This is a genomic window from Geodermatophilus sp. SYSU D00758 (genome assembly GCF_054049955.1).
This window is the reverse complement of record NZ_JBJGYK010000020.1, coordinates 1-56,684: the sequence shown is the minus strand read 5'-3', so window position 1 is coordinate 56,684 and position 56,684 is coordinate 1. Positions and strand designations below refer to the sequence as shown.

The following is a 56,684-nucleotide window of genomic DNA, read 5'->3' as shown; positions in this document are numbered from 1 at the left end:
GGTCCCCGGTCACCGCGGGCCCGGCCGGTCCGCCCCCTCCCGGGTCGGCTCCCGCGGCACGGACGACGGCCTGGTGCTCGACCTCACCCGAGCCGAGGCCGCCACGTCCCGGGCCGGTGCCGCGGGGACGACCCCGTCCACCCCCGCCTCGCGGAGGGGCGCCGCCGGCGGGGCGGGTGCGCCGGCCTCACCCGATCAGGATCCCGGCGATCGCGGCACTCATCAGGTTCCCCAGCGTTCCGCACAGCACCGCGCGCAACCCCAGCGAGGCGATGACCGGGCGCTGGGCGGGGGCCAGGCTGCCGAGCCCGCCGAGCAGGATCGCCAGCGAGCCGAGGTTCGCGAAACCCGTGAGCGCGAAGGTGATCACGGCCTGGGCCTTGGTCGAGAACGTCCCGGCGTCGGGCCCGAAGTCGCTGAACGCGACGAACTCGTTGAGGATCACCTTCTGCCCCAGGTAGCTGCCCGCCGCGACGGCCTCGTCCCACGGCACCCCGACGACGAACATCACCGGGGCGAACACGTACCCGAGCACCTGCTGGAAGGTCAGGTCCTCGGCGCCGAAGAGCCCGCCCACCGCGCCCAGGACCAGGTTGAGCAGTGCGATCAGCGAGATGAAGGCGATGAGCATCGCCCCGACGTTGAGGGCGAGCCGCAGCCCGTCCGAGGCCCCCTGCGCGGCGGCGTCGATCACGTTCCGGTGGACGACCTCGTCCTCGGTCGTGCCGTCCCCCGCAGCTCTGCCCGAGGCGGTCGCGCCTCCCGCCGCCCGCGCGCGCCGGGCGTCCCCCGCGGTGCCGCCGCCGACCGGCCCGTCGTCGTCCCGCCGGCTCGCCCCGTCGAGCGCGTCCACGCCGGGCGCGCGGTCGGCGCCGTCGACCGCACCCCCGGACCGGGGCAGCGGCGCCGACTCCTCCTCGGTGCTCGGCCCGCGGTCCCGGTCCGCCGGGACGACGATCTTGGCCATCATCAGCGCGGCCGGGGCCGCCATGAAGCTCGCCGCGATCAGGTACCGCAGCTCGGCCCCGAGGAGGGAGTAGCCGACCAGCACGGAGCCGGCGACGGTGGTCAGCCCGCCCACCATCACCGCGAACAGCTCCGAGCGGTTCATCCGCGCCAGGTACGGGCGGATCACCAGCGGCGCCTCGGTCTGCCCGACGAAGATGTTCGCCGCGGCGTTCATCGACTCCGGGCGGGTCGTCCCGAGCACCCACGCCAGGCCGCCGCCGACGACCCGCACGACCCGCTGCAGGATCCCGAGGTGGTAGAGCACCGCGGTCAGGGCGGCGAAGAAGATGATCACCGGCAGGACCTGGAAGGCGAAGACGAGCCCCTCCTCCGGCAGCGCCGGGCCGAAGACGAAGGCGATGCCCTCGCTGGAGGAGTCGATGACCGCCTGGACCGCCCGGCTCGCGCCCTCCAGCACGGCCTGGCCGGCGTCCCAGAACAGGACCACCACGGCGAACACCACCTGGATGGCCAGCGCACCGAGGACGGTCCGCCAGCGGATCGCCGTCCGGTCCGTCGAGAAGGCGACCGCCACGGCGAGCAGGGCGACCATCCCGCCGAGACCCCAGAGAACACCGACCATGGGGCACTATGGCAGTGCGTCACCGGCGCGGGACGTCGCCACGAGCACCGTGGAGCACGGAGGGTGACGCCGACGGGCTGACGGCTCCCCGGAGCTGTCCCTAGGCTGCCCCCGTGCGCGAGGAGCTGGACGAGCGCTTCCCCGGGCGGGCCCTGGACCCCGCCGTGTGGTTCCCGTACTACCTGCCGCACTGGAGCTCGCGGGCCGCCTCGGCGGCCACGTACGAGGTCCGCGACGGCGAGCTGCGGCTGTGGATCCCACCGGAGCAGCCGCTGTGGTGCCCGGACCGGCACGAGGAGCCGATGCGGGTGTCCTGCCTGCAGACCGGCAACTGGTCCGGCCCGGTCGGCAGCACGCGGGGACCGCAGCCCTTCGCCGACGGCCTCGTCGTCCGGGAGGAGCAGCCCGCCTTCTGGGGGCACGCCCCCCGGTACGGCCGGATCGAGGCCACGATGCGCGCCACGGTCACCGAGCGGTCGATGGTCGCCTTCTGGCTGTCGGGCACCGAGGAGGTCCGGGAGCACTCGGCGGAGATCTGCGTCGCCGAGGTCTTCGGGGACACCGTCCGGGGCGGCGCGGCGGACGTCGGGGTCGGGGTGCACCGGTTCGGCAACCCCGACGTGGCCGAGGACTTCACCACCGTGCGGCTGCCCCTCGACCTCGCCCGCGACCACACCTACGCGGTCGACTGGGCGCCGGCGTCCCTGGTGTTCACCGTCGACGGGCAGGTGGTCCGGCGTCTCGACCAGGCCCCGGACCACCCGGTGCAGCTGATGCTCGGCGTCTTCGACTTCCCGGCCCGGGCCGCGGCCGGCCGGGCCGACGTCCCGGTCCCGGAGCTGGTCGTGTCCGGGGTCCGCAGCCGCCGGCCCGCCTGACACCACGGACGGGTGCCGGGGGCGGTCCTCACCGCCGGGGCGCCGGTCGCAGGAGCTCGCCGCGGGCGGCCCGCAGCGCGCTGACGGTGCCCAGCCCGACGGGGGCGCCGACGACCATCTCGACCGTCGCGGCGTGCGGGCCGAGGAGCAGGACCAGCCGGGTGAGGAGACCCGGACCGGTGCGGCGGGCGGCCGGCCCGGCCGGGGGAGCCGCGGTTCCGGGCGGTGCGGTCAGCAGCGTCATGGGGACAGCGTCGGGACCGGGGCAGCGCCGTCGCGTCGGGGAGATCCCCCATCCACCCCGGGGGGCGCGTACGGTCCGGGGCCGTGCTCGTGGGCCGCGCACCCGAGCTGGCCGAGATCGCCGCGACGCTGGACGAGGCCCGTCGCGGCCGCTCCGCTGCCCTGTGCGTCCAGGGCGAGGCCGGCGTCGGCAAGACCAGCCTGCTGGAGGTCGCCGCGGCCTCGGCGGCGGGGTTCCGGGTGACCCGGACCCGCGGCGTGCAGGCCGAGCTCGGCCTGGGCCACGGCGCCCTGCTCGACCTGCTCACCCCGCTGCGCGCCGGCCTGCCCGACCTCCCCGCCGGCCAGCGCGACGCGCTCGGCGCCGCCCTGGGGTGGACGGCGGGCCCCGTCCCCGGCGAGCGCTTCCTGGTCGCCGCGGCCACCGTGTCCCTGCTCGGGGCGGCGGCCGAGCGGGAGCCGCTGCTCGTCGCGGTGGACGACGTCCAGTGGCTCGACGCGGGGTCCCTGCGGGCGGTGGCGTTCGCCGCCCGCAGGCTGCGGGGGGACCGCGTGGCCTTCCTGCTCGCGCGCCGCCCGCCGGCGCCCGGGGAGGCCGACGAGCTGGCCGACCTGCCGTGGCGGGAGCTGTCCGGCCTGGACCTCCCGGCCGCGCGCCGGCTGCTGGCCGAGCAGGTCGCCGACCCCCTCGTCGGGGCGCTGGTGGCCGCGACCGGCGGCAACCCGCTCGGGCTGCTGGAGGCCGCGCGCGCCCTCACCCCCGAGCAACGCCGCGGTTCGGCCCCGCTCCCGGACGCCGTCCCGGTCGGGCAGCGGCTCGCGGCGGGGTTCGACCGGGTGCTGCGGCAGGCCCCGGCCGGTGCCCGCCGCGCCCTCCTGCTCGTCGCCTGCTCCTCCCGCCCGGACGCCGGGCCGGTGGTGCGTGCCCTCCGGGCCGAGGGGCTCGTCCCGGAGCAGGCGGTGGCCGACGCCGAGCGGTGCGGGCTGCTGGTCACCGGGCCCGGCACGCTCGAGGCGGTGCACCCGCTCCTGCGCGCGGCGGCGCTGCGGGCCGCGCCCCCCGGTGAGCGGCGCTCGGCGCACGCCGGCCTGGCCGCGGCGCTGGACGAGGACCCGGAGCTCGCGACCCGGCACCGGTCGCTGGCCGTGCTCGGCGCCGACGACCGGCTCGCCGACGACCTCGCGCGCCTCGCCGGGCGGGAACGGGGACGGCGCGGGCTGGCCGCGGCCTCGGCGCTGCAGGAGCACGCCGCCCGGCTGCGCAGCTCGGCCGGCGCGGCCGCCTCCGACCGGTCGGTGGCCGCCGAGGACGCCTGGCTGGCCGGGGACCCGGTCCGCGCCCGGCGGCTGGCCGGGGAGACCCTCGACGGGGCCGCCGCCCCGGCCGACTGCGGGCGTGCGCTGCTCACCCTCGGCACGATCGAGCACTACGCCGGGTCCGTCCCCGCGGCCGGCGAACTCCTGCGCTCGGCGGCTGGCTGCGCGGTGGGCGGCGAGCGGCTGCGGGCCCTCGTCGAGCTCGGCTTCGTCGGCTACCGCCTCGGATCACCCGCCGCGGTCGCCGCCGTCGCCGCCGAGGTGCGCGCCGCCGCGGACCCCGGGGACCCCGAGCAGGCGGCCCTCGCCGACCACACCGAGGCCATGGCGCTGGCCTTCGGCGGCCGCTGGGCCGAGGCGCGCGCCCCGGCCCTGCGGGCGTTGGAGCGGCTGGAGTCCGACCCCCGGCTGCGCACGGACGCCCGCTACCTGGCGGTCGCCGCGCTCGCCCCCGCCTGGGCCGGGGAGCCCGAGCGGGCCGTCCCGGTCGTGGAACGCCGGCTGTCCGCGGCGCGGGCGGCCGGTGCCCTCGGCGTCCTGCCCCTCGTGCACGTCCTCGTCGCCGGGTGGGCCCTCGTGCGCGGCGACCACCGGCGCGCCTACGCGGTCGCGGGCGAGGCCATGGAGCTCGGGCGCGAGCTCGGCTACGTCGCCGATCTCGCGACCGCGGCGGAGGTGCTGGCCTTCGAGGAGGCGGCGCGGGGCCGGCACGAGAAGGCGGCGGCCGCGCTGGCCACCGCCCGCGAGCTCGGGACCCGGGCCGGCGTCGCGGCGGCGTCGGTGCAGGTGCACCTCGTCGACGCGTTCACCGCGCTGTGCCGCGGCGACCTCGGGCGGGTCGTGGCGGTCCTGGAGGCGCGGATCGCCGCCGACGGGGGTCGCCTGCCGCGGGGCGACCACGAGCTGGCGGTGGCGCCGGACCTCGTCGAGGCCTACCTGGGCCTGGGCCGGCACGCCGAGGCCGCGGCCCTGGCCGTCCGGTACGCCGAGGCGCACGCCGGAACGGCGCTGCCCGAGGTGCGCGCGCAGGCCGAGCGCCTGGCCGGGCTGGTGGCCGGCGACGACGCGGCGGCCACCGCGGCGTTCGAGCGGTCGCACGAGGCCGCCGCCGCGGGCACCGACCCGTTCGGCGCGGCGCGCACCCGGCTGCTCCACGGCGCACGCCTGCGCCGGTCCGGCGAGCGGGTGGCCGCGCGCCGGCAGCTGCGCATCGCGGCGGAGGCCTTCGCGGACATGGGGCTCGACGGCTGGGAGCGCCGGGCTGTCGAGGAGCTCGCCGCGACGGGCCAGCGGGTGCGGCGCGGGTCGCCGGGCGGCGTGCTCACCTCGCAGGAGACCCGGGTGGCCCTCCTGGTGGCCCGCGGGATGACCAACCGGGAGGTCGCCGCCGAGCTCTTCCTCAGCCCCCGGACGGTCGAGCACCACGTCACCGCGGTCCTGCGCAAGACCGGCCTGCGGTCCCGGGTGGCGGTCGCGGCGGCCTTCGCGCCCGGCGGCGAGCGGGCCGGGCCCGGCGGCTGAGCCGGCCCGACCGATGTCCGCCGCCCGGTGCTCTCGGTGCAGCCGGCCGCGCCGGAGCGCGTCGGGGCGGCCGTCCTGGACAACGCAGTTCCTCCGGGTCCGGGGCAGCACCGAGGACGTCCTGGCGGCCTTCGCGGCCGACCACGGCCACCGGGCCGGGTGCACCTGACCAGGGCTCCGGCCCGGGACGCGCGAGAGGCCCCACCGGGAACCCGGTGGGGCCTCTCGTCCGCCTCGCGGTGACCCGTGCCCCCGGCAGGATTCGAACCTGCGCACCCGCCTCCGGAGGGCGGTGCTCTATCCCCTGAGCTACGGGGGCTCGTCGGTGGGGCGACGACGAAACTACCAGCCCGCCCCGGCGGCCCGGACGGCGGCTCTCAGGGCGCCGGGAGCGGGGTTCCGCCGCGCGCGGTGAGCATGCGGGTCATCGTCGTCGTCTCGGCCGCCTGGGTCTCGGCCATCGATCCGGCGAGGTTCCGGACGACGGCCTCCCGGGCGTGCTCGGCGCCGTACTCGGCCATCTCCGCGCCGCCCTGGTGGTGGCGGATCATCAGCCGCAGGAACTCGACGTCGAACTCCGTCCCCGACAGCTCCCGCAGGGCGGCCAGCTCCTCGTCGGTGGCCATGCCGGGCATCAGCGCGCCGTCCATCGCCGACATGTCGTGCCCGGCCATGTCGCCGGCCGTGTCGCCGCTGCCCGTCTCCTCGCCCATCCAGGCCATCGCGTCCCCGCCGGTGGGGGAGACCCCCCACAGCGACAACCAGCCCTGCATGCGGCCGACCTGGTTCTGCTGGGTCTCGGCGATGTCGAAGGCCAGCTGCCGGATCTCCGGGTCGTTGCTGCGCTCGGGGACGAGGTTGGCCATCTCGACCGCCTGCAGGTGGTGGCGGGACATGTCGCGGGCGAAGCCGACGTCCACCGAGTCGGCGCCCGGCGCCTCGTCCCGGCCGATGCCGAGGGCGACCGCGGCGCCACCGCCGAGCAGCACCAGCGCCACCGCGATGACCCCGAGCAGGACCGCGCGCAGCGGCCGGCCCGCCGCGGTCACGGCGTGCCCGAGCTCTCGGCCGTCGGGGTGGTCGGCGCGTCGGTGGTCATGGCCTCGCTGCCGCGGCTGGCGTCGTCCACGGTCAGGGGGTCGCTGATGAAGGTCGGGTTCTCGCAGCTGGCCCCGACCTCGGGGTAGAACTCGGCGTTGAAGGTCATGAAGTCGGCGAACTGCTCGATCCGCGGGTCGTCGACCGAGTCGACCTCCAGCTGGTGGTTCCAGGACTGCAGGCTCACCGGGGTGTCCAGGCCGGCGTACGGCGAGAGCATCCGGCCCGACTCGTCGGCCACGTCGGCCAGCGTGGCGACCTGGTCCTCGGTGAGGGCGTCGGGGTCGTAGGTGATCCACACCGCGCCGTGCTCGAGGCTGTGCACCGCGTTCTCGTGCCGGATGTCGACGTCGTAGACGGTGCCGGTGCAGTCGGCCCACTCGCCGTCGTGCGGCCCGCCCACCGGGGGCGACTGCTCGTACTGGACCGGGGTGGCGACGTGCTCCTGCCCGGCGGCGTAGTCGAAGGTCTGCACGCCGTCGATCTCGTCGAGGGAGTCGATGCGGTTGGCGTCGGCCTCGTTGACCTGCACCACCGCGTAGGTGATGACGGCGGCGGCGAAGACGACCACCGCGATCGCCGCGGCGATCAGCCCCCAGGGGCGCTGCGGGCTGACCACGTTCGCGGCCGGCGGGCGGGTGCGGCCGCCGGCCGGCCGGCCCCCGGCCGCGGGGCGGGCTCCCGAGCCGGACCGTCCGGACCCGCCGCGCGCGCGGCCGTCCTGGGGCTTACGGTCCTTGGCCACGGGTGCTCCTCGCGCTCGTCCTCGACGGGCCGCGCGGTGCGCCGGCCCCGGGAGCCCGGGGCGGCTCCCGGGAGGCCAGTCTAGGGCGGGCGCCTGGGAGGTCCCTGGCAGCGCGCGCCGGTGCCGGGGCGGGCGGCAGGGGTGCCGTGTCCCGCTGCGTACGATCGCGCGGTGACACCGGAGCAGTTGCGCGACGTCGTCCGGACCGCCGTGGCCGCCGCCGTCCAGCGCGGCGTGCTGCCCGTCGAGGTCCCCGCCGACGTCCTCGTCGAACGGCCGAAGAACCCCGAGCACGGCGACTACGCCACCAACGTCGCCCTCCGCCTGGCCAAGCCGGCCGGGCGGCCGCCCCGGGAGGTGGCCGAGGTCCTCGCCGCGGAGCTGCGCGGGCACGAGGGCGTCGCCGCCGTCGACGTGGCCGGCCCCGGGTTCCTCAACATCACCCTCGCCCGCGGTGCCCTCGGCCGCATCGCCGTCGACGCGGTCACCGCGGGGGAGGCCTACGGCCGCACCTCCACCCTGGCCGGGCAGCGGGTCAACCTGGAGTTCGTCTCGGCCAACCCGACCGGGCCGGTGCACATCGGCGGCAGCCGGTGGGCCGCCGTCGGCGACGCCATCGGCCGGCTGCTCGAGGCCAGCGGCGCCGACGTGACCCGCGAGTACTACATCAACGACGCCGGCGCGCAGATCGACCGCTTCGCCCGCAGCCTGCAGGCGGCGGCCACGGGCCGGCCGGTCCCCGAGGACGGCTACGGCGGGACCTACGTCGCCGACATCGCCGCGTCCGTCGTCGCGGGGACGCCCGACCTGCTGGAGCGGGCCGAGCCCGAGCAGCTGCAGGTCTTCCGCGACCGCGGCGTGGAGCTGATGCTCGACGAGATCCGCCGGTCGATGGCGGACTTCGGCGTCGACTTCGACGTGTGGTTCAGCGAGCTGTCGCTGCACGAGTCGGGCGCGCTCGACAAGGCGCTGGCCCGGCTGCGCGAGCAGGGGCACGTCTACGAGACCGACGGCGCGGTGTGGCTGCGGACCACCGACTTCGGCGACGACAAGGACCGCGTCCTGGTCAAGGCCGACGGCGAGACCACCTACTTCGCCTCCGACTGCGCCTACTACCTGGACAAGAGGGCGCGCGGGTTCGACCGGGCCGTGATCATGCTCGGCGCCGACCACTCCGGCTACGTCGGCCGGTACAAGGCGCTCGTCGCGGCGACCGGGGACGACCCCGACCAGCACCTCGAGATCCTCATCGGCCAGCTGGTCAACCTGCTCCGGGGCGGTGAGCCGGTCCGGATGAGCAAGCGGGCCGGGACGATCGTCCTGCTGTCGGACCTCGTCGACGCGATCGGCGTCGACGCGGCGCGCTACGCCCTGGCCCGGGCCTCGGTCGACCAGCAGATCGACATCGACATCGACGTGTGGAGCCGGCAGACCAACGACAACCCGGTCTTCTACGTGCAGTACGCCCACGCCCGGATCTCCTCGGTGCTGCGCAACGCCGCCGACCTGGGGCTGGCCACGAGCTTCGACCCGCCCGCCGCCGACGGCGTCGACGCCGGGTGGCTCACCCACGAGCGGGAGAACGACCTGCTGCGGGCGATCGGTGAGTTCCCGCGGGTGGTCACCTCGGCCGCCGAGCTGCGCGCCCCGCACCGGGTGGCCCGCTACCTGGAGGAGCTCGCCGGCACCTACCACCGCTTCTACGACTCGTGCCGCGTGCTGCCGCGCGGCGACGAGGAGGCGACGGCCCTGAACGTCGCCCGGCTGTGGCTGTGCGCGGCCACCGCGGTGGTGCTGCGCAACGGCCTGGGCCTGCTGGGCGTGAGCGCGCCGGAGCGGATGTGAGGGCGCACCCGGCCGGCCCGCTGCACGGCAGCCTCGCGCAGCCGACCCCCGCCGGCGCGCCCCCGGCCGACCTCGGCGCCCTCGACCCGCACGTCTGGCCGCGCACCGCCCGGCGGGTGGACGGCGAGATCCACCTCGGCGGCCGCCCGGTCACCGAGCTCGCCCGCACCCACGGGACGCCGCTGTTCGTGCTCGACGAGGCCGACCTGCGCGGTCGCGCCGCCGACTTCGCGAGTGCGTTCGACGGCGCCGACGTGCACTACGCCTCCAAGGCATTCCTCTGCGGTCAGCTGGCCCGCTGGATCGCCGAGGACGGCCTGCACCTCGACGCCTGCTCGGGCAACGAGCTCGCCCTGGCGCTGGCCGCGGGGTTCCCGCCCGAGCGGATCGCGCTGCACGGCAACAACAAGTCCCTGGTCGAGCTGCGGCTGGCCGTGGACGCCGGCATCGGCCGCGTAGTCCTCGACTCCTTCGACGAGATCGACCGGCTGGTGCCGCTGGCCGCCGAGCGGGTGGCCGCCGGGGGTGCGCCGGTGTCGGTGCTGGTGCGCGCCACGGTCGGCATCGAGGCGCACACGCACGAGTTCATCGCCACGGCCCACGAGGACCAGAAGTTCGGCTTCAGCCTGGCCACCGGCGACGCGCTGACCGCCGCGGTCCGGGTCATCCGCGAGCCGGCGCTGCGGCTGGCCGGGATGCACAGCCACATCGGGTCGCAGATCTTCGACACCGCCGGCTTCGAGGCGGCCGCGCACCGCGTGGTCGGGCTCCTGGGCCAGGTGCACCAGGCCACCGGCGAGGTCCTCGAGGAGCTCAACCTCGGCGGCGGGTTCGGCATCGCCTACCTGGCCGAGGACGACCCGGTCAGCCCGGCCGACGTCGCCCGCCGGCTGCGGGCGGTGGTCGAGGCCGAGTGCGCGATGGCCGGACTGCCCGTGCCGCGGCTGGCCGTCGAGCCCGGCCGGGCCATCGCCGGCCCCGGCACGGTCACGCTCTACGAGATCGGCACCATCAAGCCGGTGCGGCTGGGCGCCAGCGGCAGCCCGGGCGCACCCCTGGTGCGCAACTACGTCTCCGTCGACGGCGGGATGAGCGACAACATCCGCACCGCCCTGTACGACGCCGCCTACACCTGCGTGCTCGCCAACCGCGTCTCCGACGCCCCGCCGGCGCTGTGCCGGGTCGTCGGCAAGCACTGCGAGAGCGGCGACGTCCTCGTCCGGGACCTCTGGCTGCCGTCGGACGTCCAGCCCGGCGACCTGCTGGCCGTCGCGGCCACCGGCGCCTACTGCTGGTCGATGGCGAGCAACTACAACTACCTGCTCAAGCCGCCCGTGGTCGCCGTCCGGGAGGGGGTCGCCACCGAGATCGTGCGCCGTCAGACACTGTCGGACGTGTTCACCCTCGACGCCGTCCTCGCCGACGTGACCGCGCCGCACCCCGCCATCGACCAGCCCGCCCCCGAGCACCCCGCGGGCACCCGGTCGACGAGCGCGCGGGTCGGCGCGGAGGCGCGGCCGTGACCGCCCCGCTCAAGGTCGCGCTGCTGGGCTGCGGCACCGTCGGGGGCGCGGTCCTGCGGCTGCTGGGCGAGCAGGCCGACGAACTCGCCGCCCGCATCGGTCGGCCGGTGGAGGTCGCCGGCGTCGCCGTCCGCCGGCCCGACCGGCACCCGGAGGTGCCGCCGCACCTGCTGACCACCGACGCGCACGGGCTGGTCACCCGGGACGACGTCGACCTGGTCGTCGAGGTCATCGGCGGCATCGAGCCGGTGCGCTCGCTGCTGCTGGCCGCCTTCGAGGCCGGCAAGTCCGTGGTCAGCGCCAACAAGGCGCTGCTCGCCGAGGACGGCAGCGCCCTGCACGCCGCCGCCGCGAAGGCCGGCGTGGACCTCTACTACGAGGCCGCCGTGGCCGGCGCGATCCCGATGCTGCGCCCGCTGCGCGAGTCCCTGGCCGGTGACCAGCTGCGCCGGGTGGTCGGCATCGTCAACGGGACGACGAACTACATCCTCTCCCGGATGGCCGAGACCGGGCACGGGTTCACCGAGGCGCTGGCCGAGGCCACCGAGCTGGGGTACGCCGAGGCCGACCCGACCGCCGACGTCGACGGGTTCGACGCCGCCGCCAAGGCCGCGATCCTCGCCAGCCTGGCCTTCCACACCGAGGTCACCGCCGCCGACGTGCACCGCGAGGGCATCAGCGCGATCACCGCCACCGACGTGGCCCGCGCCGCCGAGATCGGCTGCACGGTCAAGCTGCTGGCCATCTGCGAACGCGTGGTGAACGGCGGAGGCGACTCCGTCGCCGTCCGCGTGCACCCCGCGATGATCCCGACCACGCACCCGCTGGCCGCCGTCGGCGGCGCGTTCAACGCCGTCTTCGTCGAGGCCGAGGCGGCCGGGCAGCTGATGTTCTACGGCCAGGGCGCGGGCGGGGACGCCACGGCCAGCGCCGTCCTCGGCGACCTGGTCGCCGTGGCGCGCAACCGGGTGGCCGGCGTGGCCGGCCCCGGGGTCACCACCTACGCCGGGCTGCCGGCCCGGCCCATCGCCGAGACGCCGACCCGGTACCACGTGGGCCTCGACGTGGCCGACCGGCCCGGCGTGCTGGCGACCGTGGCGCAGGAGTTCGCCCGGCACGGGGTGAGCATCGCGACGGTGCGGCAGGACGGGCACGGGGACGCCGCCACGCTGGTCATCGTCACCCACAGCGCACCCGACGCCGCGCTGTCGGCCACGGTCGACGCGCTGCGGGACATGCCCGCCGTCCGCGGGGTCACCAGCATCCTGCGTGTGGAGGGACTGTCATGACCAGCGGTCTGCCGGTGCGCGGCGCCGTCTCCCCGGCCTGGCCCGGGCTCATCGAGGCCTACCGCGCGCGGCTGCCGGTCAGCGACACGACCCCCGTGGTGACCCTGCAGGAGGGCGCCACCCCGCTGGTGCCGGCCCGGGAGCTCTCCCGGCGCACCGGCTGCGAGGTGTACCTCAAGGTCGAGGGGGCCAACCCGACCGGGTCGTTCAAGGACCGCGGCATGACCATGGCCATCACCAAGGCCGTGGAGGAGGGCTCGCAGGCGGTCATCTGCGCCTCCACCGGCAACACCAGCGCCAGCGCCGCCGCCTACGCCGCCCGCGCCGGGCTGGTCTGCGCCGTGCTGGTGCCGCAGGGCAAGATCGCGCTCGGCAAGCTCGCCCAGGCCCTGGTGCACGGCGCCAAGCTGCTGCAGGTCGACGGCAACTTCGACGACTGCCTCGCGCTGGCCAGCAAGCTGGCCATCGACTACCCGGTGAGCCTGGTCAACAGCGTCAACCAGTTCCGCATCGAGGGGCAGAAGACGGCGTCGTTCGAGGTCGTCGACGTCCTCGGCGACGCGCCCGACATCCACTGCCTGCCGGTCGGCAACGCCGGCAACATCACCGCGTACTGGCAGGGTTACCGCGAGTACGCCGAGGACGGTCCGGCCACGAAGCGGCCGCGGATGTGGGGCTTCCAGGCCGCCGGGGCCGCGCCGATCGTGTCCGGGCGGGTCGTGGAGCAGCCGCAGACCATCGCGACGGCGATCCGCATCGGCAACCCGGCGTCGTGGACGAAGGCGCTGGCCGCCCGCGACGAGTCCGGCGGCCGCATCGACGCGGTGACCGACCGCGCGATCCTCGCCGCCTACCGGCTGCTGGCCCGCACCGAGGCCGTCTTCGTCGAGCCGGCCTCGGCGGCCTCGGTCGCCGGGCTGCTGCAGGTCGCCGAGGCCGGCGGGCTCGAGCCCGGCCGGCGGGTGGTCTGCACGGTCACCGGCAACGGGCTCAAGGACCCGGAGTGGGCCATCTCCGGTGCTCCCGCGCCGGTCACCGTGCCGGTGGACGCCGCCGCCGCGGCCGCGAAGCTCGGCCTGTGAGCCCCGTCCGCGTCCGCGTCCCGGCGACCTCGGCCAACCTGGGCCCGGCCTTCGACTGCGCCGGGCTGGCGCTGGCCTGCCACGACGTCGTCGGGTTCGCCGCCACGTCCGGCGGGCTCGAGGTCGCGATGACCGGTGAGGGGGCGGGCACGCTGCCCGCCGACGAGTCCCACCTCGTCGTCCGCGCGTTCCGCGCGGCCTGCGACGTGCTCGGCTGGCACCCCCCGGGCCTGCGGGTCGCCGCCGACAACGGCATCCCGCAGGGGCGGGGCATGGGCTCCTCGGCGGCCGCCGTCGTCGCCGGGGTGGTCGGCGCGTTCGCGCTGTGCCCCCACGCCGACCGGGACGACGACGCCGTGCTCCGGCTGGCCACCGAGATCGAGGGCCACCCCGACAACGTCGCGCCGTGCCTGCTCGGCGGGGCGACGCTCTCGTGGACGACCCCCGCCGGCCCGCGTGCGGTGCGGCTGCCCGTGCACGCCGACGTCGTCCCGGTCGTCCTGGTGCCGGAGGCCACGCTGTCGACGCACCTGGCCCGCGGCCTGCTGCCCGAACTCGTGCCCCACGGGGACGCCGCCTTCAACGCGGCGCGGTCGGCCCTGCTGGCCCACGCGCTCACCGCTGCGCCGGAACTGCTCCTCGACGCGACGGAGGACCGCCTGCACCAGGCGCAGCGGGCCGCGGCGATGCCGGGGACCGCGGAGCTGCTCGGCCGGCTGCGCGCGGCGGGCCACGCCGCGGTCGTCTCCGGCGCCGGCCCGAGCGTGCTGGTCCTCGTCCGGCGGGGGGCGGGAGAGGCGGCCGACCACCCGTCCGGGGTACGGGCCGTGGCCGGACTCACCCCTTCCGGGTGGTCGATGCGCGTGTTCCCCGTCGACGGACGGGGCGCGTGCGTCGTGAGTGGCGGACCTCGGGTATCGTCTGCATAACGAGGAACACACCGGTCTCGACCAGTGTTGTCGTGTCCGTGAGCGCGGATTAGGCTCACGACGTAGCCGCCCTCTCGGGCGAGCCTCGCGCGGGGCGTTGCTGACGATCCATCCCGTCGCCGCAGATACCGCCTCGCACCTATTCGATCTCGTCCCCCCGTCTGTCCAGGACCGTGGCAGAGGCGGGGGGACCGGGTCACCCCCTGCGCTGGTAGGCGCAGGTCTCTCGCAGGGAAGGACCTGTACGTGAGCGAGACCACCGACCTCGCCGTCACGCCGCAGAGCGGCACGGGCGAGGCACCTGCCGCTCCTGGTGCGGCCGGGAAGACCACCCGCCGCCGCGGCAGCGGGCTGTCGGGGATGCTGCTGCCCGAGCTGCAGCGCCTGGCGGCCGAACTCGGCATCACCGGCACCGGCCGGATGCGCAAGGGCGACCTGGTCGCCGCCATCTCCGCCCGCCAGGTCGGCGGGCCGGCACCGGCCGAGCCCCGGCCGGCGAGCGAGGTCCCGGCCGCCCGGGACGCCGCGCCCCTGGAGGCGCCGGTCAGCGGGGGAGCCAACAGCGGCCCGGTCAGCGAGTCGGTCGCCGAGCCGGCCGAGGCCCCCGCCCCGCGGCGCCGCCGCGCGGCCAGCCGGCCGGCCGGTGCGCCCACCGCCGAGACCCCGACCGGTGCCGACACCGACACCGGCAACGGCACCGCCACCGACACCGCCGGTGCGGCCGGGACCACCCGGCCCGACGAGGCCGACCGCGGCGCCGCGCCGGCGTCGCGCGTCGAGACCCCGGACGCGCCCGCGGCCGGCACCACCGCCCCGGCGCCGTCCCGGGGTGGCACGACCGCGGGTGAGACCGCCGACGGCGACCGTTCGGAGCGCACCCGCGACCGCGGCCGCAGCCGTGACGGCGGCGACCGCTCCGAGGGCGGCGACCGTCCCGAGCGCGGCGACCGTCCCGAGCGGGGCGACCGTCCCGAGCGCGGCGACCGTCCCGAGCGGGGCGACCGTCCCGAGCGCGGCAACCGCGACGAGCGCGGCAGCCGGGACGGCGGCGACCGCTCCGAGCGCGGCAACCGGGACGACCGGGGCGACCGCTCCGAGCGCGGCAACCGCGACGACCGCGGGCGCGACGGCGGCCGCGGCCCTGACCAGGGCGGCCGTGGCGGCCGACCGGACAACCGCAACGACCGCGGCAACGACACCCGCGGGGACAACCGCAACGACCGCGGGGACAACCGCAACGACGAGGACGACGACGACTTCGAGGGCGGCCGCGGCCGCCGGGGTCGCCGGTACCGCGACCGCAACCGCCGCGGCGGGCGGGAGCGCTTCGAGCAGAACGAGCCCGCGGTCAGCGAGGACGACGTCCTGCTGCCGGTCGCCGGCATCCTCGACGTCCTCGACAACTACGCGTTCGTCCGCACCTCCGGCTACCTGACCGGGCCCAACGACGTCTACGTGTCCCTCTCGCAGGTCCGCCGCTACGGCCTGCGGCGCGGCGACGCCATCACCGGCGCCGTCCGCCAGCCGCGCGAGGGCGAGCGCAAGGACAAGTACAACGCCCTGGTCCGGCTGGACACCGTCAACGGCCTGGACCCCGAGCAGGCCCGGCAGCGGCCCGAGTTCACCAAGCTGACCCCGCTCTACCCGCAGCAGCGGCTGCGGCTGGAGACCGAGCCGCACCAGCTGACCACCCGGGTCATCGACCTGGTCATGCCGATCGGGAAGGGCCAGCGCGCGCTGATCGTCAGCCCGCCCAAGGCCGGCAAGACGATGGTGCTGCAGGCGATCGCCAACGCGATCACCGCGAACAACCCCGAGTGCCACCTCATGGTCGTCCTCGTCGACGAGCGGCCCGAGGAGGTCACCGACATGCAGCGCTCGGTGAAGGGCGAGGTCATCGCCTCGACCTTCGACCGGCCGCCGTCGGACCACACCACGGTCGCCGAGCTGTCCATCGAGCGGGCCAAGCGCCTGGTCGAGATGGGCCACGACGTCGTCGTCCTGCTGGACTCGATCACCCGCCTCGGGCGTGCCTACAACCTGGCCGCCCCCGCCAGCGGGCGGATCCTCTCCGGTGGTGTGGACTCCACGGCGCTGTACCCGCCCAAGCGCTTCCTCGGCGCCGCCCGCAACATCGAGAACGGCGGCTCGCTGACCATCATCGCCTCGGCGCTGGTGGAGACCGGGTCCACGATGGACACGGTCATCTTCGAGGAGTTCAAGGGCACGGGGAACGCGGAGATCAAGCTGGACCGCCGGCTGGCGGACAAGCGGGTCTTCCCGGCCGTCGACGTCAACGCGTCAGGCACGCGCAAGGAGGAGATCCTCATGTCGCCCGACGAGCTGGCCATCGTCATCAAGCTGCGCCGGGTGCTCGCCGCGCTCGAGCCGCAGCAGGCGCTGGAGCTGCTGCTGGACAAGCTGAAGAAGACGCGCAACAACGTCGAGTTCCTCATGCAGATCCAGAAGACGACGCTGGGCGCGAACGACTGAAAGGACCCCGCTGCCCCCCCACCGCTCGCAGGCTCGCGGCAGGGCCCGGCAGCGGGGCCACCCGTCCTCCTAGGACGGAGGGCATCCGCCGGTGGGCGGTCCGGGGACGGGCCGCCCGCCGGCCGGGCTCGCCGGTCAGGGATACTGGCCGACCGAGCCTGCGCCGCGCGGCCCGGAATCCCCGGACGGCCGCCGGCGTTCGACCACCTGAACGGCACGGACTCTTCGGAAGAGGCGACATGAAGCCCGACATCCACCCGCACTACGACGTCACCACGGTCACCTGTGGTTGCGGGAACACCTTCACCACCCGCAGCACGGCGCCGGGCGGTCAGCTGACGGTCGAGACGTGCTCGGCCTGCCACCCGTTCTACACGGGCAAGCAGCGGATCCTCGACACCGGTGGCCGCGTGGCCCGCTTCGAGAAGCGCTTCGGCAAGCGCGGCGCGAACGCCGGCAAGTAGCACCCCCGACGGCGCCCGTCCCACCTCGCGTGGGGCGGGCGCCGTCGTCGTGTCCGCACCCCACCTCCCCGCGCCCGCCCGGGCGCGCCCCCGCCCCGGAGGAACCCCATGAGCAGCGGCACCGAGACCGCCGCGACCGACCGGCTCGCCGCGCTGCTGGCCGAGCACGCCTCCCTGGAGACCGAGCTCGCCGAGCCGGCCGTGCACGCCGACCCCGCCCGCGCCCGCCGCCTCGGCCGGCGCTACGCCCAGCTCGCGCCGGTGGTCGAGAGCGCCCGCGCCCTGGACACCGTGCGCGCGGACCTCGCCGCGGCCCGCGAACTGGCCGCCGAGGACGTCTCGTTCGCCGCCGAGGCCGAGACCCTGGAGCAGCGCGTCCCGGAGCTCGAGGAGCGGCTGCGGTCCCTGCTGGTGCCCGGGGACCCCGACGACGACAAGGACGTCATCCTCGAGATCAAGGCGGGGGAGGGCGGCGCCGAGTCCGCCCTGTTCGCCGGCGACCTGCTGCGCATGTACCTGCGCTACGCCGAGCGCCGCGGCTGGTCGGCCGAGGTCATCGACGCCGTCGACGCCGAGCTCGGCGGGTTCAAGGACGTCTCCGTGGCCATCAAGTCGCGCAGCGACGAGGGGATCTGGTCCCGGCTGAAGTTCGAGGGCGGTGTGCACCGCGTGCAGCGGGTCCCGGTCACCGAGTCCCAGGGCCGCATCCACACCTCGGCCGCCGGCGTCCTGGTGCTCCCGGAGGCCGAGGAGGTCGACGTCACGGTCGACCCGAACGACCTGCGGGTCGACGTCTTCCGCTCCTCCGGCCCCGGGGGGCAGAGCGTGAACACCACCGACTCCGCCGTCCGCATCACCCACCTGCCCACCGGCATCGTCGTCAGCTGCCAGAACGAGAAGAGCCAGCTGCAGAACCGCGAGTCGGCGCTGCGCATCCTGCGCTCCCGGCTGCTGGCCGCCGCCCGCGAGGAGGCCGCGGCCGCCGCCAGCGACGCCCGGCGCAGCCAGGTGCGCACGGTCGACCGCAGCGAGCGGGTGCGCACCTACAACTTCCCGGAGAACCGGATCAGCGACCACCGGGTCGGCTTCAAGGCGCACAACCTCGACCAGGTCCTCGACGGCGAGCTCGACCCGGTCATCGACGCGCTGACCCGCGCCCGCACCGCCGAGCTGCTGGCGGCCGGCTCCTGACGCCGCGCACGCTGCTGACCGACGCCGCCCGCCGCCTGGCCGAGGCCGGCCTCGACTCGCCGCGGGTGGACGCCGAGCTGCTGCTCGCCCACGCCCTCGGCGTCCCCCGAGGCCGGCTGCTCACCCTGACCGACGTCCCCGCCGACGTCGCCGACCGGTTCACCGCGCTGGTCGACCAGCGCGCCGGGCGGGTCCCCCTGCAGCACCTGACGGGACGCGCGCCGTTCCGCCACCTGGAGCTGGCGGTGGGGCCCGGTGTCTTCGTCCCGCGCCCGGAGACCGAGCAGCTCGTCGGCTGGGCGCTGGACCGGCTCGCCGGCACCCCGGAGCCCGTGGTGGTCGACCTGGGGGCCGGGTCGGGCGCGATCGCGCTGTCGCTGGCGCACGAGCACCCCGGCGCGCGGGTCACGGCGGTCGAGCGGGACCCGGTGGCGGCCGAGTGGACGCGGGCCAACGCCGCTGCCCGGGCGGCCGCGGGGGACACCCCCGTCGAGGTCCTGCCCGGCGACATGACCGACCCCCGTCTGCTGCGCGCCCTCGACGGCGCCGTCGACCTCGTCGTCAGCAACCCGCCCTACGTCCCCGACGGCGCCCGGGTCCCCCGGGAGGTGGCCGAGCACGACCCGCCGCTGGCGCTGTGGGGCGGCCCCGACGGCCTGGAGGTCGTCCGCGGCATGCTCGCCGTCGCGGCCCGGCTGCTGCGCCCCGGCGGCGCACTCGGCATCGAGCACGCCGACCAGCAGGGCAGCACGCTGCCGGCCGTCGTCCGGGCGTCCGGCTCCTTCGTCGACGTCGCCGACCACCGCGACCTCGCCGGCCGGCCGCGGTACACCACCGCCGTCCGTGCGCCGGGGTGACAGACTGCGGCCCCGTGGCCGACCTCTACGACTGCACCGACGCCGGGGCGCGCGCCGCCGGCCTGGACGCCGCGGCCGCCGCCCTCTCCCGCGGCGAGCTGGTGCTGATGCCCACGGACACCGTCTACGGGGTGGCCGCCGACGCGTTCACCCCCGCGGCGGTGACCCGCCTGCTGGCGGCCAAGAACCGCGGGCGGACGATGCCGGTCCCGGTCCTCATCGGCGAGGCCTCCACGCTCGCCGGGCTCGTCACCAGCACCCCGCCGGTGGCCACCGCGCTCGCCCAGGCGTTCTGGCCCGGGGGGCTGACCCTCGTCGTCGAGCACGCCCCCTCGCTGGCCTGGGACCTCGGTGACGCGCAGGGCACGGTGGCCGTCCGCCTGCCGGACGACGACGTGGCCCGGGACCTGCTCCGCCGCACCGGCCCGCTCGCCGTCTCCAGCGCCAACCGCTCGGGCCGGCCGGCGGCGACCACCGCCGAGGAGGCGGTCGCCCAGCTCGGCGAACGGGCCGCGGTCGTCCTCGACGGCGGCCCGCGCACCGGCACCGCGGCCAGCACGATCGTCGACTGCACCGGCCCCACCCCGCGGGTGCTCCGGGTGGGCGCGGTCCCGGTCGACGCGCTGCGCGAGGTCGTGCCCGAGGTCACCGAGTAGCAGAAGGACCCTCTGCCCCCACCGTCGAAGGACCGTCCTCCTCACCCCTCGCAGGCTCGGGGTGGGCCTCGGGACGGGGCCGCGGCGGGACCCTGCAGAGGAGCCGCGGGACGCCGGCTGCCGGTGGGGCGGCCCCCGGGGCGATACCGTGGGGGCACCGTCCGGGGGCGCCTGCCGTCCGGTCCCCGTCCGCCGTCCCATGGAGCGCACCCGTGACCGTCCCCTGCACCGGCGCGCACCCCGGACGACGCGCGGACTGACCGATGCGTGAGTACGTCGTCGTCCTGCTCACCGCCGCGCTGGTCACCTTCCTGTCCACCCCGGTGGTCCGGGTGCTCGCCGTCCGGCTGCGGATGATGGCCGCACCCCGGGAACGGGACGTGCACGTCATCCCCACCCCCCGGGGCGGCGGCGTGGCGATGTACCTCGGGGTGGTCGCGGCGGTGCTGGTCGCCACCCGGCTGCCGGCCCTGCAGCGCACCTTCGAGGACTCGCAGACCGCCGCGGTGCTCGTCGCCGGCGGCCTGATCTGCGCGCTCGGGGTGCTCGACGACAAGTTCGGCCTCGACGCGCTGACCAAGCTCACCGGGCAGATCGCCGCCGCGGGCGTCATGGTGCTGCTCGGCGTCCAGCTGGCCTTCGTCTTCCTGCCGGTGGCCGACATCGGCACGCTGTCGCTGGGCCCCGACATCGGCGTGCCGCTGACGATCCTGCTGACCGTCCTCACGGTGAACGCCCTCAACTTCATCGACGGCCTCGACGGGCTGGCCGCGGGCGTCTCCGCGATCGCCGCGCTGGCCTTCTTCGCCTACAGCTACAACCTCGGCCTCGTCGGCTACGGCGACGTGGCCAGCGCCCCGGCGCTGATCACCGCCGTGCTGGCCGGCGCCTGCCTGGGCTTCCTGCCGCACAACTTCAGCCCGGCGCGCATCTTCATGGGCGACTCCGGCTCGATGCTCGTCGGCCTCATGCTCTCGGCGGCCGCGGTGAGCGCCAGCGGGGGGGTCGACCCGCAGTCGTTCGACTCCGCGGCCAGCCTCCTGCCGCTGGCGCTACCCCTCCTGGTGCCGATCGCGGTCCTCTCCATCCCGTTCATCGACCTCGTCCTCGCCGTCGTCCGGCGCAGCCTGCGCGGCCGCTCGCCGTTCGCGCCGGACAAGATGCACCTGCACCACCGGCTGCTGGCCATCGGCCACTCCCACCGGCGCGCGGTGCTGGTCATGTACTTCTGGGCCGCCCTGCTCTCCTCGGGAGCCGTCGGGCTGTCCATCACCGGGGGGCGGGCGGAGCTGCTGGTCGCCATCGGCGCGCTCCTGGTCGTCGGGGTCGTCGTGGTGCTGGCCCCGCGCACCCGGCGGGCCGCCCGGGAGGCGCGCGCCTCCGAGATCGCGGCGCAGCGGGAGCGCAGCCGCGCTGACCACCCCACGGCGCGGGCCGTCCGCGCCGGCAGACGACCACCGGCCGACCCGGCCGCCGGGTCCGCGCCGCGGGCCGCCGGCGCCGGGCAGGGAGTCCGATGAACCCGACCTCCGAGGCCCCCTGGGACCTCTCCTTCCTCCGCGTCGGTGCGCTCGTCACCGCCGCCCTCACCGCCGTGGCCGCGCCGGTCACCGGCCTGCTGGCCGGGTGGGACGCCGCCGTGGGGGTGCTGCTGGGTGCCGTGGTGGTCACCGCGTTCTTCGTCGTCTCCGGCGTCGCGGTGGCGTGGGCCGGCCGGATCAACGACGCCTTCACCCTGCCGGCGGCCCTCGGCGCCTTCTTCGTCAAGGCCCTGGTCCTCTTCGCGGTGCTCGACGCCCTGCCGGAGGAGGGCTGGCTCGACCGGCTCACGCTCGCGTGGACCGTCGTCATCGGTGCACTGGTGTGGAGCGGCGTGCACCTGCGGTGGGTGTGGACCCGGCAGCTGTACTACGTGCCCCCGCCCGCCCCGCCCCGTGCGGCTCCGCCCGCCCCGCCCCGCGCGGCGACCCCACCGGGCACGAGCCCGCATCGCACGACCGCGGCGTCACCCGGACGCGTGGACCCGCCGAGGCCCCCGGAACGCGGCTGATAGTGTCCGGGCCGATGGCCGAGGACCTGCCCCCGCGCGGGGACGCTCGGCCTCGACCTGCGAGCCCGTCTCGTCGGGGCAGTGGCACCGACACCGGGTGGGCCGTCATCGGGACGATGATCTCGGGGATGGCCGTGTGGGGCGGGGCCGGTTGGCTGCTCGACCGGTGGCTCGACGCGCGAGCGTTCTTCCCGGTCGGCATCATCCTCGGCATGGCGGTCGCCATCTACCTGGTGGTGGCCCGCTACGGCGCCGCCGACCCGCCACCGGCGGGGAAGCGGCCCACCCGTACCACCCAGGGCGGCCGACCGAGCCGGCCCAGGACGCAGAAGGGACAACGGTGACCTCCAGCGCCCTCGAGCGCGGCAGCGTGCTCGCTGTCGAGAGCGACCCCGGCGGCGGTTTCGTCGCCCCGGGGCTCGGTGAGTTCTACCCGGAGCCGGTGGCCACCTTCTCCCTCCTCGGCGTGGACTTCGAGATCACCCGGATCACGATCATCCTCTGGGTGGCCACGCTCGCCATGATCGCGTTCCTGGTCGCGTCGGTCCGCAAGCCCTCCATCGTGCCCGGGAAGCTGCAGTTCGTCGGCGAGTCCGGCTACTCGCTCATCCGGGACGGCGTGGCCCGGGACGTCGTCGGCCCGAAGGGTCTGCCCTTCGCCCCGTTCCTGGCCTCGCTCTTCTTCTTCATCCTCGCGAACAACCTGATGGCGATCGTCCCGTTCGCGCAGATCTCGCCGATGTCGAAGTTCGCCTTCCCGCTGGTGCTGGCGGGCATCTGCTGGGTGCTCTACATCTACATCGGCATCCGCGAGCAGGGCGCCGGGCGCTACTTCAAGGACATCCTGTTCCTGCCGGGTGTGCCCAAGCCGATGTACGTCCTGGTGACGCCGATCGAGATCCTGCAGAACTTCGTCGTCCGGCCCTTCACCCTCGCGGTCCGGCTCTTCGCGAACATGTTCGCCGGGCACATGCTGCTGGTCGTCTTCGCCCTCGGCGCGACCTACCTGTTCACGGTGGGCAACTTCTCGGCCGTCTTCGGGCCGGTCTCGGCGCTCATGGCGATCGTGATGACCTTCTTCGAGCTGCTCGTCATCTTCCTGCAGGCCTACGTCTTCACCGTCCTGATGGGGACCTACCTCAACGGGTCGATCGAGGCCGAGCACTGAGCCTCCACCTCTGAGCGGCTCCCCCCGCTCACCTGCACCTGCACCACCGCACGACCCCCCGCAAGCCGTCCGGCGCCCGCCGGACGACGACACAGGAGGAAAGACCCCGCAATGGACGTTCTGGCAGAACTGACCGGCAGCATCGGCTCGGTCGGCTACGGCCTGGCCGCGATCGGCCCGGGTATCGGCGTGGGCATCGTCTGGGCCGCCTACATCCAGGCGACCGCCCGGCAGCCCGAGTCCGCCGGCCTGACCCGCACCTACGCGTTCCTCGGGTTCGCCCTCTCCGAGGCGCTCGCGCTGATCGGCTTCGTCGTCCCCTTCGTCTTCGGCACCTGATCCGTACCTCCGGGTACGGGTTCCGACTCCAGACAGGGACACTGAGACCATGAGCATCCTCGCTGCGGAGAGCGCCAACCCGCTCATCCCGCCGGTGGGCGAGATCATCATCGGCCTGATCGCCTTCGCGATCGTGCTGCTGGTGATGTTCAAGTTCGTCGCGCCGCGCTTCGAGCAGGTCTTCCGGGCCCGCCGGGAGGCCATCGAGGGCGGCATCGAGCGGGCCGAGGCCATGCAGGCCGAGGCCAAGGCGGCGCTGGAGCAGTACCGGGCCCAGCTGGCCGAGGCCCGCACCGAGGCCGCGCAGATCCGCGACCAGGCGCGGGCCGAGGGGCAGCAGATCCTCGAGGAGCTGCGCACCCAGGCCCAGGAGGAGTCGGCCCGCATCGTCGCCCGCGGCGAGGAGCAGCTGGCCGCCTCCCGGCAGTCGGTCGTCAACGAGCTGCGCGGGCAGATCGGCGCGCTGGCGGTCACGCTGGCCGGCCGGGTCGTCGGCGAGTCCCTCGAGGACGAGGCGCGGCGCCGGGGGACCGTCGACCGCTTCCTCGACCAGCTCGACGGGATGGCCGCCGGCGGCTCGCCGGACGGCCGGACCGGCAGCTCCGTGTACGCCCCGGAGGGCGGTCGCTGATGGACGCCTCCAGCCGCGCGGCGCTCGCCCAGGCGCGCGAGCGCCTGGACGAGCTGACGCGGCCGGCGTCGGGCCTGGTCGAGCGGACGCGGGACCGGCTCACCGGCCAGCCGTCGCGGGCGGTCACCGACGACGCGCTGTTCGGCCTGGCCGAGGAGCTCTTCTCGGTGGCGCGCCTGCTCGACGGGCACGTGTCGCTGCGCCGGGCCCTGTCCGACCCGGCGGCCACCCCGGCCGACCGCGCCGGCGTGGTCCGCCGGCTGCTGGGCGGCCGGGTGTCGGACACCGCGCTCGACCTCGTCGAGACGGTGGCCCGGCAGCGCTGGTCACGGCCGCTGGACCTGGTCGAGGCGGCCGAGTCGCTGGCCACCGAGGCCGCGCTCGAGTCGGCCGAGAGCCGGGGCGAGCTCGAGGACGTCGAGGACGAGCTGTTCCGGTTCGGCCGGATCGTCGCCGGCGACCCCCGGCTCTCCCGGATCCTCAGCGACCGCTCCGCCCCGGCCGAGGGCAAGGCGTCCCTCATCGACGAGCTGCTGCGCGGGCGCACGAGCCCGGTCACCGGGTTGCTGCTGCGCAACCACCTGACCCGCCGGTCGGTGGGCACCGCGGAGAACGTCGTCGAGCGGCTCTCCGAGGCCGCGTCCCGCCGGCGCGGGCGCTCGGTCGCCTACGTGACGACCGCCGTGGCGCTCACCGCGGCCCAGGAGCGGCGGCTCGCCGACGTGCTCGGCCGCATCTACGGCCGGCAGATGGGGCTGCAGGTGACCGTCGACCCCGCCGTCCTCGGCGGGCTGGTCATCCGCGTCGGTGACGAGGTCATCGACGGCAGCGTCGCCCACCGACTCGAGGCCGCCGGCCGCCGGTTCGCCGGCTGAGCGCCTCCCACACCGACACCACCCGCAGGGAAGAGGACCCAGACATGGCCGAGCTGACGATCTCCGCCGACGAGATCCGCAGTGCCATCCAGAACTACGTCTCCGGCTACTCCCCGGACGTCTCCCGGGAGGAGGTCGGCATCGTCACCGAGGCCGGTGACGGCATCGCCCGCGTCGAGGGCCTGCCCTCGGTCATGACGAACGAGCTGCTCGAGTTCGAGAGCGGCGTGCGCGGCCTGGCCCTCAACCTCGACGTGCGTGAGGTCGGTGTCGTCGTCCTCGGTGACTTCGCCGGCATCGAGGAGGGCCAGCAGGTCCGCCGCACCGGGGAGGTCCTCTCCGTGCCGGTCGGCGACGGCTACCTCGGCCGGGTGGTGGACCCGCTGGGCAACCCCATCGACGGCGCCGGCCCGATCGAGACCACCGGGCGTCGCGCGCTGGAGCTGCAGGCGCCCACCGTCGTGCAGCGGCAGTCGGTGCACGAGCCGATGCAGACCGGCATCAAGGCCATCGACGCCATGACGCCGATCGGCCGCGGCCAGCGGCAGCTGGTCATCGGTGACCGGCAGACCGGCAAGACCGCGATCGTCACCGACACGATCATCAACCAGAAGCAGGCCTGGGCCACCGGGGACCCGTCCCAGCAGGTGCGCTGCATCTACGTCGCGGTGGGTCAGAAGGGCTCGACGATCGCCGCCATCCGCGCCTCGCTCGAGGAGGCCGGCGCGATGGAGTACACGACCATCGTCGCCGCCCCGGCGTCCGAGGCCGCGGGCTTCAAGTACATCGCCCCCTACACCGGGTCGGCCATCGGCCAGCACTGGATGTACGAGGGCAAGCACGTCCTCATCGTGTTCGACGACCTGTCCAAGCAGGCCGAGGCCTACCGCGCGGTCTCCCTCCTGCTGCGCCGCCCGCCGGGCCGCGAGGCCTACCCCGGCGACGTCTTCTACCTCCACTCCCGGCTGCTGGAGCGCTGCGCGAAGCTCTCCGACGAGCTCGGCGCCGGCTCGATGACCGGGCTGCCCCTCATCGAGACCAAGGGCAACGACGTGTCGGCCTACATCCCGACCAACGTCATCTCCATCACCGACGGGCAGATCTTCCTCGAGACCGGTCTGTTCAACTCCGGTGTCCGCCCGGCCATCAACGTCGGCATCTCGGTGTCCCGCGTCGGTGGCTCCGCGCAGATCAAGGCCATGAAGTCGGTCGCCGGCCGGCTCCGGCTGGACCTGGCGCAGTACCGCGAGCTCGAGGCCTTCGCGTCCTTCTCCTCGGACCTGGACGCCTCCAGCCGGGCGACGCTCGAGCGCGGGCAGCGGCTGGTGGAGCTGCTCAAGCAGGGCCAGTACCAGCCCTACCCGGTGGAGCGCGAGGTCGTCTCGATCTGGCTGGGGACCACCGGCAAGCTCGACCGCGTGCCGGTGCCCGAGGTCCGCCGCTTCGAGCAGGAGTTCCTCGACTTCGTCGGGCGCAGCCACAACGGCGTCTACGACGGGATCCGCCAGAGCAAGGCGCTCGGCGACGACGCCGTCCGCGGGCTCGAGGCGGCGGTCGAGGAGTTCTACGGGCAGTTCCAGCTCTCCGACGGCGGCACGCTGCGGATCAACGAGCCCGAGGCCGAGGCCATGGACGCGTCCGAGCGCGGCCAGGAGCGCGTCCAGGTCAAGCGGAGCGCCTGACGTGGCCGGCAACCTCCGCGCGCTGCGGCGCCGCATCCGCTCCACGCAGTCGACGAAGAAGATCTTCTCGGCGCAGGAGCTGATCGCCGGCGCCCGCATCGTGCGCGCCCAGGCCCGGGTGGAGGCGTCCAAGCCCTACGCGCGGGAGATCACCCGGGTGCTCTCCGCGCTGGCCGGCTCGGCGTCGCTGGACCACCCCCTGCTGACCGAGCGGGAGAACCCGCGCCGGGCGGCGGTGCTCGTCATCACCTCCGACCGCGGGTTCGCCGGTTCCTACAACGTCAACGTCCTGCGGCGCACCGAGGAGCTGCTCTCGCTGCTGCGGCAGGAGGGCAAGGAGCCGCTGCTCTACGTCGTCGGCCGCAAGGGGGAGACCTACTACTCCTTCCGCGACCGGCCGATGGTGGAGACCTTCACCGGGTTCTCCGAGCAGCCCTCCTACCCCGACGCGCAGGGCGTCGGGGAGGCGCTCATCGCCGCCTTCACGGCGGGCCTGGACGACGAGGGGGACGGCGCGGGCGCCGACGGGGTGCTCGGCGTGGACGAGCTGCACATCGTCTACACCGAGTTCCGCTCGCTGCTCGCGCAGGTCCCGGTCGCGCGGCGGATGGCGCCGCTGGAGGTGGAGGAGGTGGAGGAGTTCGACTACGAGCGGGAGGACCGCGAGCACGGGGTCACCACCGGTGACTCCGGCGTCCCGACCGCCTACGAGTTCGAGCCCTCGCCCGACGCGCTCCTGGACGCGCTGCTGCCGAAGTACGTCACCACCCGCATCTACGCGGCGATGCTGGAGGCCGCGGCCTCGGAGTCGGCGTCGCGGCGACGGGCGATGAAGTCGGCGTCGGACAACGCGGAGGAGCTGGCGAAGAACCTGTCGCGGCAGGCCAACCAGATCCGCCAGGCCGACATCACCCAGGAGATCAGCGAGATCGTCGGCGGCGCCGACGCGCTCGTGGCCGCCGGCGCCGGCGACTGACCCCCTCCCCGCCCGCGGCGGGGACCATGAACACGCGAGCAAGCGAGCCCGAGGGCAGGAGAGCAGTACAGATGACCGTCACCGAGGACCGTCCGACCACCCAGACGACCGGCCGCGTCGTCCGGGTCACCGGGCCGGTCGTCGACGTCGAGTTCCCGCGCGACGCGATGCCCGACCTGTACAACGCCCTGAAGGTCGAGGTCACCCTCGCCGACCTGGGCAAGACCATGACCCTGGAGGTCGCCCAGCACCTGGGTGACAACGTGGTCCGCACGATCTCGATGCAGCCGACCGACGGCCTGGTCCGCGGCGCCGAGGTGACCGACACCGGCTCGGCCATCTCGGTGCCGGTCGGGGACGTCACCAAGGGGCACGTCTTCAACGCCCTCGGCGACTGCCTGGACAAGCCCGGTTGGGGCGAGGACGCGCCGCACTGGGAGATCCACCGGCACGCGCCGCGGTTCGACCAGCTCGAGGGCCGCACCGAGATGCTGGAGACCGGCATCAAGGTCATCGACCTGCTCACGCCCTACGTGGCCGGCGGGAAGATCGGCCTGTTCGGCGGGGCCGGCGTGGGCAAGACCGTGCTGATCCAGGAGATGATCCGCCGCGTCGCCCAGGAGTTCGGTGGTGTCTCGGTGTTCGCCGGGGTGGGGGAGCGCACCCGCGAGGGCAACGACCTCATCACCGAGATGACCGAGTCCGGCGTCATCGAGTCCACCGCGCTGGTCTTCGGCCAGATGGACGAGCCGCCGGGCACCCGGCTGCGGGTGGCGCTCTCGGCCCTGACGATGGCGGAGTACTTCCGCGACGAGCAGAACCAGGACGTGCTGCTCTTCATCGACAACATCTTCCGGTTCACCCAGGCCGGGTCCGAGGTGTCCACGCTGCTGGGCCGCATGCCCTCCGCCGTGGGCTACCAGCCGACCCTCGCCGACGAGATGGGCCAGCTGCAGGAGCGGATCACCTCCACCCGGGGCCGGTCCATCACCTCCATGCAGGCCATCTACGTGCCCGCCGACGACATCACCGACCCGGCGCCGCACACGACCTTCGCCCACCTGGACGCGACGACCAACCTCTCGCGCCCGATCTCGGAGAAGGGCATCTACCCGGCCGTCGACCCGCTGGACTCCACCAGCCGGATCCTCGACCCGCAGTACGTGGGCCAGGAGCACTACGCGATCGCGTCGGAGGTGAAGCGGATCCTGCAGCGCTACCAGGAGCTGCAGGACATCATCGCCATCCTCGGCATCGACGAGCTCTCCGAGGAGGACAAGGTCACGGTCAACCGGGCCCGGCGCATCGAGCGGTTCCTCTCGCAGAACATGTTCGTGGCCGAGGCGTTCACCGGACAGCCGGGCTCGTTCGTCCCGCTGGCGGAGACGCTGCAGGCCTTCAAGGCGCTGACCGAGGGCGAGTACGACCACGTGCCCGAGCAGGCGTTCTTCATGTGCGGTGGGCTCGAGGACCTCGAGCGCAACGCGGACAAGCTCAAGAGGTAGAAGGACCCCGCTGCCCCCCGCCGCTCGCGAGCTCGCGGCGGGGCCCTGCAGCGGGGCCAACGCACCGCGTCACCACGGCCGGGCCCCCATCCCGGGGGCCCGGCCGTCACCGTCTCCGGGCCCGCGTGCGGCCGCCGGGGGCCGATGTCTGGATCCGGGACACGCGGGTATCACGATGCGGCGAAGGGACTGGTCACTCGGGCTCAAGAGCGGGATGCTCGTGACCGATGTGACTCGTGGTGCGGAAGTGGCCAGCAGAGGTCGGGCAGGGAGACCACGGTGGACGGTGTTGCGGGGGCGCGCAGGGACCTCGACTGGAGCTGGCCTCCGTCGGCCGGCATCCCGTACGTCGAGGGCCGCCAGTACGTGACCGAGGAGTGGGCCCCGGCGTCCACCGTGCGCCGCCCGTGGCTGCGGGTCGGCCGCTGGACCCTGCTCTACCGCCGGGCGCACTGACCGCGGCGGTCCGCCCCGTCACCCGTCCGAGTGGCGCGGGACCGGCCGGGGGCGCCGGTTACAGTGGGTCCGACCCGTCGCCGTGTCCCCCGGGACGCCGGTGACCCGAGCACCGTCCCGTCCGTACCCCGAGGAGTGTCGTGGCGACCCTGCAGGTCGAGTTGGTGGCCGTGGAGCGGATGATCTGGTCCGGTGAGGCCAGCATGGTCATCGCGCGGACGACGGAGGGCGAGCTGGGTGTGCTGCCCGGGCACGCGCCGTTGCTGGGCGAGCTGGCCCCCGGTGGGGTCGTGACCATCCGCACGACCGAGGGGGAGGACCTCGTGGTGGCCGCCCACGGCGGCTTCCTCTCGGTCACCGACCGCGGGGTCTCGATCCTCGCCGAGACCGCGGAGATCTCCTCCGAGATCGACGTCGAGCGGGCCCGCGAGGCGCTGCGCCGCGCCGAGGGCGGTGACGACGCCGAGTCCCTGGCCGCGGCCCGTCGTGCACAGGGGCGCCTGCGCGCCGCCGGTCAGGACGCCTGAGCCCGGGGACCGGCTCCTCCCCATGCAGCACCGGGCCGCGGCGTGACGACCGTCTGGCTGGTGCTGGCCGTCACCGTGGTGGTGGCCGTCGTGGTCGCCTTCCTGCTGCGCCGGCGGTTCCTGCTCTCCGGGCTGGGTGCGGTCACCATGTGGCTGCGCCCGGCCGGCTCCCCGCGGTGGTCGCTGGGCGTGGCCTGGTACGGCGGTGACGCGCTGCTCTGGTACCGGGCCCTCTCCCTCTCCGTGCGCCCGCAGCAGCGGCTGTGCCGCGCCGAGTTCCAGGTCGAGGCCCGGCGACCGGCCGCCCGCGACGACGTCGCGCTCCCGTCCGACCTCGTCGTCCTCAGCTGCGCCACGGCCGCCGGCCCCCGGGAGCTGGCCATGGAGCCCTCGACGGTGACCGGCTTCCTCTCCTGGGTGGAGTCCGCGCCGCCGATCCGCTGAGAAAGGACCCCCTCCTCCCCGCCCCTCGCAGGCTCGGGGCGGTGCCCGGGAGGGGGCCGGCGCTCAGCCCTCGGCGGCGTCGCGGGCCGCGCGCTGGGCGTGCACCCCGCTGTGCGCGCCGGGCTCCCACAGCACGTCGCCGCCCGGGTTGGCCACCCGGGCGAGGATGAACAGCAGGTCGGAGAGCCGGTTGAGGTAGCGCGCGGTCTCGGCGTTGGTGCCGTCGGCGTCGGCGCCCACCAGCGCCCACACGCTGCGCTCGGCCCGGCGGGTGACCACCCGCGCCTGGTGCAGCAGCGCGGCCAGTGGCGTCCCCCCGGGCAGGATGAAGCTCGTCAGCTTCGGCAGCGTCTCGTTGTACCGGTCGCAGGCGGCCTCGAGCCGCTCCGTGTAGGCCTCGGTGACCCGCAGCGGCGGGAACTCCGGGTCGCGCACCACGGGGGTGCACAGGTCGGCGCCGACGTCGAAGAGGTCGTTCTGCACGCTGCGCAGCAGCTCGGCCAGCTCGTCGGTGGGGGAACCCAGGGCCAGCGCCAGGCCGAGCACGCTGTTGGCCTCGTCGACGTCGGCGTAGGCGACCAGGCGCGGGTCGGTCTTCGACACCCGGCTCATGTCGCCGAGGTGCGTCTGCCCGGCGTCACCGGTCTTCGTGTAGATGCGGGTCAGCCGGACGCTCATGCCCGCGAGCGTAGAAGAAGGGCCCCGTCGCCCCACCGGTGCCGGGTGGGTGACCGCGTGGTCACCGTAGGGTGGGCCGGTGGAGTGCTTCGAGGTGGCCGGCGGCACGGCCCTCACCGGCCGGGTGCGGGTCACCGGCGCCAAGAACAGCGCCCTCAAGCTCATGGCGGCGGCGCTGCTCGCGTCCGGGCGGACGACGCTGGACGAGGTCCCCGACATCCTCGACGTCGCCATCATGAGCGAGGTGCTGCGCCGGCTGGGCTGCGGCGTGACCTACGAGCGGTACGGGACCGGTGGGGGCGGCGGCCGGGTGGTGGTCGACGTCCCGGAGCAGCCCAGCACGGAGACCGACTACGACCTGGTCCGCAAGATGCGGGCGTCGATCAGCGTGCTGGGGCCGCTGGTGGCCCGTTGCGGGTCGGCCCGTGTGGCGCTGCCCGGCGGGGACGCCATCGGGTCCCGCGGGCTGGACATGCACATCTCCGGGCTCGAGCGGCTGGGCGCCACGATCGAGAGCGAGCACGGCTTCCTCGTCGCCACCGCCCCGAAGCTCACCGGCACCTCGCTGTGGCTGGACTTCCCCTCCGTCGGCGCGACGGAGAACCTGGTCATGGCCGCGGTCCTCGCCGACGGCACCACGGTGGTCGACAACGCCGCCCGCGAGCCGGAGATCGTCGACCTGTGCGCCATGCTCAGTGCGATGGGCGCCCGCATCGACGGCGCCGGGACCTCGACGATCACCGTCGAGGGCGTCGAGGAGCTGTGGCCGGTCACCTACACGACCGTCCCGGACCGCATCGTGGCCGGCACGTGGGCCATCGGCGCGGTGATGACCCGCGGGGACGTCGTGATCGAGCGGGCGGTCCCCGACCACCTGACGGTGGCCCTGGCCAAGCTCACCGACGCCGGCGCGCACGTGGAGCCGGTCGACGGCGGCCTGCGGGTCGCGATGGACGACCGCCCGCGCTGCGTCGACATCGTCACGCTGCCCTACCCGGGGTTCCCCACGGACCTGCAGCCGATGGCGGTCGCGCTGGCCGCGGTCTCGACCGGGACCGCGCTCATCACGGAGAACGTGTTCGAGGGCCGGTTCATGTTCGTCAACGAGCTGGTGCGGCTCGGCGCCTCGGTGCGCATCGACGGCCACCACGCCGTCGTCCGCGGGCGGGAACGGCTCTCCAGCGCCCCGGTGGTGGCCACCGACATCCGCGCGGGCGCCGGGCTGATCCTGGCCGGGCTGGTCTCCGACGGGGTGACCGAGGTGCAGGACGTGCACCACGTCGACCGCGGCTACCCGGACTTCGTCGCCCAGCTGTGCGGGCTCGGGGCGCGGGTCGAGCGGGTGCAGCGCCCCGACTAGGCCTCGCGCGAGGGCCCGGGGCGAGGCGCGGGGGCGCGAGGGTCCTTCGTCAGCCGCCGGGGAAGGAGGCGGCCAGCTGCCGCGCCCGCGGGAGGTCCTCGGGGAACACGAAGACCTCCTGGTGCAGGGGCGCCGGGGTGCGGATGGTCGAGCGGATCCCCGCGTCGGAGAGCACCGCGCGCAGCGCCAGCGCCGACTCCCGGCGCGGGAACGTGGCGATCCGGACGAGCAGGCCGTCGTCGGTCCGCGGCCGGTGCTGCGAGCCCGGGCCGAACGCCCAGCGCAGGAACAGCGCCAGCCCGAAGAGCACGGCGAACGCGATGATGAGTCCCAGCGGCGCGAACCCGCTGCCTCCGTACACGGTGCGCACCCCCCTCGTCCTCGGCCCCCGGACGAGTGTGCCACCGCGCACGCCTCCCGTGCCGGGATTCCTACTCGTGGGTAACCGCCCTAGACTCCGGCGGCATGCCGTTCCCTTCAGCGCCGAAGGACCGCGACCGCCCCTGGGTGATGCGCACCTACGCGGGGCACTCCTCACCGGCCGAGTCCAACGCCCTCTACCGGCGGAACCTCGCCAAGGGGCAGACGGGGCTGTCGGTGGCCTTCGACCTGCCGACCCAGACCGGCTACGACCCGGACGACGAGCTGGCGGCGGGTGAGGTCGGCAAGGTCGGCGTCCCGGTCGCGCACCTCGGCGACATGCGCGCGCTCTTCGACGGCATCCCGCTCGACGAGATGAACACGTCGATGACGATCAACGCGACGGCCATGTGGCTGCTGGCCCTCTACCAGGCCGTCGCCGAGGAGCACGGGCACGACGTGTCCCGGCTGGCCGGGACGACGCAGAACGACATCATCAAGGAGTACCTGTCGCGGGGGACCTACGTCTTCCCGCCCGGGCCCAGCATGCGGCTGATCACCGACATGGTCGCCTACACGGTGACGGCCATGCCGCGGTGGAACCCGATCAACATCTGCAGCTACCACCTGCAGGAGGCCGGGGCGACGCCGGTGCAGGAGATCGCCTACGCGCTCTCGACCGCCGTCGCGGTGCTCGACTCGGTGCGCGACTCCGGGCAGGTCCCGCAGGAGCGCTTCGGCGAGGTGGTCGCGCGCATCTCCTTCTTCGTCAACGCGGGCGTCCGCTTCGTCGAGGAGATGTGCAAGATGCGGGCGTTCACCCAGCTCTGGGACGAGCTGACCCGGGACCGCTACGGCGTGCAGGACCCGAAGCACCGCCGGTTCCGGTACGGGGTGCAGGTCAACTCGCTGGGCCTCACCGAGGCCCAGCCGGAGAACAACGTGCAGCGCATCGTGCTGGAGATGCTCGCGGTCACCCTGTCCCGCGACGCCCGCGCCCGGGCCGTCCAGCTGCCGGCGTGGAACGAGGCGCTGGGCTTGCCCCGCCCCTGGGACCAGCAGTGGTCGCTGCGGCTGCAGCAGGTGCTGGCCTACGAGACCGACCTGCTGGAGTACGACGACCTGTTCACCGGCTCGGTCGTCGTGGAGCGCAAGGTCGCCGAGCTGGTCGAGGGCGCCCGCGAGGAGATGGCGCGGGTCGCCGAGCTCGGCGGCGCGGTGGCCGCGGTGGAGTCCGGGTACATGAAGGGCCGGCTGGTCGCCTCGCTGGCCGAGCGGCGGCGGCGGATGGAGAGCGGCGAGGACGTCGTCGTCGGCGTCAACCGCTTCGAGACCACCGAGCCCAACCCGCTGCTGGCCGACCTCGACACCGCCATCCAGACCGTGGACCCCGCCGTCGAGGACGCCGCGGCCGAGGCGGTGCGGCGCTGGCGGGCCGAGCGCGACCCCGAGCCGGTCCGCGCGGCGCTCGACCGGCTGCGGCAGGCGGCCGGTACGTCGGAGAACCTCATGGCGGCCACGCTCGACTGCGCCCGCGCCGGGGTGACGACGGGGGAGTGGGCCGGGGTGCTGCGGGAGGTCTTCGGGGAGTACCGGGCCCCCACCGGCGTCGCGGCGGCCGCCGGTGCCGAGGGGGACGCGACCCTGCAGCGGGTCCGGGAGCGGGTGCGCGCGACGGGGGAGGAGCTCGGCGGCCGGCTGCGGCTGCTGATCGGCAAGCCCGGGCTCGACGGGCACTCCAACGGCGCCGAGCAGATCGCCGTGCGGGCGCGGGACGCCGGCTTCGAGGTGGTCTACCAGGGCATCCGGCTCACGCCGCAGCAGATCGTGTCGGCCGCGGTGGAGGAGGACGTGGACGTCGTCGGGCTGTCGGTGCTCTCCGGCTCGCACCTGCAGGTGGTCCCGGCGGTGCTGCGGGGCTTGCGCGAGGCCGGGCTGGACGACGTCCCGGTGGTGGTGGGCGGGATCGTGCCGGACGGCGACGCCCGCCGGCTGCGCGAGCTCGGCGTGGCCCGCGTCTTCACGCCGAAGGACTTCGCCCTCACCGACATCATGGGCCAGATCGTCGACGTCGTCCGCGAGGCCCACGGCCTGGGGGAGAGGCAGCCCGCTCCCGCGTAGGCGGGGCGCCACGGGCGGGTCCGGCGCGCCCCGTGCTCCGCTACAGCCGGACGGTGCGGCCCTCGGTGGCGCTGACCCGGGCGGCGTCCAGCACCGCGGCGGTCGCGACGGCGTCGGCCGGGTCCACCGGCACCGGGCCCTCGCCGCGCACCGCCCGGGCGAAGGCCGGGTAGAAGGTGTCCCAGGCGCCGCGCTCGCTGGGCACCGTCTCGGCGTCGTCCCCGCGGGCGAGCCGCCCCCACCGCTCGGGCGGCTCGGCACCCCAGGTGCCGCCGTCGGGCCTCCGCCCGGCCAGCAGCGCCGCCTCCTGCCCGTCCATGGGGCCGGCCACGGTGTAGCTGCCCGCGCTCCCGGTCACGCGGAACCGCAGCCCGGGCGCCCCCTCGCTCCAGCTGCCCCACAGGTGCGACCGCGCCCCGCTCGTGTGGGCCAGTGCGAGGAAGACGTCGTCGTCCAGGCCGCCGGCGCGCACCCGCCACTCGGCGTGCACCGCCTCGACCGGCCCCAGCAGCACCAGCGCCTGGTCGACCAGGTGGCTGCCGAAATCCAGCAGCGTGCCACCCCCGGCGGCGGGCGGGCCGGGCTCGGGGTCCCACCGCTCGAACCGCGACTCCAGCCGCCGCAGGGTGCCCAGCCGGCCGGCCCCGGCCAGCGCGCGGACCGTGCGGAAGTCGGAGTCCCACCGGCGGTTCTGGTACGGCGACAGCGGCAGCCCCAGGTCGGCGGCCAGCGCCACCGAGCCGCGGGCGGCGTCGGCGTCGAGGGCGAAGGGCTTGTCGCAGACCACCGCCAGGCCCAGCCGCAGCGCGCGCTCGGTGAGCGCCGTGTGCGTGCCGGCCGGGGTGGAGACGGCGACCGCCTCCGCCCCGGCGCCGGCCAGCTCCTCGAGCGAGGCGAACGTGGCCAGGCCCGGGTGCTCGGTGGCGACGAGCGCCTGCCGCTCGGGGGAGGTGGTCACCACGCCGAGCAGGTCGCAGTCGGGCGCGGCGGCCAGCAGGGGGGCGTGGAACCACCGGCCGCCGAAGCCGTAGCCGACGAGTCCGAAGCGCACCGGGTCCACGGGTCCGATCCTGCACCGGGGGCCACGGCGCGGCACCCGCGCCGCGGCTCCCCGGTCACCGCAGGCGGGGGCCGAACCGCACGTCGACGCCGGGGGAGAACAGCACGCTGCCCGGGGGGCCGCCGACGCCGGGGAGCCCGGCCGCGGCCACGAGCTCGTCGCCGAACTCCAGCAGCTCGGCGGAGTGCAGCGGCCACGCCGGGTGCTCGTTCGGCCAGTACGCCAGCCGGCCGCCGGCGGTCTGGTGCAGCCCCCAGCGGCCGGTGAGGAAGCCGGCGAGCGGGCCGGGGTCGGCCAGCCGCGGCCCGACGCGGACGACGACCCGCGAGCCGGCGCCCCGCGGCCCCGGCCACCGCCGGCGGGAGGTGTAGGTGAGGACGTCGCCGTCCCGCCGCACCCGCATCCGCGACCACAGGTACGGCAGCCCGGCGACCCACCGGGCGGCCAGCACCGGGAGCAACCGATCGGCGTCCAGCGACCGGAAGACCACGCCGCGGCGGCCGGCGCCGTCCACGGAGTAGAGCCGCACGTTGGTCTCGGCGAAGGACCCCAACCAGGGCAGGCCCGGGGCGCCGAGCAGGCCGATGCGGCGCATGCGGAAGGGGATCAGCCCGACGTAGGTGACGCCGTCGAGCACGTCGGGGCGGGTGCCCGGCGGGAGGAGGGGGGCGACCACGGCCGGGTCGGCCGCCCAGTGCAGGAAGGTGACGTCCCGCCAGCCCTGGGTGAAGACGGTCCGGCCGGCGGGGCGGGGTGCGGTGTCGGTGACCGCCTCGGGGTCCACCCGGCCAGCGTCCCAGGGGCGTTGCCCCGACGGCGGCGGCGTGGTGGGGTCGGGCCATGACCATGACCGCACAGGGCGCACCGCGGGTGGCGCGCGACGCCGACGTCGTCACCATCACCATGACCCGGCCGCAGCGCCGCAACGCGCTGTCCCGCGAGCACCTGCAGCAGCTGCTCGACGCGGTGACCGAGGCGGGCGGCACCGACGCCGCGGGCATCGTGCTGGCCGCCGAGGGGCCGGTGTTCAGCGCCGGGCACGACTTCGCCGACGTGGCCGGGTCCCCGCTGCCGGAGGTGCGCAGCCTCCTGCAGCTGTGCACCGAGCTGATGCAGACGCTGCAGGAGGTGCCGCAGGTGGTCATCGCCCGCGTGCACGCCCTGGCCACGGCGGCGGGCTGCCAGCTGGTCGCCAGCTGCGACCTGGCCGTCGCGGCGGAGTCGGCCGGGTTCGCCGCGCCCGGCGGCAAGGGCGGCTGGTTCTGCCACACGCCGATGGTGGCCATCGCCCGCAACGTCGGCCGCAAGCGGGCCATGGAGCTCGCGCTGACCGGTGACGTCATCGACGCGCGGACGGCGCTGGACTGGGGGCTGGTCAACCGGGTCGTCCCCGACGCCGAGCTGGACGACGCCGTGGCCGACCTGATGCGGCGTGCGACCCGCGGCTCCCGGGCGAGCAAGGCCTGGGGCAAGCAGACCATGTACGCCCAGCTCGACCGACCAGAGCGGGACGCCTACACGACCGCCGTCGAGGTCATGGCCGCGGCCAGCCAGATCCCCGGCGCGCGCGAGGGGATGGCGGCGTTCCTGGAGAAGCGGCAGCCGGTCTGGCCCGACTGAGCGGCCGGCCGGCGCGTCCGGGTGAGGGTGCGCACACCCGGGATGAGGCGGGGCGGCGGGGGCCTTGCACCCCGGCGTGCAGAACGTCTGGGGACTGACGCGGCGGCGCGTCGTCGACCTGTGCCGGGTGACCACCGGCGGCTGAGCGCGCGACCGCGCCCGCCGTCGTCCACCCCCTCCCCGGAAGGCACTCCTCGTGCTCGCACGTCTCCGCCGCGTCCCCTTCGCGGCCCAGGTCCTCCTCGGCCTGGCGCTCGGCATCGCGCTCGGGCTCCTCGCCCGTGACCTCGGCCCCGTCGCCGACGGCTCGCCCAACTGGCTGACCAGCACCCTGCAGACCATCGGCGGCACCTTCGTCACCCTGCTGAAGGCGCTGGTGCCGCCGCTGGTCGTCACCGCCGTCATCGTCTCCATCGCCAACCTCCGGCAGGTCTCCAACGCCGCCCGCCTGGCCGGCCAGACGCTGCTGTGGTTCGCGATCACCGCCCTGGTCGCCGTCTCGATCGGCATCGGCCTGGGGCTGCTGACCGAGCCGGGCCGCAACAGCTCGGTGGACGCCGCCGCGCAGGCGGTCCCCGAGACCACCGGCTCCTGGTGGGACTTCCTCACCGGCCTGGTGCCCGGCAACGTCCTGGGCCTGCAGTCCTCGCCGGACGGAGTCCTGTCGTTCAACGTGCTGCAGCTGATCGTGGTCGCGGTCGCCGTCGGCGTCGCCGTCCTCAAGGTGGGCGAGCCGGCCGAGCCGTTCCTCGCGCTGACCCGCTCGGCCCTGGCCGTCGTGCAGAAGGTGCTCTGGTGGGTCATCCGGCTGGCCCCGGTCGGCACCGTCGGGCTCATCGGCAACGCCGTGGCCAGCTACGGGTGGGAGTCCCTCGGTTCGCTGGGGGTCTTCACCGGCGCCGTCTACGCCGGCCTGGCCCTGGTCCTCTTCGTCGTCTACCCGGTGCTGCTCCGGCTGCACGGGCTCTCGCCGCTGCGCTTCTTCGCCGGTGCCTGGCCGGCGATCCAGCTGGCCTTCGTGTCCCGCTCGTCGATCGGCACGCTCCCGGTGACCGAGCGGGTGACCGAGCAGAACCTGGGCGTGCCCCGGTCCTACGCCTCCTTCGCCGTCCCGCTGGGCGCGACCACCAAGATGGACGGGTGCGCCGCGATCTACCCGGCGCTGGCCGCGATCTTCGTGGCCCAGTTCTTCGGCGTCGACCTGTCCCTGACCGACTACCTGCTCATCGCCGTGGTCTCGGTCGTGGGCTCGGCCGCCACCGCCGGCGTCACCGGCGCGGTGGTCATGCTGACCCTCACCCTGTCGACCCTGGGGCTGCCGCTGGCCGGCGTCGGCCTGCTGCTGGCCGTCGACCCGATCCTCGACATGGGCCGCACCGCGGTGAACGTCGCCGGCCAGGCGCTGGTGCCCACCGTCGTCGCCCGGCGCGAGGGCATCCTCGACGTCGAGCGCTACCGGTCGACCTCCACGGTCGACCCGCTGGCCCCGGCCGAGCAGCGCGGGGGCGTGGACGCCGACCTCCGGGAGCGGGTCACCGCCTGAGGGAGGACCCCCTGCCCCACCCCTCGCGAGCTCGGGGGCGGGACCCTGCAGGGGCGGCCATGCCGAGCCGGGCCCGGTCCTCCGCACGGGGACCGGGCCCCGCGTCGTCCTACTGCTCGACCAGGTCGCCGCAGCCGGTCTCGTGCGGGAGCAGCGGCCGCAGGGTCAGCGCCCAGCGGGTGCCGTCGGCGGCCACCCACGGGGTGAGCACGTTGGCCCCCTCCGCGGCGGCGAGCACGGCGTCGGCCTCGTCCCCGCGGGCCACCACGCAGGAGAGCCCGAGCCGGGCGTCGAGGTCCTCACCGGGCAGCGCCGGGCCGGGCCAGCTCACCTCCGGCTGGACCAGCTCCGGGTCGGGGTCGGCCGTCCACGGCCGGACGACGGCGGCCACGGCCTCGGGCTCGTAGGGCTCGGGACCCTCGGCGCCCAGCGTCGTGCCGGGGTCGGTGAGCACGTCGAGCAGGCCCTGCAGCGCACCGCGGGCGGTCCGCTGCTCCGGGGTCAGGGCCGGGTCGTCGACCTCCATGCCGAGGGCGTAGACCTCGCGCACCTCCGTGCCCTCGTCTGTGACGAGGGTGAACCGGGTGGACGGCGCGTCCGCGATCGCCGGGCTGCCGAGGTCGCCGGTGTCGGTCACGCCGGCGGCGACGGCGCGGTCGACCACGGTCTGCACCCCGTCGGCGCCGAGCTGCCACAGCTGCAGGCTCGGCAGCGCGGGGGAGGGGTAGATCGCGATCTGCGCGCCCTGGGTGACCACCCGGCCGTCGGCGAGGACGGTCACCAGCGGCAGCCGGCCGGCCAGCAACTCCGGTGTCACGAACCCACCGGTGTGCTCGACCTCCAGGAGCAGCCGGCCCGGCCCCTCCGCGGCGGGCGGGGCCGGCGGGGGAGCGGCGCTCCCCCCGCGCTGGGCGCATCCGGTCAGGACGGCGACGACCGGGAGCGCGACGGCGAGCGCGGCGGCGGGCCGGAGGAGCGAGGAGCGGCGCACGGACCCAGGATGCCCGTCGGGCGGCCCGGATCCGGGCGTGCCGGTCGGACCGTTGCCGGTTCGGTACCGTCGGCTCCCGTGCGCCTGGTCATCGCCCGCTGCTCCGTCGACTACATCGGTCGGCTGACCGCCCACCTGCCGATGGCACCCCGGTTGCTGCTGGTCAAGGCCGACGGGTCGGTCTCCGTCCACGCCGACGACCGCGCCTACAAGCCGCTGAACTGGATGACCCCGCCGTGCACCTTCACGGACGCGCTGGTCGACGGGTCGGGCACCTGGACGGTGACCAACAAGGCCGGCGAGCAGCTGCTCATCACCATCGAGTCGGTCGAGCACGACTCCAGCCACGAGCTCGGCGTCGACCCGGGGCTGCAGAAGGACGGCGTCGAGGCCGAGCTGCAGCGGCTGCTGGCCCTCCACGTCGAGACCTTCGGGGCCGGCTGGTCGCTGGTCCGCCGCGAGTACCCCACCGCGATCGGCCCGGTGGACCTGCTCTGCCGCGACGCCTCCGGGACCACGGTGGCGGTCGAGGTGAAGCGGCGGGGGGAGATCGACGGCGTGGAGCAGCTGACCCGCTACCTGGAGCTGCTCAACCGGGACCCGCTGCTGGCGCCGGTCAAGGGCGTCTTCGCCGCGCAGGAGATCAAGCCGCAGGCGCGGGTGCTGGCCACCGACCGCGGCATCGACTGCGTGACGGTGGACTACGCCGTCCTCAAGGGGACCGACGACCCGACCCAGCGGCTGTTCTGAGGAAGGCCCTCCCCGAGCCGGCCTCCGACCGGCCGGGAGGAGGCGACGCGGGGGTGGGACACTGCCCTGCGTCACGGACGACGGCGCCCCGCGGCGGGCCCGACGCGGAGGAGAGGGCAGCGTGGCCAGAGAACTGACCCAGGTCGGCGTCGTGGGGCTCGGCACCATGGGGGCCGGCATCACCGAGGTGCTGGCCCGCGCGGGGCTGTCGGTGACCGCGGTGGACGTCGACGACCAGGCGGTGGCCCGCGGCCGGGCGCACGTCGAGCAGTCCACCGAGCGGGCGCTGCGCCGCGGCAAGCTGGAGGAGGCCGACCGCGAGGCCATCCTCGGCCGGATCCGCTACGGCACCTCGCTGGAGGACCTCGCCGAGGCCGAGCTCGTCGTCGAGGCGGTGCCCGAGCGGATGGAGCTCAAGCGCGAGATCTTCAGCCAGCTCGACAAGATCTGCCCGCCGGACACCATCCTGGCGACCAACACCTCGAGCCTGTCGGTCACCGAGATCTCCGTGGCCACCGGCCGGCCGAGCAAGGTCATCGGCATGCACTTCTTCAACCCGGCGCCGGTCATGAAGCTGGTCGAGGTGGTGCGGACCGTGGTCACCGAGCCCTCGGTGATCGAGGACGTCGAGGCGCTGGCCGCCCGGCTCGGCAAGGTCGACGTGACCATCGGGGACAAGGCCGGGTTCATCGCCAACGCGCTGCTGTTCGGCTACCTCAACCACGCGGTCTCCATGTACGAGAACCGCTACGCCAGCCGCGAGGACATCGACGCGGCGATGCGGCTGGGCTGCGGCCTGCCGATGGGCCCGCTGGCGCTCATGGACCTCATCGGCATCGACACCGCCTACGAGATCCTGGACACGATGTACCGGCAGTCGCGGGACCGGCTGCACGCGCCGAGCCCGGTCATCAAGCAGATGATGACCGCCGGCCTGCTGGGCCGGAAGTCCGGCCGCGGCTTCTACACCTACGCCGGCCGCGACTCCGCGGAGGTGGTGCCCGACGAGCGCACCCCCGCGCCCGGTGGCGCCGCGGAGGGCGCCCGGCCGGTGCGCTCGGTCGGGGTCGTGGGCTCCGGGACGATGGCGACCGGGATCATCGAGGTGTTCGCCAAGGGCGGCTACGAGGTGACCTACGTGGCCCGCACCCTCGACAAGGTCGAGGCCGTGCAGTCCGCGCTGCGCCGGTCGCTGGACAAGCAGGTCGTCCGCGGCCGGCTGGAGGAGGCCGCCCGCGACGAGGCGCTGGCCCGGGTGACCGGCACGGCCACGCTCGACGAGCTCGCCGACGCCGACCTGGTCGTCGAGGCGGTCGTGGAGCACCTGGCCACCAAGCAGGCGCTGTTCGCGGCGCTGGGCGAGATCTGCAAGCCGGGTGCGGTGCTGGCCACGACGACCTCCAGCCTGCCGGTCATCGAGTGCGCCCAGGCCAGCGGCCGGCCCGCCGACGTGGTCGGCCTGCACTTCTTCAACCCGGCGCCGGTCATGAAGCTGGTCGAGGTGGTCTCCACGATCGCCACGGCGCCCGACGTCGCGGCCACCGGCCACGCCGTCTGCGAGCGGCTGGGCAAGCACGCGGTCTCGTGCACCGACCGGGCGGGCTTCATCGTCAACGCGCTGCTCTTCCCGTACCTGAACGACGCGGTGAAGATGCTCGAGGCGCACTACGCGACCGCCGACGACATCGACGCCGCGATGAAGGTCGGCTGCGGCTACCCGATGGGCCCGTTCGAGCTGCTGGACGTCGTCGGCCTCGACGTCTCCCTGGCGATCGAGCGGGAGCTCTACACCGAGTTCCGCGAGCCCGGCTTCGCCCCGGCCCCGCTGCTCGAGCACCTGGTCACCGCCGGCTACCTCGGCCGCAAGACCGGTCGCGGGTTCCGGGACCACGCCACCCGCTGACCCGCCACCCGCTGACCCGCCACCCGCTGACCCGCCACCCGCTGACCCGCTCCCCCGGTGCCCCGGCGGAACGCGAGGAAGGGGCCCCGGCCGACCGGCCGGGGCCCCTCCTCCCGTCCCGCCGACCCGGTGGAGGAGGCCGCCGACGGCGACTGGGTGGTCCGCCCGGTGACCGGCTCGGCGACGGGCAAGACCTACCGCTGCCCGGGCTGCGACCAGGAGATCCGGCCCGGGACGCCGCACGTGGTCACCTGGGCCGCGTTCACCCGGGACTCCGACCTCGAGCCCTGGGACACCGCCAGCGCCGCGGACGACCGCCGGCACTGGCACACCGCGTGCTGGCGGGCCCGCGCCCGCCGGAGATGAAGGACCTCCTCCCCCCCCACCGCTCGCAGGCTCGCGGCGGGCCCCTGCGGGAGGCCACAGGGCGTCAGGGCGCCGTGACCGCGGTGACCACGACGTTGTCGGCGTAGCTGCCCCGTGCGCGGTCGAACGGGCCGCCGCAGGTCACCAGCCGCAGCACGGCCCCGGGGACCGGCCCGTAGACCTCCGCGGTGGGGAAGGCCGCCTTCGGCACCCGGGTGGTGGCGGTGACCGTGAAGCGGATCGTGCTGCCGTCGGCGCGGTCGACGAGCACCTCGTCGCCGGGGGCCAGCTCGCGCAGCCGCCAGAACACCGCCGGGCCGGCGGCGGAGTCCACGTGCCCGGCCACCACCGCGGGCCCCACGGCCCCGGGTGCCGGGGCGCCGGTGTACCAGCCGGCCCGGTCGGCGACGGCGGGCGGGGCCAGCGTCCCAGCGCCGTCCAGCCCCACGGGGTCCAGCGGCGCGTCGACGGCGATCCCCGGGATCCGCAGCCGGACGGGCACCGCCCCCGCGGTCCCGGGGTCGGCGCGGACGACGGGCGCCGTCCCCTCGTCCGCCGTGCCGGCGGTGACCGTCCCACCGGCGGCGACGCCCCCGACCGGGACGACGGACGCGCCCGCAGCCTCCAGCACGGGCCGCACGGTCAGCCCACCGCCGGGCCGGTCGAGGACCAGCAGCGACCACGCCGAGCCGGCGGCCAGGTCGACCGGCACCTCGCTCGGCGTCCCGTCGGAGGTGACCTGCAGGGTCGTCGTCCCCGCGGGGACCTCGGCCCAGCCGGAGGTCCGGGCGAACGCCAGGCCGGTGGCCACCGGCACCCCGCCGGCCGTGACGTCGAGCGACGGGGCGTCCGCCGCGGCGGCCACCACCCGCACCCGCACCCGGCCGGCCGGGGGCGGGGCGGCGTCCCCGGCCAGGACGTCGAGCCGGAGGTCGTCGAAGGGACCGGACACGGCGACCGTGCGGACGCCGCCGGCGGGCACGTCGACCGCCACCGACAGCAGCGCCGGGGTCCGGGGGCCCGCACCCGCGGCGCGCAGCGCCACCGCGTACGAGCCCGCCGGGAGCGGCCGGGGGTCGGTCACGACCCCGTAGGCCAGCGCGTCGGCGGTCCCCACCGGGTCCCCCCCGCCGATCGGGCCGATCGAGACGTCGACGGTCGGGGTGTCGGGGGAGAGGTGGGCCAGCCGCAGCCAGCCCTCACCGGCGCCCGGTCGCCCCTCCGGTGCGGCGCCGGCCGGCGTCGCACCGGTCAGGACCCCGCCCACCACCGCCACGAGGACGACCAGCACCCGGACCCACGGACCCACGTTCCCCCCAGACGTCGTCGGCCGTCCCCCTTCCGCGCACGGCGTGCGGCCGGTACCCACCCGGCGCACCGCGGCGCCGGGCCGACCCGGCGCCGCCGGTGCTCAGCGGCGGCCGCTGACCGGCTCGCTCCCCGAGTCCGACGCGTCGGGACGGACGGCGGGCTGGACGAGCGTGGGCGGCCCCTGCTCGGGGGGCGCCGCGTCGCCGGCCGTGGCCCCGGGGTCGACCGGGCGGATCTGCTGGGTCTGCTGGGGGGAGGGAGCCGGGGGGATGACCGCCTGCTGGGTGGGCGCGTCGGCGCGCACCGGGGGGCGGGTGGGCTGCCGGGCCGCGGCGGCCTCGCCCGCCCCGGGGCTCGGCCCGTCACCGGGGTGGACCGCGTGCCGCGGCCCGGTCGGGGCCGGGGAGGCCTCCTGGGGGCCGGTGGAGGTCTGCGCGCGCTGCGGCCGGGTCTGCGGCCCGGCGACCTCCGGCGGGCGCAGGGCCTCCGGCGGGCGGGCGGCCTCCGTCGGGCGCACGGTCTCCGGCGGGCGGGGGGCCTCGGGCTGGCCGGCCTCGCCGGCCGCGGGCACGGGCGGGCGACCCGCGGCCGGCTCCGGGCGGCGGTCGCCGAGGTCGGGCAGCCCGTCGAGGACGCGGCGGGCGTCGGCCAGCCGGCCCAGGAGCTCGTCGCGGACGGCGCGGATCGCCGCCGCGGCCGCCTCGGCCTCGCTGACCACCCGGGCGGCGTGCTCCTCGGCGGCGCTGATCCGCTGCCGAGCGCGCTCGGCGGAGGTCCGCTCGCGCTCCTCCTCCAGGCGCGCGGTCTCCTGGCGGCGGGCGCGCTGGGCGATCTCGAAGTCCTCCTCGACCTTCGTCCGCCGGGCCTGGGACTCCGCGTCGAGCCGGTTGGCCTTCTCCTGCGCCTTGGTGACCAGCTCGTCGGCGCGGATCTGCGCCTTGCTGGCGATCTGCTCGGCGTTCTGCCGGGCCTCGGCGATCATGCGCTCGACCTCGGCCTGGCCGGCGGCGTGCCGCTCGAGCATGGCCCGTTCCTCGGCGGCGGTCTGCTCGCGCAGCGCCTGGGCCTCCTCCTCGGCCGTGCGCCGGATGTCGGCGGCCTCCTCCTCCGCGAGCCGCAGCATGTGGGAGATGCGCTCGCTCATGCCCTCGAAGGTGGCCGGGCCCGACGAGGCCGCCTTGCGCCGCAGCTGGTCGAGCTCCCCGTGCAGGGCCGACAGCTGCCCGGCGAGGTCCGCGGCCCGCCCCATGGCGGCGTCCCGGTCGGCCAGCGCGACCCGGATGTCGGCGTCGAGCCGTTCGATCGTCTCGGCCACCTGGTGCCGGTCGTAGCCCCGCAGCACCACGTCGAACGAGTGCTGGGCCTCACGCATGGGCACCGGGTCACGGCGCGGATCGGTCATGCTCTCATCCTCGCAGAGTCGATCGCGGCGGGTGCCCGGCGAGGCTACTGCGCCGCAGGGCGGTCCCCGCCCTCCGGGGGAGCGTGCCACGGGGTCGCCCGGCAGCGCGCGACCCCGCCGGGGAGCCCGGCGAGGTCGCGGTGGGTGCTGCGGTGGCGCGGCGCGCTCACACTCCCCGGAATCGGTTGATCGCGGAGAGGTGCCGCTCGCGCTTGGCGGTGTCCTTGACGCCGAGGCCTTCCTCGGGGGCGAGGGTCAGGACGCCGACCTTGCCCTGGTGCAGGTTGCGGTGGACGTCGTAGGCGGCCTGGCCGACCTCGTCCATCGGGTAGACCTTCGACAGGGTCGGGTGCACCAGGCCCCGGTCGATGAGCCGGTTGGCCTCCCACGCCTCCTTGTAGTTGGCGAAGTGGCTGCCGACGATCCGCTTGAGGTTCATCCACAGGTAGCGGTTGTCGTACTGGTGCAGGTACCCGCTGGTGGAGGCGCAGGTCACGATGGTGCCGCCCTTCTTGGCGACGTAGACCGAGGCGCCGAAGGTCTCCCGGCCCGGGTGCTCGAAGACGATGTCGGGGTCGTCCCCGCCGGTCAGCTCGCGGATGCGCTTGCCGAAGCGCTGCCACTCCTTGGGGTCCTGGGTGTCCTCGTCCTTCCAGAACCGGTAGCCCTCGGCGGAGCGGTCGATGACCAGCTCGGCGCCCATCGAGCGCACGATGTCGGCCTTCTCGGGGCTGGAGACCACGCAGACCGGGATCGCGCCGCCGTTGAGGGCCATCTGGGTGGCGTAGGACCCCAACCCGCCCGACGCCCCCCAGATGAGGACGACGTCGCCCTGCTTCATGCCCGCGCCGTTGCGGGAGACCAGCTGCCGGTAGGCGGTGGAGTTGACCAGCCCCGGGGAGGCGGCCTCCTCCCACGACAGGTGCGCCGGCTTGGGCATCAGCTGGTTGCTCTTGACCAGCGCCAGCTCCGCCAGGCCGCCGAAGTTGGTCTCGAAGCCCCAGATCCGCTGCTGCGGGTCGAGCATCGTGTCGTCGTGGCCGGCGTGGTCCTCCAGCTCGACCGACAGGCAGTGCGCCACCACCTCGTCGCCGGGCTTCCAGGTGTTCACCCCGGGACCGGTCCGCAGCACGACCCCGGCCAGGTCCGAGCCGACCACGTGGTAGGGCAGGTCGTGCCGCTTGGCCAGGTCGTGCAGCCGGCCGTAGCGCTCCAGGAACCCGAAGGTCGACACCGGCTCGAAGATCGACGTCCAGACGGTGTTGTAGTTCACCGACGAGGCCATCACCGCCACGATGGCCTCACCGGGGCCCAGCTCCGGGGTGGGCACCTCCTCCACGTGCAGCGCCTTGCGGGGGTCCTTGTCCCGGGTGGCCAGGCCCTCGAACATGTCCTGCTCGTCCTTGCGCACCAGCACCCCCCGGTAGGACTCCGGGACCGGCAGCCCGGCCAGGGCGTCGAGCTGGTCGCTGAGGATGGCGTCCCTGATGTCGTCCACGTGGTCTCCCGGGTCTTCGTCGGCTCGTGAGGCGGTGCGGTTGGCGCAGGATGTTACCGGCGGGTAGCCGCGGTGCCAGCTGCCCGTCCGGAGGGTTGGTCAGTGACCCGACCGGGCGGGTTCCACGAGCTCGACCAGGACGCCGCCGGCGTCCTTGGGGTGCACGAAGTTGACCCGGCTGCCGGCCGTGCCGCGCTTGGGCGTGTCGTACAGCAGCCGAAGCCCGCGCTGCCGGAGGGTCTCGGCGACCGCCTCGACGTCGTCCACCCGGAACGCGAGCTGCTGGAGGCCCGGGCCGGAGCGGTCGATGAACCTCGCGATCGTGGACTCCGGGGTCAGGGGTGCGAGCAGCTGGATCCGGGTCTCGCCGTCGCCGACGGCGAGCATCGCCTCGCGCACGCCCTGCTCCTCGTTGACCTCCTCGTGCACCGAGCGCACCTCGAAGGCCCGGGCGTAGAACGCCAGGGCCTCGTCGAGGTCCGGGACGGCGATCCCCACGTGGTCGATCGTCGTGAGCAGGCCGGCGGGCAGGCGGGTGCGGGCGTCGTCGGTCACGGACGGAGTGTGGCCCAAGACGTCTGGGACGTCATCACGGTGTGGCGGGGGTCACGCGGCCGCCGGACGGCCGCGGTGTGCTCCGCGTCACGGTCGTCGACCGCGCGGTGGGCCCCGCCTATCCTCGGGGGGATCGACGCCGCGTCCCGTCGCGGCCGTCCCCACCCGGTCGCCAGTGCCGGCGGCCCCGGTACAGGAGGCTCGATGTCCCGCTCGGTCATCGTCAGCGGCGCCCGCACCCCGATGGGTCGCCTGCTCGGCTCGCTCAAGGACTTCTCCGCCGCCGACCTCGGTGGCGTGGCGATCAAGGCGGCCCTGGAGCGCGCGGGCCTCTCCGGCGACCAGGTCGACTACGTGATCATGGGGCAGGTCATCCAGGCCGGGGCCGGGCAGAACCCGGCCCGCCCCGCCGCGGTCGCCGGTGGCATCCCCATGTCGGTGCCGTCGTTCACGCTCAACAAGGTGTGCCTGTCCGGCCTCGACGCCATCGCGCTGGCCGACCAGCTCATCCGGGCCGGCGAGTTCGAGATCGTGGTCGCCGGCGGCATGGAGTCGATGACCCAGGCCCCGCACCTGCTGCCCACCTCGCGCACCGGCACCAAGTACGGCGACGCCACGCTGGTGGACTCGATGGCCCACGACGGGCTCTCCGACACCTTCGACCAGGTCGCCATGGGGGTCCTGACGGAGCGGGCCAACGGCCGCTACGAGCTGACCCGCGAGGAGCAGGACGCCTTCGCCGCGGCCAGCCACCAGAAGGCCGCCGCCGCGCAGAAGAACGGCCTCTTCGACGACGAGATCACCCCCGTGCTGATCCCGCAGCGCAAGGGCGACCCGATCGAGTTCCGCGAGGACGAGGGCATCCGCGCCGACACCACGGCCGAGACCCTGGCCAAGCTCAAGCCGGCCTTCGGCAAGGACGGCACGATCACCGCGGGGTCGGCCTCGCAGATCTCCGACGGCGCCTGCGCGGTCGTGGTCATGAGCGCCGAGAAGGCCGCCGAGCTGGGGCTGACCCCGCTGGCCGAGATCGGCGCGCACGGCGTGGTCGCCGGCCCCGACGCCACGCTGCAGAGCCAGCCGTCCCGGGCGATCCAGAAGGCCTGCGCGCGCGAGGGCATCGACCCGGCCGACCTCGACCTCGTGGAGCTCAACGAGGCCTTCGCCGCGGTCGGCATCGTCTCCACCCGCGAGCTGGGCATCGACCCCGAGAAGGTCAACCCCAACGGCGGCGCGATCGCCCTGGGCCACCCGATCGGCATGAGCGGCGCCCGCATCGTCCTGCACCTGGCCCTCGAGCTCGGCCGCCGCGGCGGGGGCGTCGGCGCCGCCGCGCTCTGCGGCGGCGGCGGGCAGGGGGACGCGCTGGTCCTCCGGGTCCCCGCCCGCGGGTGACCGACCCGCTCCAGGACGCAGCCGGCCCCGCCTCCCACCCCGGGAGGCGGGGCCGGCGCGCGGTGGACGCCGGTGACCTCGTCGAGCGCGCCCGCCGCGGCGAGGCCCGCGCCGTCGCGCGGCTCATCTCGGTCGTCGAGGACGCAGGCCCGGCGGTGCGCGAGGTCGCGGCCGCCCTCACGCCGCACGGCGGCCGCGCCCAGGTCGTCGGCCTGACCGGTGCCCCCGGTGTCGGCAAGTCGACGACGACGGCGGCCCTGGTGCGGGCGCTGCGGCAGGCCGGCCGGCGCGTCGGCGTCCTGGCGGTCGACCCGTCGTCCCCCTTCTCCGGCGGCGCGCTGCTCGGCGACCGGGTGCGCATGCAGCAGGCGGCCGGCGACGACGGCGTCTACATCCGCTCGATGGCCACCCGCGGCCACCTCGGGGGCCTGGCCGTGGCCACCCCGCTGGCGCTGCGCGTGCTGGACGCCGCAGGCTGCGACGTGGTGCTGGTCGAGACGGTGGGCGTGGGGCAGTCCGAGCTCGACGTCGCCTCGCTGGCCGACACCACCGTCGTCCTGCTCGCCCCCGGCATGGGCGACGGCATCCAGGCGGCCAAGGCCGGCATCCTCGAGGTGGCCGACGTCCTGGTGGTCAACAAGGCCGACCGGGAGGGCGCGGACCGGACGGTGCGGGACCTGCGGGCGATGACCCGGCTGGGCAGCGGCGCCGACCGGCCGGAGGGGTGGCGGCCGCCCGTGTGCCGCACCGTCGCGGTCCGGGAGACCGGCAGCGGGGTCGAGGCGGTGCTCGACGCGGTCGCCGCGCACCGGGGCTGGCTCGCCGCCTCGGGGGAGGGGCACCGCCGGCGCACGCGGCGGGCCGAGCGGGAGGTCGAGGCGGTGGCCCTCGACGGCCTCCGGCGGCGGATGGGGGAGGTCCGCGGGTCCGCCGCGCTGCACGCCCTCGCCGAGCGGGTGGTGGCGGGGGAGACCGACGCCTACCGCGCGGCCGACGATCTGGTCGCGCGGCTCTGACCCCTGCCGGGGCAGGATGTCGGGGTGAACGGGAAACCGGACGCCGTCGTCGTCGGAGCCGGGCCCAACGGCCTGGCCGCCGCCCTCCGGCTGGCCGCGGCCGGGCTGCGGGTGCAGGTGGTCGAGCAGGCCGACCGGCCGGGTGGCGGCATGCGCACCGAGGAGCTGATCCGCTCCGGTGTCCGGCACGACGTCTGCTCGACGGTGCACCCGATGGCCGCGGCGTCCCCCTTCTTCGAGGAGTTCGACCTGCCCGGCCGCGGGGTCCGGCTGGTCCACCCGGAGATCTGCTACGCGCACCCGCTCGACGGCGGCCGGGCCGCGGTCTCCCGGCACTCGCTGGCCGCGACCGCGGCGGGGCTCGGCGCCGACGGGCCGGCCTACGAGCGGCTGTTCGGCCCCCTGGTCGAGCACGCCGACGACGTCATCGACTTCTTCCTCACCAGCCGGCTGCGCCGGCTGCCCACCCGCAGCATCGGCGCCATCACGCGGTTCGGGCTCGAGGCGCTGCCCAACGTGCGCTGGCTGGCCCGGCGGTACTTCGACGGCGAGGAGGGCCAGGCCCTCATCGCCGGGGCCGCCGCGCACGGCATGCTCGACCTGTCGCGGCCGCTGACCGCCGGCCTCGGCATGGTCCTGGGCATGCTGGCCCACCACGGGGGCTGGCCGCTGGTGGAGGGCGGCTCCCAGGCGCTCGCCGACGCGATGGTCACCGCGCTGGAGCAGCAGGGCGGCGAGGTCGTCACCGGGCACCTGGTCACCGACCTGCGGGAGTTCGAGGGGGTCCCGGCCGTGCTGCTGGACACCTCGCCCCGCGCCTTCGTCGCGATGGCCGGGGACCGGGTGCACGAGGGCTACCGGCGGTGGGTGGGCCGCTACCGGCACGGCCCCGGGGTCTTCAAGATCGACTGGATCCTCTCCGAGCCCGTGCCCTGGACCAACCCCGAGGTGCGCCGGGCCGGCACCGTGCACGTCGCCGGCACGCTGGCCGAGACGATGGCGGGGGAGGAGGGGCCCGCGCACGGCCGGGTCGTCGAGCGGCCCTACGTGCTCGCCGTCCAGCCCACCGTCGTCGACCCGACCCGCGCCCCCGGGGGCGAGCACGTGTTCTGGGCCTACGTGCACGTGCCGCACGGCTGCCCGGTGGACATGACCGAGCGGATCGAGGCGCAGGTCGAGCGGTTCGCGCCGGGGTTCCGCGACACGGTCGTCGCGCGCGCCACGAAGGACGCCACCGAGATGGAGCGGTGGAACCCCAACCACATCGGCGGCGACATCTCCAACGGCGAGGCCTCGCTCCTGCAGATGCTGGCCCGGCCGGTGCCGCGCTGGAACACCTACCGGACGCCGGTGCGCGGGGTGTACCTGGCCTCGGCGGCGACCCCGCCCGGGCCGGCCGTGCACGGCATGTGCGGGGACAACGCGGCCCGGGTCGCCCTGGCCGACGTCTTCGGGGTACGGGAGGTCCCGGCGCTGCGGCCCGCCCCGGTCTGACCCGCCGTCCCCGGCCCCCCGCGGGCGCCGCAGCCCGGGGCCGCGAGCGGGCCGGCACGTAACCTGTCGGACCATGAGCCGACCGCTGGGGCTGCCGTTCGACCCCATCGAGCGCGCCGGCGAGACCTGGGAGCAGCGCTTCGGCCCCGCGGCCGCCATGCGCGCGGCCACGTCGGTGTTCCGGGTCCAGCAGATCCTGCTGGCCCGCTTCGACGCCGCCCTGCGGCCGCACGGGCTCACCTTCGCCCGCTACGAGGTCCTGGTGCTGCTCACCTTCAGCCGAACCGGGGAGCTGCCGCTCAAGGTGATCGGCAGCCGGCTCATGGTGCACCCGACCAGCGTCACCAACGCCATCGACCGGCTCGTGGCCGCCGGCTACGTCGAGCGCCGGCCCAACCCGGCCGACGGGCGCGGCGTCCTGGCCAGGATCACCGAGCGCGGGCGCGCCGTCGTCGAGGAGGCGACCGCCGCGCTCACCGGGCTGGACTTCGGGCTGGGGGACCTGGCCGAGAACGAGCTCGACACGCTCTTCGGCATCCTGCGGCGGGTGCGCCTGGCCGCCGGCGACGTCGCCGACGCCGCCCCGCCGGCCGGGGCGACACCCCGGGCGGACCCGCGCAGCGCGGTGGGATGATCGAGGTCATGCAGCCGACCCGCCCCGGACGTCCAGACCCGCGCGCGCAGGCCCAGCAGGCGCAGATGGCCGCCGCCATGGCCGGTGCCGTCGACCTCGCCGCGGTCAAGGCCCGGTCCGAGGCCGCGGCCCGGGCCCAGTCCGCGCCGCCGCCCGCAGCCGGCGGCCCGGCCGGCGCCCCCGGCTCCGCGGTCGTCGACGTGACCGAGGCGACCTTCCAGACCGAGGTGCTCGACCGCTCGTTCCAGGCCCCGGTCGTCCTCGACCTCTGGGCCGAGTGGTGCGGCCCCTGCAAGCAGCTCTCCCCGGTGCTCGAGCGGCTGGCCGCCGAGGGCGGCGGGTCCTGGGTCCTGGCCAAGGTCGACGTCGACGCCAACCCGGCGCTCGCCCAGGGCCTGCGGGTCCAGGGCATCCCCGCGGTCAAGGCCGTCTGGCAGGGGCAGCTGGTGGCCGAGTTCACCGGCGCGATCCCCGAGGAGCAGGCCCGCCAGTTCGTCACCGAGCTGGTCCGCGCCACGACCGGCGGCGCCGTCCCCGGCGGGGAGGCCGGTCCGGCCGAGGCCGAGGACCCGCGGCTCGACGTCGCCGAGTCGGCGCTGGAGCGCGGTGACCTGGCCGCGGCCGAGGCCGCCTACCAGGCCATCCTCGACGCCGAGCCCGACCACCCCGTGGCCGGGCTGGCCCTGCGGCAGGTGCAGCTGTTCCGGCGCGCGGACGCCGCCGGCCCCGACGCGCTGGCCGCGGCCGACGCCGCTCCGGACGACGTCGCCGCGCAGACCCGCGCGGCGGACTTCCTGCTCGGCACCGGGGACGTCGAGGGCGCCTTCGCCCGGCTGCTCGACGTGGTGCGGCGGACCGCCGGGGACGACCGCGACGAGGCGCGCAGGCACCTGGTGGAGCTGTTCGGCGTGGTCGGGGACCAGGACCCCCGCGTGGCCGACGCGCGGCGGGCCCTCACCCTCGCGCTCTACTGAAAGGACCCCCCTGCCCCCCGCCGCTCGCGAGCTCGCGGCGGGGCCCTGCAGGGGGGCCACGTCCTCCCCGCGCCTCGCAGGCTCGGCGCGGGCGCCTGCGCCGGTCCTCGGCTCAGACGCCTGCGCCGGTCCTCGGCTCAGACGCCTGCGCCGGTCCTCGGCTCAGACGCCGACGTCGCAGGCGGACGGCCCCTGGAAGAAGCCGTTCCGGAACAGGTCGACCAGGCCGAAGCCGGTGAGCTCGACCGCGGGGACGACCGCCGGGTCGTTGCCGTAGGCGAGGAGGAACTGCACGCTCTCGTCGACGTCGCCCGGGGAGATGTCGGCGGAGGTGAGGGTGCCGTCGGAGAACACCGCGGAGAACCAGCCGGTCAGGCAGACCGCCGACCGGACGGCGTCCTCGTCGTCGGTCGACAGCCCCAGCTGGTCGCGTGCGGCGAGGGCGTAGGGCAGCGAGACCGCGGTGATGACGGCGTAGTCCGCCCCGCCGAGCTCCTCGTACACGGGCCCGGCGAGGTCCTCGACGTCGAAGCCCACCACCGCCTCGTCCGGGCAGTACACGAGGTCGAGGTCCGCCGGCGCGCACCCGGGGGGCCCGCCGCGGAAGGCCTCGAGGTCGGGGGGCTGGAACGTCTCGCCGAAGACCTGGTCGAAGGCGAGGGTCCAGAACTCCGGCAGGGCCGTGCCGGCGATGTCCAGCGTCTCGGCGAACGGGGCGTTGCCGCCGCTGGCGAGGTCCCGCGGGTCGTCGAAGGCGCTCTGGGTGAAGGGCCGTTGCGCGGAGAAGTTGTCCCGGCAGGCGGTGGGGCCGGCCTCGAAGCCCTCCTGGAAGGCCGAGACGCGGTCGAAGTAGGACCCGTGCGCGGCCTCCACGGTGATGCCGGTGCCCACCGGGTCCCGCAGGAGCAGGTATCCGCGCAGCACCTCGTCGAGCTCGGGCGCCCGGATCTGGCTGAACTCCGCCTCCCCGTCGGCCACCCACCCGGTCCAGGCCCCGGCCAGGCAGTCGGCCTGGGTCTCGACGGAGATGGAGTAGTCGGGGTAGCCCACCCGGGCCTGGACGGCGTGCCCGAACTCGTGGGCCATCACCAGGGCCGGGATGAACCGGCCGTACCCCTCGGCCAGCTCGGTCAGGAATGCCCGGTCGTAGCTGATCGCGTCGGAGTTGGGCACGTTGGGCGCCTGGCAGTAGAACGCGTTGCCCTCCACCTCGGCGGGGTCCGCGCCGCAGCCGATCCCCTGCGGGTAGGCGGCCGGGTCGACGTCGCCCGGGTCGACGCTGAAGTAGCCGCCCTGCAGCGGCACGAAGTCCTGCCCCCAGACCGCCGGGAGCTGGACCGCCCAGTAGGCCTCCAGGTCGGCCAGCGCGTTGCGGGCCTGCACGTCGATCGACCCCTCCCCCGCACCGGTGATGCCGACCGCGTCGGGGTCGACGTCCGGCTGCGGGGCCTGCCCGGGCGTGGCCCGGCCGACGATGACCACCGAGCAACCGGTGACCAGCAGCAGGACGGCCGCGGCCACCAGGGCCGCGGCCGCTCGACACGGTGGGTGCGCAGGCATCTCGGGCCCGATCGTCGCACCGCCGCGCCGCCCCCGCCGCCCGGGCGGGTCAGACCCCCAGGTCGCAGGCGGTACCGCCCTGCAGGAACCCGTCCCGGAAGGCGCCGACGAGCTCGAAGCCGGACAGCTCCACGTTGGGCAGCACGGAGTCGTCCTGCCCGTGGCCGAGGAGGAACAGGATCGCCTCGTCGACGTCGCCGGGGGACAGCTGGGTCCCCTCGAAGTCGCCGTCGAAGAACCGGGCGGCGTACCAGCCGGTCAGGCAGACCGTCGAGACGGTGCCGGCGCTGTCGTCGGTGGACAGCCCGAGCTGCGCCCGCGCCGCCTGGGCGTAGGGCAGCGAGATCGCGGTGGCCACCGCGAAGTCGCCGAACTCCTGGTAGGCGGGCAGGAGCAGGTCGGTCTCGTCGGCGTAGACGGTCGAGTCCGCGGCGCAGTAGCCCAGGTCCCGGTCCTCGGCACCCATGTCACCGCACGCGGGGGCGGTGCCGTCGAAGGGCTCGACGGCCGGGGCGTCGAAGGCGGCGCCGCTGACCTGCGGGAACCACGAGTCGTAGAAGGCCGGCAGGGTCAGGTCGACGATCTGCTGGATCTCCTCGTACGCGGCGTTGCCCTCGGTGGCCTCCTCCGTCTCGTCGAACTCGGCGGCCGTGAACACGCGCCCGGGGCCGAACTCGTCGCGGCAGGTACCGACACCGCCGGTGTACCCGGCGTAGAAGCCGGAGACGCGGTCGAAGCCCGATCCGTGGGCGCCCTCGGCCGTCTCGTCGGTGAGCCCGACCGGGTCGCGAAGCTCGATGAAGCCGAGCAGGACGTCGTCGAGCTCGGAGACCCGCAGCGCGACGTGCTCGGCGTTGCCGTCGACGACCCAGCGGGTGAACGCGCCGGCGAAGCAGTCGGCCTGCGTCTCGTCGCGGATCGTCACCTCGCTGAAGCCGAACCGGCCCTGCATGGCGTGGCCGAACTCGTGGGCCATCACCGCCGGTCCGAGGAAGCGGCCGTGCAGCTCACCGAGCTCCTCCAGCAAGGAGCTGTCGTAGACGATGACGTCGCAGTTCAGCTCGTAGAAGGCGTTGCCCTCCACCTCCGCCGGGTCGATGGGCAGCCGGGCGCAGCCGACCCCGGTCGGGGGGTAGAGGCTCTCGTCGATGTCGTCGGCGTCGACGGAGAAGTAACCACCCTGCAGAGGGGTCAGCGGCTCGCCGTAGAACTCGGGGTAGGCCTGCTCCCAGAAGGTGGTGAGGTCGGCCAGCGCGTTGCGCGCGTAGCGGTCGATGTCGCTGTCGGTGGCCCCGGTGACGAGGAACTCCTCGGCCGTCACGTCGGTGACCGGGCGGGCCGCGGAGGCGGTCCCGGTGACCGTGGTGGAGCAACCTGCGAGCAGCACGCTGCCCACGGCGGCCGCGGCGATCGCGCGGCTCAGGACATGCCTCATGGAGCCTGGTTCCCTCGGGTCGGACGGTGCCGCCGCGCACCGGCGGCGGGCGGAGCCGGCACATGATGCCCGCTGCCCGCCCGTCGAGGGGTGTTTCGCCACGTCGCGGTCCGATGAGTTCGTCAGCCCGCCGTGACCGGCTGCTCACGCGCAGGTCCCCGGGGGGGGGGGGGGGGGGGGGGGGGGGGGGGGGGGGGGGGGGGGGGGGGGGGGGGGGGGGGGAGGTCCGGGGGCGGCGGGGGGGGGGCGGGGGTGGGGGGGTCGTCGCTGCGGGGTGTGCGTG

General features: G+C 75.3%; 52 protein-coding genes and 1 tRNA gene. 37 read left to right on the top strand and 16 right to left on the bottom strand.

What is annotated here, in order from left to right:
• Positions 1-187: 187 nt before the first annotated feature.
• Complete coding sequence (locus ACI8AC_RS15870) at positions 188-1,591, bottom strand: NupC/NupG family nucleoside CNT transporter (protein ID WP_456898760.1); 1,404 nt, start codon at positions 1,589-1,591, stop codon at positions 188-190.
• A gap of 113 nt (positions 1,592-1,704) precedes the next feature.
• Here ACI8AC_RS15870 and ACI8AC_RS15865 point away from each other — a divergent pair, with 113 nt between their 5' ends.
• Positions 1,705-2,469 (top strand): glycoside hydrolase family 16 protein, encoded by a 765-nt coding sequence (locus ACI8AC_RS15865; protein ID WP_456898759.1) that lies wholly within the window; start codon positions 1,705-1,707, stop codon positions 2,467-2,469.
• 28 nt (positions 2,470-2,497) lie between these two features.
• On the opposite strand, the gene ACI8AC_RS15860 is transcribed toward ACI8AC_RS15865, so the two are convergent.
• Complete coding sequence (locus ACI8AC_RS15860) at positions 2,498-2,713, bottom strand: hypothetical protein (protein ID WP_456898758.1); 216 nt, start codon at positions 2,711-2,713, stop codon at positions 2,498-2,500.
• Between the two features lie 83 nt (positions 2,714-2,796).
• Between ACI8AC_RS15860 and ACI8AC_RS15855 the strand changes: the two genes are divergently transcribed.
• Positions 2,797-5,550: an AAA family ATPase gene (locus ACI8AC_RS15855; protein ID WP_456898757.1), complete on the top strand. Its 2,754-nt coding sequence runs from the start codon at positions 2,797-2,799 to the stop codon at positions 5,548-5,550.
• Positions 5,551-5,797: 247 nt separating this feature from the next.
• Here the strand turns inward: ACI8AC_RS15855 and ACI8AC_RS15850 are convergent.
• The 3 genes from ACI8AC_RS15850 to ACI8AC_RS15840 form a co-directional block, all read right to left on the bottom strand.
• A tRNA-Arg gene (locus ACI8AC_RS15850) sits at positions 5,798-5,869 on the bottom strand.
• A 58-nt stretch (positions 5,870-5,927) separates the two neighbouring features.
• The gene (locus ACI8AC_RS15845; protein WP_456898756.1) at positions 5,928-6,599 is read right to left on the bottom strand and encodes a DUF305 domain-containing protein; all 672 of its coding nucleotides are present in this window, start codon (positions 6,597-6,599) and stop codon (positions 5,928-5,930) included.
• A complete protein-coding gene (locus ACI8AC_RS15840; protein WP_456898755.1) occupies positions 6,596-7,393 on the bottom strand; it encodes a DUF3105 domain-containing protein in 798 nt (265 codons plus the stop codon). Before ACI8AC_RS15840 ends, ACI8AC_RS15845 begins: the two co-directional genes overlap by 4 nt.
• Before the next feature lie 171 nt (positions 7,394-7,564).
• Here ACI8AC_RS15840 and argS point away from each other — a divergent pair, with 171 nt between their 5' ends.
• The 23 genes from argS (at position 7,565) to ACI8AC_RS15725 (ending at position 30,375) form a co-directional block, all read left to right on the top strand.
• Positions 7,565-9,238 carry an arginine--tRNA ligase gene (gene argS, locus ACI8AC_RS15835; protein ID WP_456898754.1) on the top strand — a complete coding sequence of 558 codons (1,674 nt, stop codon included), beginning with the start codon at positions 7,565-7,567 and terminating at the stop codon, positions 9,236-9,238.
• On the top strand, positions 9,235-10,761 hold the full coding sequence (gene lysA / locus ACI8AC_RS15830; RefSeq protein ID WP_456898753.1) for a diaminopimelate decarboxylase: 1,527 nt from the start codon (positions 9,235-9,237) through the stop codon (positions 10,759-10,761). The genes argS and lysA overlap by 4 nt, the downstream gene beginning before the upstream one ends.
• Positions 10,758-12,050 carry a homoserine dehydrogenase gene (locus tag ACI8AC_RS15825; RefSeq protein WP_456898752.1) on the top strand — a complete coding sequence of 431 codons (1,293 nt, stop codon included), beginning with the start codon at positions 10,758-10,760 and terminating at the stop codon, positions 12,048-12,050. Before lysA ends, ACI8AC_RS15825 begins: the two co-directional genes overlap by 4 nt.
• Positions 12,047-13,132, top strand: coding sequence for a threonine synthase (gene thrC, locus ACI8AC_RS15820; RefSeq protein ID WP_456898751.1), 1,086 nt, complete (start codon positions 12,047-12,049; stop codon positions 13,130-13,132). Before ACI8AC_RS15825 ends, thrC begins: the two co-directional genes overlap by 4 nt.
• Positions 13,129-14,061: a homoserine kinase gene (thrB, locus tag ACI8AC_RS15815; RefSeq protein ID WP_456898750.1), complete on the top strand. Its 933-nt coding sequence runs from the start codon at positions 13,129-13,131 to the stop codon at positions 14,059-14,061. Before thrC ends, thrB begins: the two co-directional genes overlap by 4 nt.
• Positions 14,062-14,307: 246 nt before the next feature.
• The gene (gene rho / locus ACI8AC_RS15810; protein ID WP_456898749.1) at positions 14,308-16,554 is read left to right on the top strand and encodes a transcription termination factor Rho; all 2,247 of its coding nucleotides are present in this window, start codon (positions 14,308-14,310) and stop codon (positions 16,552-16,554) included.
• A gap of 239 nt (positions 16,555-16,793) precedes the next feature.
• Positions 16,794-17,018 carry a 50S ribosomal protein L31 gene (rpmE, locus tag ACI8AC_RS15805; protein ID WP_117379250.1) on the top strand — a complete coding sequence of 75 codons (225 nt, stop codon included), beginning with the start codon at positions 16,794-16,796 and terminating at the stop codon, positions 17,016-17,018.
• 108 nt (positions 17,019-17,126) lie between these two features.
• Entirely contained in the window at positions 17,127-18,209 is a 1,083-nt protein-coding gene (gene prfA, locus ACI8AC_RS15800; protein ID WP_456898748.1) for a peptide chain release factor 1, read from the top strand.
• Entirely contained in the window at positions 18,206-19,066 is an 861-nt protein-coding gene (gene prmC, locus ACI8AC_RS15795) for a peptide chain release factor N(5)-glutamine methyltransferase (protein WP_456898804.1), read from the top strand. The genes prfA and prmC overlap by 4 nt, the downstream gene beginning before the upstream one ends.
• Before the next feature lie 14 nt (positions 19,067-19,080).
• Positions 19,081-19,722 carry an L-threonylcarbamoyladenylate synthase gene (locus ACI8AC_RS15790; protein ID WP_456898747.1) on the top strand — a complete coding sequence of 214 codons (642 nt, stop codon included), beginning with the start codon at positions 19,081-19,083 and terminating at the stop codon, positions 19,720-19,722.
• 263 nt (positions 19,723-19,985) lie between these two features.
• Positions 19,986-21,242: a glycosyltransferase family 4 protein gene (locus ACI8AC_RS15785; RefSeq protein WP_456898746.1), complete on the top strand. Its 1,257-nt coding sequence runs from the start codon at positions 19,986-19,988 to the stop codon at positions 21,240-21,242.
• On the top strand, positions 21,239-21,772 hold the full coding sequence (locus ACI8AC_RS15780; protein ID WP_456898745.1) for a hypothetical protein: 534 nt from the start codon (positions 21,239-21,241) through the stop codon (positions 21,770-21,772). The genes ACI8AC_RS15785 and ACI8AC_RS15780 overlap by 4 nt, the downstream gene beginning before the upstream one ends.
• A 128-nt stretch (positions 21,773-21,900) precedes the next feature.
• Positions 21,901-22,116, top strand: coding sequence for a hypothetical protein (locus tag ACI8AC_RS15775; protein ID WP_456898744.1), 216 nt, complete (start codon positions 21,901-21,903; stop codon positions 22,114-22,116).
• Entirely contained in the window at positions 22,113-22,940 is an 828-nt protein-coding gene (gene atpB, locus ACI8AC_RS15770) for a F0F1 ATP synthase subunit A (RefSeq protein WP_456898743.1), read from the top strand. Before ACI8AC_RS15775 ends, atpB begins: the two co-directional genes overlap by 4 nt.
• A gap of 111 nt (positions 22,941-23,051) precedes the next feature.
• On the top strand, positions 23,052-23,279 hold the full coding sequence (gene atpE, locus ACI8AC_RS15765) for an ATP synthase F0 subunit C (RefSeq protein WP_014742489.1): 228 nt from the start codon (positions 23,052-23,054) through the stop codon (positions 23,277-23,279).
• Positions 23,280-23,328: 49 nt separating this feature from the next.
• The gene (locus tag ACI8AC_RS15760) at positions 23,329-23,910 is read left to right on the top strand and encodes a F0F1 ATP synthase subunit B (RefSeq protein WP_456898742.1); all 582 of its coding nucleotides are present in this window, start codon (positions 23,329-23,331) and stop codon (positions 23,908-23,910) included.
• Positions 23,910-24,785 carry a F0F1 ATP synthase subunit delta gene (locus ACI8AC_RS15755; RefSeq protein ID WP_456898741.1) on the top strand — a complete coding sequence of 292 codons (876 nt, stop codon included), beginning with the start codon at positions 23,910-23,912 and terminating at the stop codon, positions 24,783-24,785. Before ACI8AC_RS15760 ends, ACI8AC_RS15755 begins: the two co-directional genes overlap by 1 nt.
• A 44-nt stretch (positions 24,786-24,829) precedes the next feature.
• A complete protein-coding gene (atpA, locus tag ACI8AC_RS15750) occupies positions 24,830-26,467 on the top strand; it encodes a F0F1 ATP synthase subunit alpha (protein WP_456898740.1) in 1,638 nt (545 codons plus the stop codon).
• 1 nt (position 26,468) lies between these two features.
• Complete coding sequence (locus tag ACI8AC_RS15745; protein ID WP_456898739.1) at positions 26,469-27,443, top strand: F0F1 ATP synthase subunit gamma; 975 nt, start codon at positions 26,469-26,471, stop codon at positions 27,441-27,443.
• Positions 27,444-27,514: 71 nt separating this feature from the next.
• Positions 27,515-28,948 (top strand): F0F1 ATP synthase subunit beta, encoded by a 1,434-nt coding sequence (gene atpD / locus ACI8AC_RS15740; protein WP_456898738.1) that lies wholly within the window; start codon positions 27,515-27,517, stop codon positions 28,946-28,948.
• 279 nt (positions 28,949-29,227) lie between these two features.
• Positions 29,228-29,404, top strand: coding sequence for a hypothetical protein (locus tag ACI8AC_RS15735; RefSeq protein WP_456898737.1), 177 nt, complete (start codon positions 29,228-29,230; stop codon positions 29,402-29,404).
• Between the two features lie 140 nt (positions 29,405-29,544).
• Positions 29,545-29,931 carry a F0F1 ATP synthase subunit epsilon gene (locus ACI8AC_RS15730; RefSeq protein WP_456898736.1) on the top strand — a complete coding sequence of 129 codons (387 nt, stop codon included), beginning with the start codon at positions 29,545-29,547 and terminating at the stop codon, positions 29,929-29,931.
• A 42-nt stretch (positions 29,932-29,973) separates the two neighbouring features.
• The gene (locus ACI8AC_RS15725) at positions 29,974-30,375 is read left to right on the top strand and encodes a DUF2550 domain-containing protein (protein ID WP_456898735.1); all 402 of its coding nucleotides are present in this window, start codon (positions 29,974-29,976) and stop codon (positions 30,373-30,375) included.
• A gap of 63 nt (positions 30,376-30,438) precedes the next feature.
• Here the strand turns inward: ACI8AC_RS15725 and ACI8AC_RS15720 are convergent, their stop codons facing one another.
• Positions 30,439-31,053, bottom strand: a complete 615-nt coding sequence (locus tag ACI8AC_RS15720; RefSeq protein WP_456898734.1) for a cob(I)yrinic acid a,c-diamide adenosyltransferase — start codon at positions 31,051-31,053, stop codon at positions 30,439-30,441.
• A gap of 79 nt (positions 31,054-31,132) precedes the next feature.
• Between ACI8AC_RS15720 and murA the strand changes: the two genes are divergently transcribed.
• Positions 31,133-32,413, top strand: a complete 1,281-nt coding sequence (gene murA / locus ACI8AC_RS15715) for a UDP-N-acetylglucosamine 1-carboxyvinyltransferase (RefSeq protein WP_456898733.1) — start codon at positions 31,133-31,135, stop codon at positions 32,411-32,413.
• 49 nt (positions 32,414-32,462) lie between these two features.
• Here murA and ACI8AC_RS15710 read toward each other — a convergent pair whose 3' ends face one another.
• On the bottom strand, positions 32,463-32,783 hold the full coding sequence (locus ACI8AC_RS15710) for a hypothetical protein (RefSeq protein ID WP_456898732.1): 321 nt from the start codon (positions 32,781-32,783) through the stop codon (positions 32,463-32,465).
• Positions 32,784-32,878: 95 nt separating this feature from the next.
• Here ACI8AC_RS15710 and ACI8AC_RS15705 point away from each other — a divergent pair, with 95 nt between their 5' ends.
• A complete protein-coding gene (locus ACI8AC_RS15705) occupies positions 32,879-34,894 on the top strand; it encodes a methylmalonyl-CoA mutase family protein (protein ID WP_456898731.1) in 2,016 nt (671 codons plus the stop codon).
• 40 nt (positions 34,895-34,934) lie between these two features.
• On the opposite strand, the gene ACI8AC_RS15700 is transcribed toward ACI8AC_RS15705, so the two are convergent.
• On the bottom strand, positions 34,935-35,954 hold the full coding sequence (locus tag ACI8AC_RS15700) for a Gfo/Idh/MocA family protein (RefSeq protein WP_456898730.1): 1,020 nt from the start codon (positions 35,952-35,954) through the stop codon (positions 34,935-34,937).
• 55 nt (positions 35,955-36,009) lie between these two features.
• Positions 36,010-36,738 (bottom strand): YqjF family protein, encoded by a 729-nt coding sequence (locus tag ACI8AC_RS15695; RefSeq protein WP_456898729.1) that lies wholly within the window; start codon positions 36,736-36,738, stop codon positions 36,010-36,012.
• A 56-nt stretch (positions 36,739-36,794) separates the two neighbouring features.
• On the opposite strand from ACI8AC_RS15695, the gene ACI8AC_RS15690 reads away from it, so the two are divergent.
• Complete coding sequence (locus tag ACI8AC_RS15690) at positions 36,795-37,574, top strand: enoyl-CoA hydratase-related protein (protein ID WP_456898728.1); 780 nt, start codon at positions 36,795-36,797, stop codon at positions 37,572-37,574.
• A gap of 196 nt (positions 37,575-37,770) precedes the next feature.
• The gene (locus ACI8AC_RS15685; protein WP_456898727.1) at positions 37,771-39,117 is read left to right on the top strand and encodes a dicarboxylate/amino acid:cation symporter; all 1,347 of its coding nucleotides are present in this window, start codon (positions 37,771-37,773) and stop codon (positions 39,115-39,117) included.
• A gap of 109 nt (positions 39,118-39,226) precedes the next feature.
• Here the strand turns inward: ACI8AC_RS15685 and ACI8AC_RS15680 are convergent, their stop codons facing one another.
• Positions 39,227-40,108 (bottom strand): hypothetical protein, encoded by an 882-nt coding sequence (locus ACI8AC_RS15680; RefSeq protein WP_456898726.1) that lies wholly within the window; start codon positions 40,106-40,108, stop codon positions 39,227-39,229.
• Between the two features lie 78 nt (positions 40,109-40,186).
• Between ACI8AC_RS15680 and nucS the strand changes: the two genes are divergently transcribed.
• The 3 genes from nucS (at position 40,187) to ACI8AC_RS15665 (ending at position 43,127) form a co-directional block, all read left to right on the top strand.
• The gene (nucS, locus tag ACI8AC_RS15675; RefSeq protein WP_456898725.1) at positions 40,187-40,858 is read left to right on the top strand and encodes an endonuclease NucS; all 672 of its coding nucleotides are present in this window, start codon (positions 40,187-40,189) and stop codon (positions 40,856-40,858) included.
• Positions 40,859-40,979: 121 nt separating this feature from the next.
• Positions 40,980-42,761, top strand: coding sequence for a 3-hydroxyacyl-CoA dehydrogenase family protein (locus ACI8AC_RS15670; protein ID WP_456898724.1), 1,782 nt, complete (start codon positions 40,980-40,982; stop codon positions 42,759-42,761).
• Positions 42,762-42,890: 129 nt separating this feature from the next.
• Positions 42,891-43,127: a hypothetical protein gene (locus tag ACI8AC_RS15665; protein WP_456898723.1), complete on the top strand. Its 237-nt coding sequence runs from the start codon at positions 42,891-42,893 to the stop codon at positions 43,125-43,127.
• Positions 43,128-43,191: 64 nt separating this feature from the next.
• Here the strand turns inward: ACI8AC_RS15665 and ACI8AC_RS15660 are convergent, their stop codons facing one another.
• From ACI8AC_RS15660 to mce, 4 genes are all read right to left on the bottom strand, one after another.
• Entirely contained in the window at positions 43,192-44,436 is a 1,245-nt protein-coding gene (locus ACI8AC_RS15660) for a class F sortase (protein WP_456898722.1), read from the bottom strand.
• 102 nt (positions 44,437-44,538) lie between these two features.
• On the bottom strand, positions 44,539-45,840 hold the full coding sequence (locus ACI8AC_RS15655; RefSeq protein WP_456898721.1) for a hypothetical protein: 1,302 nt from the start codon (positions 45,838-45,840) through the stop codon (positions 44,539-44,541).
• Positions 45,841-46,006: 166 nt separating this feature from the next.
• The gene (gene ccrA / locus ACI8AC_RS15650) at positions 46,007-47,338 is read right to left on the bottom strand and encodes a crotonyl-CoA carboxylase/reductase (protein WP_456898720.1); all 1,332 of its coding nucleotides are present in this window, start codon (positions 47,336-47,338) and stop codon (positions 46,007-46,009) included.
• Positions 47,339-47,437: 99 nt separating this feature from the next.
• On the bottom strand, positions 47,438-47,893 hold the full coding sequence (mce, locus tag ACI8AC_RS15645) for a methylmalonyl-CoA epimerase (protein ID WP_456898719.1): 456 nt from the start codon (positions 47,891-47,893) through the stop codon (positions 47,438-47,440).
• Between the two features lie 204 nt (positions 47,894-48,097).
• Between mce and ACI8AC_RS15640 the strand changes: the two genes are divergently transcribed.
• The 5 genes from ACI8AC_RS15640 (at position 48,098) to ACI8AC_RS15620 (ending at position 53,406) form a co-directional block, all read left to right on the top strand.
• Positions 48,098-49,288 carry an acetyl-CoA C-acetyltransferase gene (locus ACI8AC_RS15640; RefSeq protein ID WP_456898718.1) on the top strand — a complete coding sequence of 397 codons (1,191 nt, stop codon included), beginning with the start codon at positions 48,098-48,100 and terminating at the stop codon, positions 49,286-49,288.
• A gap of 62 nt (positions 49,289-49,350) precedes the next feature.
• The gene (gene meaB, locus ACI8AC_RS15635; protein ID WP_456898717.1) at positions 49,351-50,304 is read left to right on the top strand and encodes a methylmalonyl Co-A mutase-associated GTPase MeaB; all 954 of its coding nucleotides are present in this window, start codon (positions 49,351-49,353) and stop codon (positions 50,302-50,304) included.
• A gap of 24 nt (positions 50,305-50,328) precedes the next feature.
• Positions 50,329-51,798 carry a phytoene desaturase family protein gene (locus ACI8AC_RS15630; protein ID WP_456898716.1) on the top strand — a complete coding sequence of 490 codons (1,470 nt, stop codon included), beginning with the start codon at positions 50,329-50,331 and terminating at the stop codon, positions 51,796-51,798.
• A 73-nt stretch (positions 51,799-51,871) separates the two neighbouring features.
• On the top strand, positions 51,872-52,432 hold the full coding sequence (locus ACI8AC_RS15625) for a MarR family winged helix-turn-helix transcriptional regulator (RefSeq protein WP_456898715.1): 561 nt from the start codon (positions 51,872-51,874) through the stop codon (positions 52,430-52,432).
• Positions 52,433-52,440: 8 nt separating this feature from the next.
• Positions 52,441-53,406: a tetratricopeptide repeat protein gene (locus ACI8AC_RS15620; RefSeq protein ID WP_456898714.1), complete on the top strand. Its 966-nt coding sequence runs from the start codon at positions 52,441-52,443 to the stop codon at positions 53,404-53,406.
• Between the two features lie 162 nt (positions 53,407-53,568).
• Here ACI8AC_RS15620 and ACI8AC_RS15615 read toward each other — a convergent pair whose 3' ends face one another.
• Both ACI8AC_RS15615 and ACI8AC_RS15610 read right to left on the bottom strand, forming a co-directional pair.
• The gene (locus ACI8AC_RS15615; RefSeq protein WP_456898713.1) at positions 53,569-54,966 is read right to left on the bottom strand and encodes a neutral zinc metallopeptidase; all 1,398 of its coding nucleotides are present in this window, start codon (positions 54,964-54,966) and stop codon (positions 53,569-53,571) included.
• A gap of 49 nt (positions 54,967-55,015) precedes the next feature.
• Positions 55,016-56,401: a neutral zinc metallopeptidase gene (locus ACI8AC_RS15610; RefSeq protein WP_456898712.1), complete on the bottom strand. Its 1,386-nt coding sequence runs from the start codon at positions 56,399-56,401 to the stop codon at positions 55,016-55,018.
• Positions 56,402-56,684: the final 283 nt, after the last annotated feature.

Coding starts and splice junctions, on each gene's coding strand:
- ACI8AC_RS15870 (WP_456898760.1), bottom strand. CDS start 1,591: ATGGTCGGTGTTCTCTGGGGTCTCGGCGGGATGGTCGCCCTGCTCGCC.
- ACI8AC_RS15860 (WP_456898758.1), bottom strand. CDS start 2,713: ATGACGCTGCTGACCGCACCGCCCGGAACCGCGGCTCCCCCGGCCGGG.
- thrC (WP_456898751.1), top strand. CDS start 12,047: ATGACCAGCGGTCTGCCGGTGCGCGGCGCCGTCTCCCCGGCCTGGCCC.
- rpmE (WP_117379250.1), top strand. CDS start 16,794: ATGAAGCCCGACATCCACCCGCACTACGACGTCACCACGGTCACCTGT.
- prfA (WP_456898748.1), top strand. CDS start 17,127: ATGAGCAGCGGCACCGAGACCGCCGCGACCGACCGGCTCGCCGCGCTG.
- ACI8AC_RS15785 (WP_456898746.1), top strand. CDS start 19,986: ATGCGTGAGTACGTCGTCGTCCTGCTCACCGCCGCGCTGGTCACCTTC.
- ACI8AC_RS15780 (WP_456898745.1), top strand. CDS start 21,239: ATGAACCCGACCTCCGAGGCCCCCTGGGACCTCTCCTTCCTCCGCGTC.
- ACI8AC_RS15775 (WP_456898744.1), top strand. CDS start 21,901: ATGGCCGTGTGGGGCGGGGCCGGTTGGCTGCTCGACCGGTGGCTCGAC.
- atpE (WP_014742489.1), top strand. CDS start 23,052: ATGGACGTTCTGGCAGAACTGACCGGCAGCATCGGCTCGGTCGGCTAC.
- ACI8AC_RS15760 (WP_456898742.1), top strand. CDS start 23,329: ATGAGCATCCTCGCTGCGGAGAGCGCCAACCCGCTCATCCCGCCGGTG.
- ACI8AC_RS15755 (WP_456898741.1), top strand. CDS start 23,910: ATGGACGCCTCCAGCCGCGCGGCGCTCGCCCAGGCGCGCGAGCGCCTG.
- atpA (WP_456898740.1), top strand. CDS start 24,830: ATGGCCGAGCTGACGATCTCCGCCGACGAGATCCGCAGTGCCATCCAG.
- atpD (WP_456898738.1), top strand. CDS start 27,515: ATGACCGTCACCGAGGACCGTCCGACCACCCAGACGACCGGCCGCGTC.
- ACI8AC_RS15720 (WP_456898734.1), bottom strand. CDS start 31,053: ATGAGCGTCCGGCTGACCCGCATCTACACGAAGACCGGTGACGCCGGG.
- ACI8AC_RS15705 (WP_456898731.1), top strand. CDS start 32,879: ATGCCGTTCCCTTCAGCGCCGAAGGACCGCGACCGCCCCTGGGTGATG.
- ACI8AC_RS15690 (WP_456898728.1), top strand. CDS start 36,795: ATGACCATGACCGCACAGGGCGCACCGCGGGTGGCGCGCGACGCCGAC.
- ACI8AC_RS15655 (WP_456898721.1), bottom strand. CDS start 45,840: ATGACCGATCCGCGCCGTGACCCGGTGCCCATGCGTGAGGCCCAGCAC.
- ACI8AC_RS15640 (WP_456898718.1), top strand. CDS start 48,098: ATGTCCCGCTCGGTCATCGTCAGCGGCGCCCGCACCCCGATGGGTCGC.
- ACI8AC_RS15625 (WP_456898715.1), top strand. CDS start 51,872: ATGAGCCGACCGCTGGGGCTGCCGTTCGACCCCATCGAGCGCGCCGGC.
- ACI8AC_RS15620 (WP_456898714.1), top strand. CDS start 52,441: ATGCAGCCGACCCGCCCCGGACGTCCAGACCCGCGCGCGCAGGCCCAG.
- ACI8AC_RS15615 (WP_456898713.1), bottom strand. CDS start 54,966: ATGCCTGCGCACCCACCGTGTCGAGCGGCCGCGGCCCTGGTGGCCGCG.
- ACI8AC_RS15610 (WP_456898712.1), bottom strand. CDS start 56,401: ATGAGGCATGTCCTGAGCCGCGCGATCGCCGCGGCCGCCGTGGGCAGC.